The sequence below is a fragment of the Psychrobacter phenylpyruvicus DSM 7000 = NBRC 102152 genome (assembly GCF_000685805.1).
Classification (GTDB): domain Bacteria; phylum Pseudomonadota; class Gammaproteobacteria; order Pseudomonadales; family Moraxellaceae; genus Psychrobacter; species Psychrobacter phenylpyruvicus.
Window position 1 is genome coordinate 70502 of the sequence record NZ_JMKP01000004.1, and the last position, 55927, is coordinate 126428.

Consider the following 55927-nt stretch of genomic DNA (forward strand, 5'->3'; position numbering starts at 1 on the left):
AATCACGTCAAAATCTTGTCATAAAAAAAGCCCCTCTGGTGAGGGGCTTGATTTTATTACTAATATTTGGTGGAGATGGCGGGAGTTGAACCCGCTACGAGCTTATACAGTCTGACGCAATCCGACAAGAAGCCTTGAAACATAAGGCTTTTGATTTTTGGTTGTCAGATTACATCGGACTGTTTGACGTGATAGCACGTCAAAAATCACGTCAAAGAATTATCTACCTTAAGTTTTGATGTCTTAATTTGATAAGGTTCGTTTGCTGTAAAATCGATTTCAATAGGGTGACCAAAGATATTTGCTTGATGCGCATTATTACTGAGCGTCGCATGATGCAAATTTGCATTTGACTTGTATTCATCGAACGCTTTTAAGAAAAATGGAGAAACTATTATTTTGTCTATTCGATAAATATTAGTGTCAATATAAAGTAACGCTCGACGCAGGTTATTTATATGTCGTTCATGATCGGTTAGCATATTAATCCGTCCTAAGCTTACTCATCTCAATTTTATTCTTATCACCATGAATCCAGCGGCCGTATCTTTTCATAAGCATCTGAATACTGTGGCCTAGTTGATTAGCAACAAATACTGGATTCACTCCGTCCATCAACAGCATAGTAGCATAGGTGTGCCTGGCGTTATATGCTGGACGCTTTCTAATGCGACACGCTTCCATAGCTCTAGTGATTCTTAGTCGTGGCGGTTTTTCATTAAAAAATGGCTGGCTAGTCTCAGGGCATATCATCACATAATCATTATCAAGCTTTAGTGCTTGTAGTGCTTCAAACGCTACCTTGCTTCTGTCATTCAGATATACTTCGCGTACTGTATGAGTTTTAGTGACGCTTTTCTCAACACCGCGCACCCTCGTTTTATTGATGATAATAGACCCATTAAACCAGTCTATATCTGACCATCTCAGAGCAAGCAATTCACTGGGTCGGCACCCCGTCCAAAACGCCACCTCAAAATACCAATAATAAAAATGCTCATCACCATCAAGATTCTTATCAAGCCAGGTCAGTAGCGCATTCATCTCATCTCTGTTGAATGGATCCGGCAACCCCGTCTGCACTTTCTTGTTATTGATATCAGACATAGGGTTATAGCTTTGGTCAATCAACTTCATTTCAACCGCTTTATCAAAAACTCCGCGAAGTGGTACCAAGCAATTATTTAAGGTCTTATCAGTTTTAAAACCCCTGTCGGCAATAGCATCTTTAATCTGGTCACTGGTGATTTCATCAATACGAGATAAGGCAAAGTAGGGCATCCAGTGCTTATTGAGAGCTGATAAGTAATCTTTCTTAGAGTCAGTATTGGCTTCGCAGTGCTTAAGATACTTTTGTGCGACTTCTTGAAAAAGAACGCCGCTAGTAACTATCGATTCAGCTTGATAACCCTTGGCGGCATTGATGTCGGCATCGGTTAAGATGCCCCATTCGGCTTTTGTTGCTAATTCAGCTCTAATTTTAGAGGCTGCAGCGATACCTTCCGCAGTCGGCGGGTGTGGGAGCGTGATGTTGTACCGCTGTTTGCGTCGCTCAAAGTAGATTTGGATGCTGCCGGTGCGGATTCGCACTCCTGTAGGCAGTTTTTTGCTTGTTGATTTAGCCATTTGTTAAATCCAGTTACTGAGTAATAGATTCGATTGTCAACTTTAACCCAGACTTCACCTTGCTTCCAACTATCTTTTCGTAAATCATAAAACCGACTTCTGGGTATGCCGGTCAGCTCTTCGAACTTTGGGGCGCTCACCCAGTCAATCTCGACTACAGCGACATGATCATCTGACATCTTTAAACCCTCCGTTTATTTCATCAATTGAGTAAACCCACGGTGCCATGTTGTCCTCATAGTGTTCGTTAACAAATTCTTTGGCGCTATCAATACAAGTAAATCCACCGCAATGGTCAGTATGGTTATCTGATAGGCGGGTTTTTTTAACTAAATACTTACCATTAACGTCATCCAATATCACATATAAGTGAGTAGGGCCTTTAGCAACAATGCGAGTATCATCAAAAGGATGTGCATTCTGATAATGCCATTGTAGAGGCCTGACTGGCAGTTGATCTCGCTGGCGTCTACTGAGCACACCAGCTGTTTGAATCATCGACTCTCTAACTAAATTCATGCTAATACTCCAAACATATCTAATTGATCATCTGCCTTTGCAGGTTTAGCGCTTCGCTTAGCTGGCGCTAAATCCCTGCAGAAATTCTCTCTGCAATACTCAAACACGTCAGCAACCGTTGTACTGCTATCCATGATTTCAGCTATTTGTTTGCTACTTAGATGTAACACGCTCTCTAAAGCAATGCCATTTTTATATACACTCATAAAAGCAAAACGACTGCCAAGAAATAGCATCACCTTTTCATGTTCATACTTGCTAATAGTGCGTTTAAACCAAACAGCCTTTTCCCATTGCTGGCCAATATTTGAATAATGGCTTTTTTCTGATTCGCATTTGTATTTATTCACTTGCACATCTATCCTTTTTTCACAAAACTAAATCCTACACACATCGCAAACGCCTCATCTGTGTATTTGCTAATGCCAAGTTCATACAGAGCCAGTTTCGCTTTTCCGTAAGGGCCGCCTAATACATATAATCCCTTTTCATCTGCATGCACTTCGACTTTTTGCCCAACTTCAAAATCACTAAACATTGCGGCCTCACATTCGATTAAGTCGCCTGCTTTAATTTTGTTTTTCATATCAATCTTCCTTAAACAAAGCTAAGCTACTGTTAACAGCTCGGCTGGCTCGACTGACTAGCTCCTTTAGACGCTCTTCGTTGCCGGCCATACTCGCAAGCTCTTGTTCGAGCGCACAAACCCTAAACTCTAGCTCATCTATCTCATAAGATAGATCATGATTTTCATCTTGTAATTTTCTGAGTTGTCCGGACTCTTCAGGATTTAAGTTTCGCTCTAAGCGGCAGGCAAGGGCATATGCTAGTGAGTCATAACCTTCATCTAATGCGAGTGCTATCAATTCAAATTCAGATGCATTAGCGAATCGGCGGTTGGTTAATAGGTCCATTTATACCTCCTCAGTTTGAGGGCAATCATTTACCTTGGTGAGCTTTTTATACACTTCAGATTCGAGCACCCAACCAGCTTTTCTTCCGCGCTCATAGTTAACAGATACCACCTCATTTACTATGTGTGATTTCTTGAGAGCCAGTGCAACCATTCTTAAGGTAACAACTCTTGAGTGCCTAGCAGTGTATTCATCAACTCGCACAAGCTGGCCCTCTGATATTCTCTGTGCAATCTCTGCAATCGTTTGGTGATATATTTGATGGCTAGATAAGTTATTGGTTGGTTCTAGGCGTTTGCGAACAGCTTCAGCATTCTTTTTGGTCAAAAGCCTTTCATTTAGCGCACTCTCAGCAATCCAACCAAGGTTTCGCTTGGTTTCAGTTCTTAGAGTAACGATCTCAAAGCCTTTTGATCTTAAATCTGCGGCTATTCGCGATAGGATGCAACTCATTGTTGATGTGGCATAAACGCCTTTATAATCAGTTGCTTTAACTAATTCCCCATTAAAAAATCTACTTTTAACCTGGCTAATCAAGTTAGTGTAATGCTCGTCTGAAAAATCAATATCACGAGCCTTTTTCTTTGGAAGATTACCAGCCTCCTTAACGATTGCCTCATGCACATCACGTGCCCGTTTTTTGTTTTTAATTTGCCTCTTTTGAATTTCCTTGGTGTTTACATTATTAAAATAAGAATCATCTTTCACTAAATTATCAGGGAGCGATTCGACTCTCCCATTCTCTTTTAGCCATTCTTCGACCACATCCACTGGTGTACCTTGATTGGCTTTAACAGCTGATAAATTTGTTTGTATTAGCATTATTTTCTCCAACCCTAGATGATAGGTAGCATCAGCAAAGCCAATGCTATCGTTAGTCTTTTAACCCTCAGCACCAATTTCTTCAGCGATCATGTCTAGCGTGTCGCTAAGTAGATGTAAATCAGGCTGTGCCAAGTCACCAGACTTGTCCAAGATCACACCGCGCATACGCTCAATATCGTCTAATGACTGGCATGATTTGATGTTATTCATAAGATTGGCGTACTCAAGCTCCAGCTTTTTATCTTTCCAAGTTTTACGTAGAGCTGCCAAGTCATCATTTTTGATGTTGATATCTGCATTTTCAGACATGGCTTTAATTTCTTTGCCGATACCATTAATTTGCTCTAAGTTTTCAGCTTGGGCAATGAAGTTAATTAATTGAGTGGTATCAAAATACTCAATAGCCGGCGCTTCAACTGTTGCCGCCTTTGCTTTGACACGCTCGAGTAGGGCAGAGGCACCGGCGTTTTTGGTCTTAACCGGCTTGGCTGGAGTAACGTCAATCGCACGGTCTTTCTCTTCTTCAGTGATGCCAAAGCCACTTAGCACGTCAGCGAACTTATCACGTAGAGCGTAAGCACGTGCGCGGTTTTTCATCATGCGCTTGGGGTATTGAGTCCAGGGACCCTGTTTACCAGCCAACCCTGCTTTTTTAGCGTCTTGCATACTAAAAGTTACGCTGTGTGGCTCTTGACCAATACGCTTAACAGTGACCGTTGCATATTCATCTGTAACTTCTTCAGTGATATCTTCAAGCATCCCTGAGCTTTGGCAGATAGCTACAACTGCGTCACCCCAGATGGTAGGACGGCCATTAACTACAGCGATATTTTGCAGTGATTGCAGGGGCTTTAAGCCAATCTCGCTACCCATTTGCATGGCGATTAAAATATCAGCCGGTTTACCTTTGAAGTTCTTGGGCACCATTTCAGATGCTGCTAGCATTTCGCTAAACTGCCAGGCTTCTTGATAGTTTTGAGGATTGATAAAACCAGATGATTGAGTTTGTTGAGGTAAGTTATTCATTGTTTTATTCCTTATTTAATGATTATTTGATTCGCATCACACGGCTGGCTGACTGTTTGACGTACTTGGCAGCAAGTTCAGGCATATCTTTTTTAAAGCTATTGCTATCAAATCGGTTGCTGACCTGAGCCTTATAGGTCACTGCAATATCACCATCGATTGCCAGTGCTTCATTGTCACCAATCGTGCAAATAAGCTTGGTTTGAGCAGCTTCAATCTGCTTTTTAAGTAGCTTTTCAGCTTCTTTAAGCTCAACGTATTCGTTAAAGACTTCGACCGCTTCGTCCTCTATTGATACATCAAGTACCGCATCTGGCGTATGCTTTGGATATTTGTCTTTGGCGTTCTGTAGAGTAGTCGCTTCAGGTGCCACCCCAGCCAAAACATTGTTAACCCAAAAGTCTTCGGCCACTTCAAACAACACATCGATTAATTCTTGATTGCGCTCGATGCGATACTGACGGTACTTGTTACCACCGATTAACACAGCCATGTAGCAAACTTGGGTATCAGTCACGCCCATATACCACTGAGCCTGGCACATGTATTGGTCAGGGACTTGATCCGACTCTTCATCACCCCAGTCTTTAGCGACGTACTCAGATGCAGTCTTAATCTCTAAGATAGTATCGGTAGTAAGCTTGCCATCTTTAAATCTAACGTTGCCGCTAATCTCTGGATTGATAACAGCGCGGTCAATGTTGGCCACTGCAAATTTATGGACAGGATGACGCATCATGAAGTTAACGTTTTGGGTTTTAAGGTCGTTGCGCTTGGCAAACTCAGTAGCGACTACTGGTTCTAAGGTGGTGCCCCAGTAAGCAGGTTCGCCGGCGGTATCTTCAACTGGCTGCGTTTTACTGATATAAACATCGTAAGCGGTAGCGTAGGGGTTAACACCCATAATTGCGCTGATATCACTGCCACCAATACCGGTTTGACGAGCCGTTAACCATTCTTCACGGCTCATGTTTTTGGTGCTAAGCGCAAGGTTTGATGCGTACTTTTTAAAGCTTTCTAAGATTGCTAAATTACTCATAATCTCTTGCCTCCATTAAGGACATTTCATAATCGTAGTTATCAATGTACTGCTGCTGATTACTTTGTTCTTTGTCTAGCGCAAGCAGCGCTACATGGGTTGAGCAGCCACCTACAATGGCTGCTAATAGGGCTGCAGCTAATGCCTTCATCATGCGCCCACCTCGCTAACTTCAACGACTTCCTGAAAATCTACCCAGCGCTTTAAGCTATGAATGATGTGACCGCGTGCTTGCATGACCGTTTCACCATAGACGTATTCAGTAATGTACGTCCCTTCGTCGATGTAGCTGACTCGATATAGCTTTTCCACTACCATCCCCTTAACCGTATAAAAAATCAGAATTTGTGAAACCAAGTGAGCTCATACTGTCACGCTCTTCATAAGGCTCTTCACCCCATAGCATTGGCTCGATTTGGTCACGCATGATGTTGAAAATCTCGTCAGTGATTTCGAACTGCATTGGCTCTTCACCGTCTTTTAACGCTTCGATAACTTCTAGGCCTTTTACATTGCCGTGTTCGTCTGAGACAAAGGCCACCTTGATGAGGTCCAAGCCTTGCTCAAAGAAGAAGAAACCAGTCTTCTTGCGATAACCTTCGTTAATTTCGTAGTCATAGCCCGTGTCTAACTTGAGTTTTTCTAAAATTGCTGTCATAATATTTTTACTCCTTTGAGTAAGCCCCTTTGATTTCCAGTCGAGAGGGGCTTTTTAATGTCTAAAAAATGTCTAACTAGATCGTTGAATGTCTAGCTATCCAATGATGTTGTTAACAAACTCAACACAGTTTGCAAAAGTATCTGAGTAAATCATTTCGTTTTGCTCAAGACACCAAACCTCGCCACGATGATTAACAACATAATTGCCTTTCTGATACGTTTTGCTCATGCCTATCTCCTTTGGTTAACACACAACAGCCGACTACTTGAATCGGCTGTAATTTGTTAGCCTTTAATCATGTTTTTAAATAGTCACTAGCATCATCGTCTGATTGCTTGTGTTTGTTGCCATGTGTTTATAATAAACAAAACGTTTAATTAGTGCAAGCGATATTTAAACAAAATGTTGATATTTTTTAAACATATTGAATTTTAAACACAAAAAAACCCGCACAAAGCGGGTCAGGTATAGGGTAGGCAGTAAAAAACCCGCTGGGAGGCGGGTTTTAAGGGTGTAACTTTACAGTTATTCGTCAACTAGAGCTTTATAACCAAGATAGTTAATGCCTACCAAAGTTAGAGTTACTATCTGAACAATAGCAGAGAAAACAAAGGTATTAAAAAGTAATAATATTATTGTAGGGGCGATACTATCACTAGTAATGTCGAAATAAAAATATATGTAATCTGCTGAGAATACAAACCTAATGATAGTCAGTAGAAGTGTGAGCAACAGGGTAAATGCAGCCAAATAAGCGAAAAGCATGGTTAGAAATACTCTACGAGTAAGTAACTGCTTATAAGGCTCACTTCTATTTCTCTCTTTCTTCCAAATAAAAGGAGGATTTTCATGATTAATGTAATTATCTATAGCGTCTCGGTTAATAGCTGAAACCGCAGAAAGAGAAGCAATGAAAAATCCAGGTAGTATAGCTAATAAAGTAAAGAGATCATTAAACTTATCACTGAATAAGAAGTTATCGCCATAACTATTGGTTGCTAATAGGGTACAGAAAATTCCTGCAAAGGACCCTATAACTAGAGGCATATAATACAATGCTTTATGTTGTGCGTTCTTTGGGTATTTGATTTTTAGAAAGTCAAATACTTTTAAGGCCTGATTAAGCATATGACCTCCTGTATTCAGCAAGCAAGTTAAAAGTTCTCAATCATTTTAGCGTAAAATTGAGCAATAGGTGTAGGGTGTTCTTTCTTTATTTTCTCATGAGTATCAGGCTCTCTATCCACCCAATTCAGGTAAGCCTTTTTTGAAAAACCTGTAATAATATCGTTATAAAATTCGTGCTGTACCTCTGAAGATGACTGTGGGTCTTTAATAAGAAGATAGGTCGCTGGATTCTCAAAATTATTAGCTTTTTCTTTACCTACTCGTTTGATCCAAGCAAAAATATCATCTTTTTTGGCTCTTTGAAAAAAGCTATCGTTTTTAGAAACCTTAATAGTTAATCTTAAGTCTTCTTCAGTTAAATGATTTGCCACATCGAACTTATCCTGATCAGCAGTACGTTCCCTAAAAACCAAGCCTCTTAAATAACCATTATTGATAGCTGAAATAATATTATCATCAGTAACATGACTTACTTCAACATATGGTGTCGTAGCTATCTCTTTCTGTGTCATTGGGTCCTTATCTTTCCAAAACCCTTCATCGCTTTTAATTAACTTTATAAGTTGAGTGATGAGTCTAATAATATAGTTTTTAGTAAACCCATTAATAACCTGTATGGAAACGTTAGCTTGAGATGGATCGATTTGATCAGGCTTAAACACAAGATGAAGCAATGTTCTCTGCCCATACTCGTTTGGTATCTCTTGAGTCAACACACTATCAGATATGTTTGCTAACAACCTAGGATCAACTTCCGTATCATTGAAAGTACATAGCATTTTATAGATATTGTTTTTCTTATCATGATCAATTTTGACCCATCTTATCCACTTTTTACCTTCTTTGTATTGCAGGATGTGTTTGCCATGGTCTTTAAATTCATTAGTATTGGACTGTTGATATTTTTCTAGCCATTGGCAAAAGTCATCAACTGTAATATTTCCAAAGAATTGCTGCCCCTGCTCTGATGCTCTTGCTCTTTTCTTGTCAATTCTAAGATTATAATAATTAAACTTAATATCTACTGCCATTTTCAGGTCTCCATTATCTCAAATAAAAGGGCTGTTATATAGTATTAAAGGTTTCAACACGTCAACTAATGACGTTAATTTTTTATATTAAAGAGTTGTTATCTGCTATTAACAATCCCCTTCTATTCACAACATGCCCTCAACCCAACCTCTACAGCCTCACTCAAGTCAGCACCTTTCTTAATACTATAAGGCACATTCGGCTTCATACCATCACGCTTCAGAGCATCGGCAGCGGCTTTATTAAGCGGTGTACCGATAGATGAGTCTTTACTGTAGCCCGCAGGCTCAAAGTACACCTCAATACCGGTAGGGTAATAAACACAAGATATCTCGCCTGATGTCGTAAACGGGTATGGCGTATCATGATCAGCACCCCAAAATACCTCGTGCACCACAGTATGGCCGGAAACAAACTTACTAGCGTAACTTCTATCTTGGGAAGGAGTACAGGCAGTTACGGAGAACAGTACAACGGCGCTAATTAACCACCTGGACAAATTGATTAGCATGGTACGCCGTCCTTATCCTTATTCAGTTTGATGCAGTAATTACACTTTTAGGAGTATGAAAAAAAGTAGTAGCGCGATAACTATAAGTATATTTTTGTTGGCAGCTTGATCCTTAGATGGAAGCGTATCATTCAGGGGTGGTTGATTAACAACAACTGGTTTATGCCTTACAGACTCTTCCGTAATGTTTTTTGATGACTTCATTACCAATGTGGGCATAACTCTCTCGCACTTACTGTCAATCTCAATTCCAGATTTTATAATTTCAAAATCTTTGCAAGATTCGTCTATTTTTACATGCTCAAATCCTAACTCTCTTGTTTTTGAGAGCCCCCAAAACGTTTTCTCCGCCTCCTCTTCAGTTAAAAGAACATCCATTCTTATTGACACTCTTAGGGAGTCGTCGCTTATGAGACTTAATATATAGTTAAAATAACTAGAGTTTACATAAGTAATGACATGTAACTCACTGTCATGTATCAACAATAATTCACGCTGTGCTAATCGACTTTCATCTTCAGTAGCATGAATTGATATCTCCAAATAATTTGCAGGACGTTTTTCTGAAGATACGTCATCTGTTATAAAGTCATAGCCAAGTAAGTCCTTTATATAGCCAGAAATAAGTATTCTTCCCGATTGAGGGTTATCAGCATCGCCGCCGATTACAGCAAGCCTCTCAATCTCCGCTTCTTCTAGTTTTAAATGGAATGTAGTCATTTTTTTACCAACTTCCTTTTATAGGCTTTAGTTATCTTCCTAACCTACCTTCAAATTCTTCATCGTCGATGATCACTTTGTAACTATCATATTGGGCATGCTTTAAAATATAGACTTCAGGGTTATAGCTGTAGTGATAGCTATACTCTGAGCACTGAAACTTCAAACCATTATTAAATGCAATTACTCGATCGTATTCACAGCCTTCAAAGTCGTAGCCCTTTACGGTGGTTTCATCTATAACTGCATAACCATCCTTAGCCAAGTCTTCTAAGTCTGAAGCTAAGGCGCCAAAAGAGATGAAGCAACATCCTAAAACAGCCATTAATTTATTCATGATTTTTATCCTGCTCTATATTCTTGTCGGCCTACTATAATTAAGCTTTGATGATTCTCAGCTGTTACGATTTTATCTGGATAAGCAGGATTGAAACTGCGTAGCCTGAGGGCTCCGCCAGCTTCCCTGAAAATCTGTTTAAACATACGATCCCCATCTAGCAAGATGGCATAAATCTGACCGTCCCTAATCTCCCTATCGTTGATAACAATACCCACCTCATCGCCATGATTAATATAAGGCGACATACTGTCATTCACCGCACAAACCATTTTGAAGTTCTCTGGCTTAATATTGCGTTTGGTAAAAAAGTCTTCAGGTAATGAGTGATAGTCTTTAACTTCTTCAAATTCAAAGTGAGTATCATTGCCATCACCACAGCAAAAATAAATTTCGTACACAGGTACGCGAATACTTCCATCATTACTATGCGAGATTGAGACTGAACCTTTTTGTAAGACATTACTCAGTCCTTCGTTTATAGCTGCTTCCAAGTGAGGGCTTCCTGCGCCAGTAAGAAGCCAGTCCATACTAAGTCCAAATCTCTTAGAGATGTCCATTGCGCCTTTTTTTGATAATCCTCGTTTGGACCAATTTGTAACATTTTGAGGAGATGCATTGATGGCCGCCGCAAGCTCAGAAGGCGCCATTTTAGTCTGCTCCAACACTCTTTTCATTGAATCGTGCATATTTTTATCACTCATGTTAAACGCCTTGTTTAAGTTTCTATATTTAATCAAATAACCATAGCTATTTGTTAAACATAAAATTGACTTAAATAAACAAATTGTTTATTATTATCTAAACAAAATGATGAAGAGGTGGTTATGACCGATAAAGAGTTAATCAACGCATTAGGTGGAGTGTTAGTTCTCTCTAACTATCTGAATATGGATTACCAGAGAGTCTTTAACTGGACTCATCGTGGCATTCCTTCTCAGATAAAGATTGATTACCCCGAGCTGTTTCTAACTAAGAATCCGCCAAACCTTAAACCACAAACAGAGGAGGCTTAACTATGTGCCACACCCCGATATATGCATTATCAGATGAATTGCGTGAAACCGCACGAGAGAACCATCGCATTTTATTGCAGCGACTTGCAGATGTTGGTCAAAAAACAGTTGCTGAAATTGTTGGTGTTACTGAAAGCAAGATGAGTCGTTTGAAGGACACGACAGACGGCAAGGGTGACCTTGAACTATTTGCTTCAATTGCTGCCGTGCTCGGTATAAAGCTGACAGATAGAGATGCCGTTTACTGTGACCGAGACATGGCCCAGGCAATGGCAACAATGCTACGCACGAGTGTAAATAGCCCTGATTTTATCGACATTATTTTTAGCGGTGGAGATAAGAAGTAATGGCTATGAAAATCACTCATCCGCTACAAGCTAAGGTTGATCAGATTATCGAAGATGAGCTAGGCACAGAATTGGCGGAAGGCGTGCAGATATCGCTGGCAAGTTTTGAGCATATTCGGAACAAAGAATACGTGCGCAGACGACTAGAGCAGAGGGGGTTTAAGTTGATGAGCGGTCATGCAGCTAGATACTCGTACAAGCTCCCAGATAATAAAAATGAGCTAGTCGAAGAGAGTGTCGAGCCAAGAAAATACTTAAAGCAAGATGTAATGAATCGTTTTGTTGAATGCGGTCAAGTTACAACAGCGGGTTTGAATTTAAGAGAAAGGAAGCGGCTTATCACCACTATTTCCTACCTAAGACGCACTGGGATGCTTATTAAAAGCGAGCGAGTCTGGCTGCCGAAAGTAGGGTTTTATGAAATAACCTACAAAATAAAAAACCTCTAACAACTGGGAATTGTTAGAGGCGTGTTAATTAACCATCAAAAAGTAACTAACAAGGATATTTAATCATGAATACGGTTTATAGGCAATCACCAATGAGAGAAACAGGCTATACGCAGATTGATAACAAGATTTTTGACGCACAGCCATTCTTGTCGCCCGCTGCATTTGGGGTTCTTCTACGCATGGTGAGAATGATAGACGGTTATGGAAATACCGATAAATCTCTATCGAATAGCTTTTTACAAGAAACCTGCAATATCAGCAAAAATACGGTTTCAAAAGTAGTAAATGAGCTGGTTGATTTTGGCTTTTTAACTGCCAAAAGACAGCAAAGAAAGACAACAATTTACAGTCTAAATTATGAAAATATCGCCAATTTCGACCCCAAAAAACTAGGTCAAAATTTAGCATCCCAAAATTTAGCATCCCAAAATTTGACCATTAGATTCCCAAAATTTGACCAAGATAGCTCCCAAAATTTGGGAAGTAATAAAGAAAAAGAAAGAAAAGTAATTAAAGAAAAGTATAAAGAAAAAAATAATAAAAAAGAAAAGCCAGTCGAGCCTGACAAATCCAAAAAAACAAATCAGTTTGTTAAGCCTAGTGTTAATCAGATTAAAAATTATTTTTCTGAACTAGGTCGTAGTGATTCACAAGCAATTGCTGAAAGGTTTTTTGATTACTACGAATCGAACGGCTGGAAGGTTGGTAGATCATCGATGAAAAACTGGCAAGCAACTTGTCGCAACTGGAATCGAAATAACAAGCAGACCGCAGCTAAGCAAAACACAGGAAATCAGAACACAGGACTTAATCATGCAAACAATCAACCAGCTAACAACCCAGCTAACGAACAGCCAAAGAAATCAAGCGCAGACATCTACGCAGAAAACCTTGCCAGAGACCTTGCACAGCAGTACCCAGACGAATTCGCAAACGTGCCTTTCTAAGCAGCAGATAGCCAGTTTGTTTGCAGGGTGGAAAAAGTTGTTTAGATCAAAAATTAAAGATGAGGACTGGGGCGTGGACACACTGACCGTTTGGTATATCGCATTAACCGACCTAGGCATGACACAAGACGAGTTTAACCAAGCTAAGCGTAAATCGTTAAGTCTTTCATGGCCACCAACAGCCCCAGCTGATTTTTTAGAGTTAGCGAGAGCTGGCAAGCGAAGCGAATACCTAGACACACAAACCGCATTTGAAACAGCCTGTAGATGCTCAGGAATGCGCGGAGACGTCGAAAGAGACTGGAGACACCCAACTGTACTAGAAACTGCAAATCGCATCGGGTGGGGAGTGTTAGCTCAAGCTACAAACGGATTCATCAAGTATTTTGAGCAGGTTTATTCAGGAGTTATCGCAGAACACCAGAGTGGTGCTGAATTTACCATACCAGAAGCTAGACGCATTGAGGCGCCAAAGAAAACCAAGCTCGATGACGATAGTCCAGTAGCTCAAGACTGGGAAAAACTAAAAGCAAGAATGTTGGGGAAGCGGAGAGAAACGGCATGAAAAAACACATCGGTACCGGCAAGGTAGTCAAGAAATCCGAATGGCTAGGGGCTAACAAGGTGAAAGTCACTTACTCAGACTTATCAAGCGAAGAGTTAACGCGCCAGGCTTATGAGCAGGTTATTAGAGAAGTTAGGCAGGACAACTAATCAAATAGGCAATTAAAAGAGCGTGAGTAGCTCAAATTTAATCAGAAACTCAAAATATGAGTAAGGGTAGCCAAAGGGATTTAAAAGCACGTTAGAACGTAAATAAGGGGGATTTGGTGAAGAAGTACAGAAATAAACCAAAGGTGCTAAACGGCATCAAGTTTGACAGCCAAAAAGAAGCCAAGCGATACCAAGAATTAAAGCTGCTTGAGAGGGCAGGGAAAATTAAAGACCTAGAAGTTCAGCCAAAGTTTAGCTTGGTCAAAGGGGTGAAGTTTGCCGGCGACAAAAGAGCCAAGCCGGACTTACGTTACTTTGCGGACTTTGCTTATACAGACATGGAAACGGGTGAGCGAGTGGTTGAAGATGTGAAGTCAGTAGCGACAAAAGAGAGCACGGTTTACAAGATGAAGCGGCACATGATGCTAGCAATACACGGGATTGAGGTTAGGGAGATTTAACGATGGACTATCCAATCAGAATCTTAAGCGACATACGCGGTCAAATCGTGGCAGTAGTGGATGTGAATGGCAATGAGTACACGGTGCAAATGAATTCAATTGGGGTACCGACAGCTGAGCGCAATAAGCTGATCAGGAGGCTGGCAAAGAAAAAGGCGGAGGCTGAAAGGGCGGCTAACATTCAATGGGACATGGCTTCGGGTAAAGATTATAGTGTTGAATCAAAGCGCTTGATTTGATGTTGCGAAGATAGACTTTAATTGACTTTCGAGGGTTTATGATTGATATTTTAGAAGAATGGGGAAAGTGGTCTAGGCATGATTGGGGTAGCTACTCATCGCCGCTTTATCACCTCATGAGAGCCCATAATCCCGATTTTAGAACTGGCGACGCTTACGCACCAGATATCACGGATGATGAAGCCATGAGAGTGTCTGCTATCGTGTGTGATTTGGCAAGGCACAACAAGGTTTTGGCTGAGGTGTTGAAGAGGCGTTATATCAACAATATGAGCCTAAGACAAATATCTCGCTACTATCTCACTCCATTGGAATATCCAGCTCAGGCATCGCTATCCTGGCATGATAAAAACAAGAAGAGAGTGCATCCGCAAGTGACAGCAAGATTATTGGAAGAGGCGGAGAAATATGTAAGGAGCAGGCTTTAAAAGTGACTTGACAGTTGTGACAGTAAGTAGTATAAATGTGCTAGATTGGCACGAAGTTATGAGATAGCGATTGATTTAATTATCAGTCGCTTTTTTTGTGCCTGAATGTTTGTCCTTGCCCACGCCTAAACAGCGTGGGTTTTTTATGCCTACTGAATATTAAACACTGCCCGAGCCTGCAAGTGGGTCAAAGACTAGCTGTTGATAAAGCCAATTTGACGACGCTCCTTATCAGGATTATGTTTTTCGCCAGCTTGAAGTAGAAAGTTTAATTGGTTGTGATGCTGGATTAACTGCATCGGCTTTCCAGAGTCGGTTGTTCCGTGAAATATGATTAGATCCGGATTATTAAACTCAATCGAATCGACATAGAAAACTACTTGGCTACCAAATGAAGCGGCCATAATCATTACTTCTTGGTCATGATTTGAAGCTGATTCGAATTGACGTACATGCCTTTCTATTGACTCGCGAATTGCCACTACGGGATTGTTTTTACGATAGGTTATTCCAGCTATTTTGTCTGTACTTTCTTGCAGTTTTTTTAAACGATTTAGGTCATAGTGAGAATGACCAGACATAACTTCTTTGAATAACTTATCAATATCCATAATTAATCCTTAGTTAAAGTGAAACTTAAATATACCATTTTTCTAACATGGAGGTGAGCATGTCAAACTCTAAAAAGCTCACTGATAAGCAAGCAAGATTTGTTGAAGAATACCTGATTGATACAAACGCTACCCAAGCAGCGATTAGAGCCGGTTATAGCGCAAAGACGGCAAAGCCAAAGGGTAATGAGCTTAAAAAGCATCCTGCCATTGCTGCAGCTATCGAAGCGGGCCTAGCAAGCTTATCAGAGCGCTGCCAAGTCACCCAAGATGACGTGATTAGAGGGTTATTAACTGAAGCTGAATGGATGGGTGAAGGCTCAAGCCATAGCGCACGTGTGCAAGCTTGGAGTCAGTTGGGTAAGCATTTGGGGATGTTTAAAGACAAGGTTGAACATACTGGGAAAGATGGCGAAGATCTATCATTGAATATCAAAGTAAGCTATGAGTGATGTTGTTGTTACATTCCCGAAGAAGTTTAAAGCCTTTGATAAGCCATGCCGTTATAAATTTGCCCGTGGTGGCCGTGGCAGTGGTAAGTCATGGTCAGTAGCCAAAAAGCTATTGCTCATTGGCACTCAAAAGCCAACACGCATTTTATGTACGCGTGAAGTACAGAAGTCAATTAAGCAGTCAGTTCACCAATTACTTAAAGACCAAATCAATGGCATGGGCTTGGATAGCTTTTATCAGGTACTTGAGACGGAGATACGAGGGTTAAACGGCACGCGCATTTACTTTAGCGGTCTGAGTGATATGACGGCCGATAGCATCAAGTCGTTTGAAGGTGTGGATATTTGCTGGATTGAAGAAGGTCAGGCAATTACTGATAAATCCCTAAAGATTTTAACGCCGACAATCAGGGCTGAGGGGTCAGAGATTTGGGTAACTTATAACCCGCAGCTAGACAGCGACCCTATTCATCAAATGGCTAACGCTGAGCGTGACGACACAATCACGATTGATGTTAACTGGTATGACAACCCTTGGTTCCCTGCTGTCTTAAACGATGAAAGACTACACGCTAAGGCAACCCTGCCAACTGCTGAATACGAGCATATTTGGGAAGGTAAGTGTATGCCAGCCGTCGAAGGTGCGATTTACTTTAACGAGATTGCAGATGCTGAAGCCAAAGGGCGCGTGACTCGCTTGCAGTATGACCCAATGCTAAAGGTTCACACTATTTGGGATTTAGGCTTCAATGACTCAATGTTTATAACCTTTGTGCAGCGCGTGGCATCTGAGATACGCATTATTCATGCAATTGAAGATAACCAACGCACCCTGGTTGATTATGTAGAGAGCGATATTAAACCACTTAACTACAACTGGGGCAGTGATTGGCTACCGCATGATGGTTTTGCTAAGCGCCACCAGTCGGGCAAGTCTGATGCTGAAGTCATGCTTGCTTTAGGTCGCAAGGTGATTGCTATTCCTAACATGGATATAGAGTCAGGGATTAGGCGTGGGCGCGAAGTATTCCCCAGAGTTTACTTCAACAAAGAGTCGCCTGGCGTTATGCGCCTTGTTGAGTGTTTAAAGCGATACCGTAGGCACGTAAGCAAGGCCACAGGTGAGCCAAGCCGTCCAGTGCATGATGAATATAGTCACGGAGCAGACAACTATCGCTATATAGCAATTGTGGCAGACAAGCTAACAAACGACGCAGACAGAAAACCAAATTTACCACCACCACCACCAAAACGACGTGGCGGATGGCAATCATAAGAGATTAAGCAATGACTAATAAAAAAGACGATAAAATTTTGCAGTCAATGCGAGATTTTAAAGAGCGTGCTGAGGGCTACTGGTACGAGACGTACCAAAAAGCACTAGAAGACATTGAGTTTTGCGTCAACAAAGAAGCCCAATGGGATGAAAGAGCGCGCAGACAGCGTGAAGAAGAAGGCCGTCCTTGCATCTCTATCAACAAGATTAAGCTATTTGTTAAGCAGCAAGTTAACGCTTTACGTGCTAACAAGATGACGCTTAATGCTATTCCAGTCGGCAATGATGATGTTGGCAAGGCTGAGATACAAGATGCCATGCTTGAGTACATCTTAAAAGCATCGCGCTCAGATACAGCGACTGACTGGGCTTATGAACGTGCAGTAATGGGTGGCTTTGGCTTTTGGCGTATCACTACTGAATACGCGTCAGAAGTCAGCTTTGACCAAGAGATACGTATTAAGCGCATCGAAAACCCTCAATCGACTTACCTATCACCAGAGATTAAATGCCCAGTTGGCTCAGATGCTACCGAAGCTTTGACTGGCGAATGGATGAGCAAATCAGAGTTTGAGCGTCAATTCCCAGGCTTTGAAGCGGTAAGTGCTGATGAAGATAATTCGACAGATTGGGAGACGTCAGACACTGTATTTGTTGCTGAGTATTATCGTGTTGAGTATGATAAAGACACGCTTTACTTATTCGACAACGGCGAAACCGCTTTAGAGTCTGACCTAAAATCAGTTGAGCTGGCACCCGATGCAGCGGCTGAACTTGAGGGACTTGAGAAAGCGGACTTGATCACGTTTGCCGCGTCAATGCAGTTTAATGAGCCGGTTACTATCGTTGATAAAAGACCGACTCAGAAAAAGCGCATCATGTGGTACAAATGCTCGCGTGATGCTGTACTTGAGCAAACTGAGATTAAGGCGGATTACATCCCAATTATCCTAGTCATTGGCGATGAGCAGTGGGTTGAGAACAAGCGTTATTGGATGTCGTTAATCAATGAGGCTAAAGACCCGCAGATATTTTATAACTATGCACGCACAGCCCAGCTTGAGCAGCTACAAAAAGCGGGTAACAGACCTTGGGTAGCAGATGGCCAATCTATTGAGGGCTATGAAGAGTATTGGGCGCAATCTAACAATCCTAATACGCATTATTTGCCGTACAACTCAGTTAACGAGATGGGGCATCAGTTAGCACCGCCTTTTATGCCAGCACCTTATCAGGGTTCGCCTGATTTGATGCGTGAAGCTATGACGGCCAGTGAGGAAATTAAAGCCACCACAGGTATTTTTGATGCGTCATTAGGTAACCAAGGCAATGAAACCAGTGGCCGTGCAATTATGGCTCGTCAGCGTCAAGGTGACCAAGCGAACTTTCACTTCTTGGACAACTTTAAACGCTCATACGAGCACGCAGGACGCGTTATTTTGTCAATGATACCGTATTACTATGATACACCTCGTGTGCTTCGTATAACGCAAGATGACACCGTGTATAAGACGCTTGTCATCAATATGCCTGCTGATTCTCCAGCGGTTCAAAAGTACCAAAAAGAGTTAGAGGATGCGCAAATTGGTATCAATGGCCTTTATAACGATGTGACGGTCGGTAAGTACGATATTCGCATTGCAGCCGGTGCAGACTACAACACGCAGCGAGAAGAAGCGCGTGAAGTGCTGATTGAGCTTGGGCGTGCTTATCCGCAGTTAATGCAAGTTGCTGGTGATTTAATCATGCGAGCGTTTGACTTCCCTGATGCTGATAAACTAGCTGACCGCTTGAAACTGCTATTGCCACCACAGTTGCAAGAAGGTGATGAAGGTCAAGAGCTGCCGCCAGAAGTGCAGCAACAAATGGCTCAGATTCAACAGCAAATGCAACAAATGCAACAAGCCCTGCAACAAGCGCAGGCTGAGCTGGCGGACAAAGACAAAGATAGACAGCTTGAGATGCTTAAAGCACAGCTTAAAGCTGAGTCTGATATTGAGGTTGCTAAGATTCGTGAATCAGGGCGTACAGACCAAGAAGAGATTAAGCAGTTTGGTAGCGTATTGCAGACAATTCTTGATAGAACGGCTGACCTACAGCAAGCCATGGCTGAAATGCAATACACGCCTATTGAATGGCAAGAAACCGACGATTACACACAAGACCCTGCCACTGAGCAGGGTTTTTTAATGCCTGAAGAACAGCCGATGCCTCAGGATATGCAAATGCAGCCAACCCCAGAGCAGATGCAAGGCATGGAAGATATGCAGGGCATGGAACAAGAGTTTAGTCCGCAACCCACCGACGTCACGGGTGGGGATGATGCGTTTAGTGACGTAGACCTCGCTGACCAAGCGTTAAATGGAAATGGAGAGATGAACAATGGCATTTGATACCACAGTAGTTGATGACGATTTGACGGTTGAGCCGTATGAAGAAGCCGAAGAGGTGGAAGCAACGTCAGAGGAGCCTGAGCAGGAAGAAGTGGAAACACAAGAGCCTGAGCAAGCAGAAGCTGACGAGGTGGAAGATGAAGCTCAAGATGAGCCAGACTCCAAGCCAAAAAAGGGTGCGGCAGCTCGAATTCAACAGCTTGTTGCTGAGAAAAAGGCGGCAGAAGCTGAGCTTGAGCGATTGCGTCAAGAAAAGAGCGAGCCGAAACAGTCGGTAAGCCCAGACGGCGCGCCACAACCTCCCGCAGTAGAAAGCTTTGACTTAGACACCGAGGAAGGTCTCGACCAGTATTTTAAGGCTCAGTCGGAGTATGAAGAGAAGCTAGAAGACTGGAAGTTTGACCAAAAGCTACAACAGCGTGAAGCGGCGAAACTGCAACAGCAGCGTGAGCAAGAGATCACAAATCAGTTTAAACAGCGGTTTGATGCCAATCCTAAGTTTAGACAAGATTTTGAGCAGCTAACGACACTGATGCAAGACAAGCCAATCAATGCTGACCCTTCGCAGTTATACCAAGGCGAAGAGCTGATGGATTTGCTGGAAGAAGTAGCAGCAAGTCCTGATTTGTACTACGAAATCGCATCACTACCTGAACAGGCTCAATACGCCAAGTTTGGTGAAATTCAGGCGAGCATTAAAGCACGCAAATCGCCTGGCAATAAAAACATTCGACAATCACGGGCACCACGTCCGCCAAACCACACTAAAAGTAACGCACCCATTGCACGCAGCGACTATGACAAATCAGATGATGATTTTCTAGCTGCGCGGGGTCTATAAAAAGGAAAGTAGAACATGGCTAATTACAGCGAAAACACCAGCAACAAATTATTAACTCATGACGTAATTGCAAAAGAAGCAGCAGCAATGCTGGTCGAAGAGTCGCAGTTTATTAAAGCGATTAACCGCAATCGCGAGAAAGAATTTAACAAAGATAAAGACGGCTACAAAGTCGGTGAAAGTGTACGTGTACGCATTCCGCCAACGCCTATCGTAACTGATGGCCACGTCTTTAACTCTACTGATGCGAACGAAAACGCTCAAGAGAAGTCTGTATTGTTAAAGATTGACACTCAAAAACATGTTGGTCTTGAGTTTGGCGCAGCTGAAATGACCCTAAAGTTAACTGACTTTAAAAATCGTTTCTTGAAACCTGCTATCAACTCTTTAGCAACTACTATTGACGCTGACTTATTGCAGCGTGCAATTGTGTCTGTTAACAACATGACGCTGATGCAAGCACAAGAAGCACACCCAACTGCCGCTTGGGGCCGAGCTCGTCAGATGTTAAACCGTGCGTTAGCGCCACAGTCTGACCGTATGTCACTGCTGTCATCTGGTGTGACTAATCGCATTGTTGATCCAGCGGGAACCTTGTTTAACCCAACACCTGAGATTGCCAAGCAGTGGAAAGAGGGTTACATCGGTCGTAGCCGCGGTTTTGAGTTTGTAGAGTCGGAGCACATTTATCGTCAGCAAACCGGTTCGCATGGCAAGACAGGCATGACTGTAGAGGGTACTGGTCAAACGGGCGGTACTTTAGAAGTGGGCGGCTTAACAAGTGGTCAGACCATCAAACGTGGTGAAGTGTTTACCATTGCTGGTGTTAATCAGATCCACCCAATCACGCATCAAAGCTATGACGTGCCATTACAGTTCGTAGTGCTTGAAGATGTAACTGCTGGTGGTACCACTGCTACGCTTAAAATCTATCCTGAGATTGTGCCTTCAACCATTGAGTCACAGCTTAAGTCTAATGCTACGGTTAAAGAGTCTCCCGCCGCATCTGCTGCAATTACGTTTGTGATGGATAGCGATTCACTAATTGAACAAGCGCTGTGCTTCCAGAAAGACGCGTTTGCTGCCGCATTCGCACCTCTTAAGGTGTTAGCAGGCTGTGAAGGCTACACGTTTAACGCATCAACCATGGCGTTACGTGTGCAAACTGGTGGCGACTTCAAGAACGACAGCGAGGGTACTCGTATTGACGTTCTGTACGGCTTTGCACCAATTCGTGCTAACCATGCGGCTCGTATCTTAGCGCCTAACGCATAGTCTAGTTATTTAGAGTTACGAGACGGGTGGCAATCGCTGCCCGTTTCCGATTTTACTACTAACAATTGAGGCAAACCAATGACACAGCAGAACCGCATTACTAAAGATTTTTTAGAGTCAGAAATTACTAACGTTGAATATCAGCGCTTATCTGGCACCATCACGCATTGCACGATTACTGTTAAAAATGGATTTACATTTACTGGTGAATCGGCGTGTGTTGATCCAAATAATTACGACCAAATGATTGGTGAAAAGATTGCTTATGACAACGCATTTGAAAAAATGTGGATGCCGTACGGCTTTGCCTTAAAACAAAAATTAGGCGAAGAAGTGCAGGAAGTTGGTGAAAGTATGACTTTTGGTCAAGCAATCGAAGCTTTGAAATTAGGCGAAAAAGTAGCGCGTAAAGGCTGGAACGGTAAAGGGATGTTTTTATACTATGTGCCCGCTGCATCTTATCCCGCACAACGTAACGAAAAAGGAACGATGCTAGGTGTGTTTCCTAACGATATGGTGCCGTATTGCGCTTATATCGCTATGAAAACCGCACAAGATAATGTTGTGCCATGGTTAGCGAGTCAATCAGATGTTCTTGCTGAAGATTGGATTTTAGTTAAATAAGGATAAATACAATGCCTAGACAATATCCCGTAATGCTATACCTTGACTACTTGACCAACTTTGCCGTTGCTCATAATCAAGATGAGTACGATAAATTAGTCGAGCAAGGCTACACGACTCACGATAAAGTTAAAACAGAACCTGAGCCGGTGAATGCTGATAATGATGATTTATTAACCGCAGCTTATGGTGAAATTGAAAAGCTTGAAGATGAAGTTGAACTGCTACGACAAAAACTAGCAGTCTATGAGTCAGCAAAAGACACCAATCAAGACGGCGTGGTTAGCTATGACGAAATGAAGAGCAGCGAACTACAAGCACTGCTTAGACAGCGTGGCGTTGAATTTAAGACACGTGACAACAAAGACACTCTTGTTAAATTAGCTCAAGATAGCGAGTAATCAAATGAAAGTAACTAAGATTATCAGAGCGGCATTAACACGCTTGGGCGTCTATGCAACTGGCGAAGAGGTACCTGCTGATGATGCATTGGCGGCGCTTGATGTTCTAAACGGCATATTGTCAGAGTTTAAGCTGCAACCCCTGCTTGGCGTACCTGATACTCTCATTTTACCGCTAGATATTAATGATGAGCCGGTACTGCCTGACAACTTAGAGCGCTTGATAGTTTTAACCCTAGCGATGGATTTAGCGCCTGATTATGGCGTTGAGCCGTCAGCTACGCTAGTTAATAGACGCAATGCGGCTATTACAGTACTCAAGCAGTCAAACGCCAAGCCAATATTCACAAAATCAGCATGGGAACATAACCGTTATGGCTGTTATTAATCTGCCCATTGTTGGTGGTGCTTACAAAGACCCCAATACAGTTATTGGCTGCCAATCGTGCATTAATCTTTACCCTGAAGTGACTCAAGGTAGCGAAAAGACAGTAAGCGCTTTACTGCCAACCCCTGCTATGCGCACTTTGTATGGTAGCGGTGAGCCTGCCAAATGCCGAGCCATGACCACGCTATCAGACGGTAATCTATACGCTGTTTATGGCACTAAGCTGTATAAGTTGGACAGCGCCGGATTTCACCAAATGCCCGATGTTGATATTGACGGCGATAACCCCGTTATTGTCGCCGAGAATAGCCGCTATGCGTGTTTTATTAGTGACAGCACCGTTTATACCTTAGACATGCTTAACAACAAATGGGAGCAGTATGGAGCCGCTTTGCTATACCCTGCTGACGATGTTGTTACACTGGCACAGCGTTTTATTTTTAATCGCAGAGATACTGGCCAGATTTTTTGGACAGATACACTATCCACCAATATTGACGCTCTAAGCTTTGCTACTGCTGAAGCCAACCCTGATAACGTCACAGCACTAAAATCACACAACAAGCAGCTTTGGATTTTTGGTGAAGAGTCTACCGAGATTTGGTATTCAACCGGTGATAAAGATTTGCCGTTTGCCCCAATGCAAGGCACATCAATTAATGCAGGTTGTTTGCAGACCAAAACAATCCAAGAGTTTGGTGGGTCGCTTGCTTGGCTGAGTAATACAGCAAACGGTAAGGCTCAAGTAGTCATTACCGAGGGGTATCAAGTCCAGCGCATCAGTAATCATGCACTGGAAAAAGAGCTAAGCAGTTATGATCTCACCGATGCTAGTGCCTATGTTTACCAAGAAAACGGTCATAGCTTTTACGCAATCAACATACCAAAAGCACAGAAGACTTGGGTGTTTGATGGTGCAACAGGTCTGTGGCACGAAAGAGCGATATTCAAGGACGGCAGTTTTAAGCGTCATCCAGCAGAGTATCACGCTATGTATAAAGGCGAGCATATTTTTGCACATGTTGACAGACTGTTATTGATGGGCAACTGCATAGGTTGCTTTGATATCTTGGGCGATGAAGTATTACCGCAAGTCAGAGAGCGCACCACTCACGCAGTCAGCCGTACAAAGGGCATGATACGCCACAACCGCTTAACCTTGATTGCTCAGCAAGCCACTGGCATGGATAGCACAACAGACCCACAGGTAATGCTGTCATGGTCGGATGATGACGGGGTAAGTTGGTCTGATACACGCTGGAGAAGTCTTGGCAAACGTGGTGAGCATAAAAAGCGTACGTTTTGGGCAAGACTTGGAGCTAGTCGCAATAGAGCTTACAGAATTAGAGTCACTGACGCGGCAACACTTGTGATAACCGGTGCTGAATTAGAGGTGAATTAATGCAACAGCTTAAAATACCGCAGTCTCAGTTTGTCACACCCAATAACATGGTAGCAGGCGAATGGCTGGTGTTTTTAAATGAGCTGATACGCCTTGGTAACTTAATCATCAGCTCAGATACGATTGAAAAGGGTAATGATGCCGAGTTTGCCAGTATCGAGCAGTCATTTGTTAGCCTTGCTATGACAGCCTCAAACAACCAAGAAGTGGCTCAGGTGGCGTTAATTACCCCGAGTGATGACGTAGTACCACAAACACCGATATACGCCAATACAGACACGCAGAGCGTTGATAATGTGCCACTGCAAATAACGCACGAAGAAAGCAGTAGCGACAATTCCTATGCTCAAATGTCAGCCATCGAACAACAATTATATGATCAGCAAATTTGGAGCCTAACCGTATGATTAAACGTAAGCCATTAGTGCCAACTCAAGTTCTGTCTGCAGAGATTAACCCAATTTACACAGTGCCAAACGGTTTGAGCGCTCAAGTAATGGGGTTAACTATCCACAATCCTACAGATGCAGCCATTACCGTTATTATCAACTACACGCCCCAAGAGTCGGTAGCAGGTGCGACAAACCAGGTAATGAAGCGCACATTGCAAGAAGGTGAAAGTTATCCGTGCCCTGAGCTGGTCAATCACACGCTGACAACTGGCATGAGTATTCAAGCAAGCGGTGAGGGTGCGACAATTATTGTCAGTGGTGTGACGTTTACTTAAATAACCTATTGACTGTCCGGACAGGAAGTGGTATAAATTAACCAGAATCGAGAAGTGTATATAAAGCCCGTCCATAACAGGAATGGGCTTTTTTTATGCCCAAAATTTAACCAAAAAACAAAGCCTGACTCCATGAGTTGGGCTTTTTTTGTACCCAAAACAAAACCCCCAGTCTTGCCGGACGTGGGGGTTTTTGTATTTACACCTAACAGCACTTAGGAGCAAATCTTGAAAAAGTATAGCAGAGATAAGTTTAAATTGCACCCGAGGGAGGGCCTTAGTATGGAAGGTTTAATAACTCCATTTCTTAGATTTTGCATTGGAGTATCAATACTAGCAGTAGCTTTAGGGCTGTTTGCTTTATTCATAACTCCTCTTGTTAGAACATTATTATGAAGCAAGATATTAGACAGGTCAGCTTTGCAGAGTATCAAGGCGATATCACAGCAATGATGCTTGATATGTTGCACCTTGAGCCGCAGCCGGTCGATATACCAACACAGCGCTACATAGAGCTTGACGAGATGGGCGTATTAAAGCCGTTTATGTGGTTTGATGGCGATGTAGCTAAAGGCGTGGCTCTACTGTTTGTAAGCCCCTCATTGCGTAATCAGGGTATTGTTGATGCTAGTACCGATGTGATGTGGGTTAAGCCTGAGTATCGCGGTAATAGCCAGGCATTTATTGACGGTATTAAAGAGCAACTAAAGCAGATGGGTGTTGATTACTGGTACATATCAAGCCGCGATAGTCATCCGATAGACAGATTTTTAACTAAGAACAACTTTGAGCCGCTTGAGCGGCTTTATTTTTGCCAATTATAAAGAGGTGCAGCATGGGATTTGTAAAAGACGCTTGGAATGGCATAACCGGCAAAAGTAGTGCTAAAGCTGCTGAAAAGGCAGGTAATATTCAAGCTGATGCCAGTAAGTACGCAGCCGATATTAGCCAAAAACAGTACGAACAAACACGTCAAGACCAGATGCCTTGGCTTAATGCTGGACGTGACGCATTAGGTAAGCTGCAAGGGTACGTGAGCAACAGCCCAGACTATAACGACGTGTGGGGTCAGCGCATTGAGGATAATTACTTACAGGGCAATTTAACCGGTGGCTTAGACCCTAATAATTTTGCAACTGACCCAAGTTATTTGTGGCGTAAGCAGCAAGGCATGGATCAATTGCAATCAAGCGCAGCCGCTCAAGGCAGTCTTCTATCAGGGGCAGCTTTAAAGTCGCTTAACGAATACAACAGCAACTTAGCAAGCCAAGAATACAATAACGCATGGAGTCGCGACCAAGCAGAGAAGCAAAACCTGTTTGGCGTGCTTGGCGGTGCTCGCTCGCAAGATTATTCGATGTTTAATACTGAGGATGCCCGACTTTACAACCAATTAGCAAACTTAGCGGGTGTGGGTCAGCAGACGGCCACTAACTTGGGGTCATTCGGTGCTCAGAACGCAGCAACTGTTGGTGATGCGCAAATTAACGCTGCTAATGCTCGGGCTAACGGCCTTGTGGGTGGTGCGAACGCCAAGGCATCTGGTTGGGGTAATTTGCTTAATTTAGGCATGATGGCTGGTGGCATTATTTAGGGAGTAATTATTATGGTAATGGCAATCAACAACGCAGCACTGCTTACACAGCCAACAGATATTAGCAATCTATCATCAAGCTTTAGAGACGGGCAAAAGCTACGCCAAGAATATGAGTCAAGACAGCAGCAAAAAGCACTGAATGACATAATGCGCATTAGTGGCGAGGATGAGACTGACACATTTGCTCAGCAACTAGCGGCAGCAAGGCAGCATAAGTATGCAGGGGCTTTGGTACCTGCGGTTCAGCAATACGAAGAAGCACGTCAAAAAGCAGCACTAGACAACCTGAAAACCAGTGCCGATATTCGTAAGACGTTTGGTGAGACGGGCAAGCTAAACGCAGAGACAGGCAAAATATCTGGTGAGGCAGAGGAAATTCAGTTAAAGAACGCGCAGGGCATCAAAGACTACATTTCTGCAGCAGCAGTCACCCAAGACCCCAAAGTTTTTGGCTTGCACATTGGCGAACTTTATAAGCGTGGCCTTATCACTGAATCGCAAACCCAAAGCTTACTAAAAATGATAGTAGCCGACCCTGCAAATGCTGCCAAGGTTATGCAGGCCATGGCTATGGGTGATCGAGAGATTGCCAAGACGTTTATGCCGGAGTTTAAAACTGCTGATGGCGGCGATAAGATTTATGGTTATAGCGTTAATAAGTTCACCGGCGAGGCTGATGGCCCATCGCTTACTATCACCAAAGGCACTAGCCCTGATGTTGTGCATCAAGGCGGTGTTAGTGAGCGTAACAACATCCGCACTACTGAAGCTACTAGATACGCGTCTGATAATAGCTTAAAAGGGACTGTATACTCAGCAGATAGCACCGCCGAGACAAAGTACGCTCAAATGGAGTGGGAGCGTCAGCAAGAAGAAATAAAATCAAATCAAGCAAAATATGAGACTTTTGGCGATGAAGTGTATGTTGTTTACAGCAATGGCACAGCTCGCAGGGCTGTAGATGAAAATGGCAAACCAATATCCGCTAAAAAATCAACCGCAGGCGGAGCTACTGGTAAAGGCTTAGAGTCAGATGAGCGTAAAAAGCTAATTGAAATTGAGGAGAATAACAATAGCACGAAACAGGCTATCGCCTCTCTTAAAAAAATGCAGGCATTAGCAGGCGATGATGAGACTTATAGCGGGTTCGCTGCAAGTCAGCGAGCTGCTGTTGCGAGCAATTTAGGTATAGGTGGGAAACAGGCAGACAATACGGTTTTATATGACAGCTTAGCTACTGGTCAAGCTCTTGAGCAATTACGCTCAGTATTTGGCGGTAACCCTACGGAGGGCGAGCGTAAGATTCTATTGGAGATTCAGGCATCGTCTAACAAGACCCCTGCTCAGAAGAAGGCTATCTTGAATAATGCCATTAAAATGGCTGAAGCTCGCATTGCTAGTAATAACAAGACTGCTCAGCGTATTCGTACTGGTGAGTACGCAACCACCGCAGCCCAAGGCTCAAGCGCAACCGGTGGAGGGTCTTATAAGACTAATAAAGGCCATGGAAGAAAAGGAAACACAGGCGGTAATAAGACAAGCAATAAAGACGCTGAAATAGAGGCTATTGCTAACAAGTGGTTTAACTAAGGGGGTCTGCTGTGGAGAAGCTGCAAGACGGTACACCGTTAAACGTGGCGGTGTATAAAGCATATCGCAATGCAGGACTATCACACAGCCAGGCATTAGCTATTACTGCAGAAGTAGGGCGTGAAAACGGATTCCAAAGCAAGTATTTATTCGGTACTCACACTGACCCTGCCGCCAACACTAAAGGCGGTGCAATTAAAAACGTGGGAATGTTGTCGTGGAACCAAGGGCGGGGCAATGCTTTGGCTTCATTCCTTAGTAAAAATGGCCTGTTAGGTAATAACGGCATACAACGCTCACAAGCTGCACTAAACGCACAAGCAAGGTTTAGCGTGGCTGAAATGAAAAGTCCTAAATATGCCTCTAAGCTAAAAACATTCTGGAATAATCCAAACGCAAACCCTGAGGCCTTTTCCAGCGAGCTTGGCAAGCATTATGTAGTTTGGGCTTATGGGCAAGACACCATTAGGGCTGAGGGCGGTGGTCGTACAGCGTTTGACTGGAAAAAACACGATAATAGACGCAGAAACCACCTGCAGAGCCTGTTAAATATGACAGGTGGCGGATATGAAAGCGAGCCCCAGCGACCTGGTACGGTTAGCGTAGACCAATTAAGAGCAATGCAACGTCCTAACACTATCAGTGTGAGCGACCTAGAACAAAGACTCGCACGACCCGAAGCAATACCAGTTGATAAGTTGAGACAACCGCAACAAAGCTCTGTTATTGCAAGCAGCAGTGAGCCAGAACCCGCACAACCTGAGCCACAACCAAGCGGTAAGCTACAAGCAATCACTGCCGAGCTACCAAAGTTAAAAGAGCAGGGTTTAAACCCTTACCAAGCGCTTTATACACTTGCCCAGCGTGATGATGACGTCGGCACATCAATAAGAGGTGCTTTTAATGATGGCATGAACACCGAGCAAATGGCCAACTATTTTGGAGTAAATGATATATGGCAGTCTCAAAACGAGCCATCGAGCAACACATTGCAAATAAGCGAAAACAGGGAGTATCAGACCCCGATATTATCGCAGGGCTAATCAAGGATAAGGGAGCTTTAGGCAAAAGTGTTACTGGTTTTATGGTTGATGCTAAGAAGAGAGGGAGAGACCCTATCAAGGGCTTTGCTAGTATCTTTGGCTTAAATCCTGTAACAGATAAGCCGTCAAAAAAAGGCGGTGGCTTTTTTAACAAGATGGGCAGCACACTTAACTCTGTTGGCTATGGTTTACATAAGAGCGTGGGTGGAATACGTCAGGCTGATTTATGGGTAGCCGACAAGGCGGGGCAATTTGTAAATACTATCGCAGGTAAAGAGGTTTTGCCGACCAATCAGCTAGAACACTACAACATTCAGCGCAAGGCTGATGACATTGTACGTCAGGAGCATCGAGCTGAAGCGAGGCTAAAGGGTGTGGACCTAGGCGCCCTGGTCGGTGAAGTTGTAGGAACCCTTCCTGCTATGGTAGGCAGTGGCCCAATAGGACCTGGTATAAAGGGAGTTGCATCTTTTGCTGGCAACCAAGGGGTGCGCGGCGTTGCTACTGGTATGGTGCGTGAAGCTGATAACAGAAAACAACGACTGCAAAATATGGCACTTGAGGGCATTGGCGGCGCAGTTGGCGGCGTGGTCGGTGAAAAGGTAGTCGCACCAGTTACACGCAAAGTAGGCTCAAAGATTGCACGTAGGACAGCTAACAGAACAGGTGCGACAACTAGAGCATCTGAAAAGTTGGTAGATGATGCAATTAAAGAGACTGGTATTGATGTCACACCTGTAGCTAGACGCAACATGGTTAAAGAGGCTGATGACCTGCTTAAAAAAGGTAAGCAAGTTGACGCACCTGCTTTAGTGCGTAAAAACTTACTTGACCGCCATGGTATCAAAGGTACACAAGGGCAAATCACCCGTGATCCCGCTGTCTGGACAGATGAACATGAGCTTGCAAAGCGGGGGGCAAACAATCCTTTAAACAATACTCACATCGAGAACCATCAACAGCTTGATGAGTTAATGCAGGGATTAGTTAGAGACACTGGCGCACAGCCAGTTAACAACACTCAGAGAATGGGTAGCACGTTTAACACCCTAAAGGAAGCTGACGAAGCAGCTCAAGCCAAAGTTGGTGAGTTGTATGATGCTGCTAAAAATTTATCGGGTAATGACGCTCAGCTAAATCACTTACGCTTTATTAATAACGCCACAAAAGACCTTGAAGACAATATGCTTGGGTCGTTTGTCAAAGGCGACACGATGAAAGCTTTAAAGGGTATGTTTGATGACCCCGATTTTGTGCTGACTCATGGCAAATCCGAAGAGTTAATAAAAATTATCAACGCTCGTTTGCGTGCCACCACCGACGGCAGTGAGCGCCAGGCGCTGGGCATCATTAAAGATAATCTATCTAAAGAAGTGGATAGGTCAATCGATGAGATGACAGGCTTAATCGGTAATGGCCCAAGCGACGGTGGCTTAATCGCTGCAAAAGATGCTTGGAGTGAAGCTAGAAATGCAGCAAGACAGCGATTTGAGACGCTGGAAAAGACACCTATGCTTAAAGCTGCTACTGACGGCATGGAGCCGGACAAAGTGCTTAACAAGTATATTTTGAACGGCAATGCTGCAGACATCGTTCGCACCGTTGACGTGTTAAGAAGCACACCAGGCGGTGACCAAGCGGTTGCTGATATGCAAGGCGCTGTGATTGAGCATTTTTTAGGCAAAGCAACTGGCGCTAATAATGGCGCATTTAGCCCAGCTAGTTTGAATAGAGCGATCAACTCGTTTGGCGATCAGAGATTGAGAGCTTTGTTTACTCCCGAGCAAATTGCACGCTTAAATGATATCAAGCAAGTAGCTGATATTTTAGTGCAGCAGCCGCTTGGAGCACATGTTAACCATTCAAACACTGGTAGTGTGCCTATTAAACAGTTGCTGGGCATTGTGAACGTGGTTGGCTCGATACCAAGAGTTGGCGGCATGGCATCAGGCTTGATGTTAGGCGCCGCTAATAAAGCAAAGGATATCTCAACACTGGGTACAGCTGCAAAAATGGTTAATGGCCAAGTGCCAGTGACCAAAAACTCTAGTCTCGGCTTAACACCTGAAATGCTTGAAATGCTGGGGCTTGTGCAAAATGTATCAACAACACTGCCTGCGGCAACCGGTGCGGCCATGTTAGGTCAGTAACACAAAAAAATTAACCTCAAGCCCTGCCTTAACCGGTAGGGCTTTTGCTTTGGAGATAGCAAAATGGCAGTACAAATGCTGGGTATTAAAACCAAGTTTACAGATGATCAAGGCCGTCCATTAATTGGCGGTAGCGTACACACTTATTACGCTGGCACAAGCTTACCGCAAGATACGTTTAGCGACCCTGAGCTGACTGTACCAAACACTAATCCAGTTAAGCTTGATGATACCGGCAGCGCAAACATATTCTTAAAAGGCACTTACCGGGTACGTGTTTTTGATAGAAAAGGTAAGTTTGTTGAGGAACAGGATAATGTCGACCAGTTAGCAACCGTAGCTGAGGTGTTTAAAAACAAAGGCGGTTTAAATGCTGCGAATGAACGTATTGATGCTTTAACATCTGAAGTTAATAGTGTTAAAGAAAAAACGCTAGTTGTTGAATCAATCGCCGACTTATCGACTATTAAAAATCCAAAAGACGGGCTACGTGTTTATGTTAAGTCTTATCATGCGGGACTTGGGAAAGGGGGTGGGTATTTTACTTACGACAGCTCAAAAATAAGTATAAATGATTATGGCTATGTGATTAATGGCTGGGTGAGGAGTAGCGCTGATAACCTTAACGTTAAAGATTTTGGAGCAAAGGGCAATTGGAATATAGAAGCTCAAACCGGTACAGATGACACTGCTGCTTTTGCTGCTGCCATCGAGTTTATGGTTGCAACACAACACCTACGGAAAGCGGGTAGAAGGGCGTTATATATACCAGCAGGAACTTATAAACTAAGTAGTATTCATATTCCATTGAGCATGTATTTCGGAGTAATTTTTATTGGCGATAACTCTACGCTATGCTTTGATAGTAAAGCTGACACACCTGCTATTAACTGTGAAATTGAAGGTGTTGAGTTTAGACAATTGAATCTCCTCGGCGATATACACTTAAACTTCGATATAGTGAACCGAAGCCAAGTCGGATTTTTAGCGAGACTGCCAGATAACAGAGCCGATATTGATGTTGTTTTTACCAACTGCTCTATAGCTGGGTGGAATGTGTTTGCTGAAATACATGGTAGGGGGTGTACGTTCAATAATTGTGGTTTTGGGCATTTGCTAGAAGTCATGCATATTGTCGCTAAGTCTGACTTTACACTGCCACCACATAGCACACCTGAGCATACTATACACTCTCAGCAAACATCTATGCGTCACTATGTAATTCGAGGGTGTCGTATGGATGGACCTGAAATTTTAATAAAAATTACAGGTGAGGCAGGTAAGTTTTTAGATAACATCAACAACATATTAATAGACAATAACGACATGAATAATGTTGGTTATTTAATACGCTCAGATGAACTAGCACCTGCATCTATTAAGTATTGTAGTATTACTGGCAATAACGGAATCGGGTGCTTTCATCAGTATTTAATCCAAGATGTAAACAATATAGATAATCTGAGCATTTTATCTAATAACTTTACAAAGTTAGCCAACCACGAACTAGATGTATCTCAGCTAAAATGGGGACAAGTGACAAAAGGCATGATTAGGGCGCATGGCGATATAAAAAATATATCAATAGTCGGTAATAATATTAGAGCCATAAGCTATTGTTTAATTGACGCACCTAAAATTAATGCAGAACACTGCGGTGTTACTGTAACGAGTAATAACTTTAGCGAGTTTAACACTTCTAAATATTATACAGACCATCCCAAGCTGGTCTGGTGCCGCTCTAGTGTTAACAACTTAGTAGTTAGCAATAATACGTTACAAAGCAGCAAAATTTCGGGCACTTACAGGGTAGTAGATACGTTAGTACAAGACCAATCTCAATTAGTCAATAGCGGCAATATAGCTAATTTTAAGTTTGACGATGCTATTATATCATTTAGCCCGCGTTTTAACTTCTATAGCGGGAATGATGATGATGTTGGTGTTAACGCATCAGATATAGACGCAGGCTCTAGCGGCTATTACTACATAGATGGTATATTTGTTAAGGGTTATGCGGTGTGTCTTTCTAAAGACATACCCCTGCCAGTTAATTATCAAGGTAAAAGCATATCAATTAAACTTCCTGACGAGTTACCAAAACCTATAGGCTATCAGGAGGGTATGAGTAGTTATCAGTCTGGTTTTGCTAGAGTTGCTCAAGTAAGGAAAATCACTAATACAAATCTACTTAACGCAACAACTAGAGCTAAGGCAACTAACAGAATTACTATCGAAGCTATTGATCAAAATAACAGCTCGGTTAGAAAACTAAATACCAACGACGTGCAGCAAGGGTTTCTTGTGGGTGTAGAGTTCAGTTATAGATTTCGCTAAAAAATAGGGATCACAATGCCAATCTTAAAAGCATTAGAGAAATTAGCCAGACACTAAGTCTGGCTTTTTTTATATGCGACAAACTAACTGGTTTTTATATCTAAAAAAAGGGGGGATATGCTCAAAAAGATTTTTAAATTCCCTACAATCAACCTAGAAACCCTCAATAGAGGGTTTTTTATTATCAAAATTTAGGAGATCCAATGCCAAACAACACCCCTTATTGGGACGTAATCCTACTAAAGCTATTAGTGTTTTTACCCAAAGTTTTTGCAGCGGTCATCGGTGCGATATTGGGATTAATGCTAAGTGGCGATATCGGCAAGGACGGGAAGATACGAGTAAATATATCGGTTATCGTTAAGTTTACGATAGCAGTGACAATCAGTCTGTTCGGAGGCGAAGCGTCTATTGAGTACTATAAGCTACAAACATACAGCGTGATGACACACGGGTTTGTTATGTTGTTATGGGCTGTATTTGGCATGTTAGCTATCGGCATTGTTTATCAGTCTGTAGCATTGATGCAGGGTAAGCCCTTATCAGCAGTAATCAAAGAGATTAAAGACGCAGCTCTCACAATAATCAGCAAGTAGTAATTAAAAAGTAACCGGCCCGCTATATGCGGGCTTTTTTACGTATAAAGGATTTAAAAATGAGCAAATTTAATGAGTTTTTTGATAGATTAATGCGGCATGAAGGCGGTTATGTGAACCATCCTAATGATCCGGGCGGTGAGACAATGTGGGGTGTAACTAAGCGAGTTGCACAGGCGCATGGGTATTATGGGCCTATGCGCCAACTGCCAAAGAGCAAGGCTAGAGAAATAGCAACCACGTCATACTGGTTAGCTGTTAAAGGTGATGATTTGCCTCCAGCTGTAGCTTGGCAGGTTGTCGATGCTGCATACAACCACGGCAATAGGAATGCTATCAAGTTTTTACAGCGTGCTGTAGGGGCGGTTGACGACGGCATTATCGGGCCACGCACACTGGCAGCAGTAAAATCGATGGATGTTAATGACGTGGTTTTACTATTTAACGCAGAGCGATTGATGTTTTATACACAGTTAAGAACCTGGTCAGTTTTTGGCAAGGGGTGGGCGAGGCGCATTGTCGGCAATCTAAGATATGCTGCTAAAGATAATTAGGATGACATGCTTTTAAGTAAAATCACGTCAAAATCTTGTCATAAAAAAAGCCCCTCTGGTGAGGGGCTTGATTTTATTACTAATATTTGGTGGAGATGGCGGGAGTTGAACCCGCGTCCGCCAGCACTACGCTCATGAATCTACATGTTTAGGGTCTGTCTTTGGTTTTAGCCCGCACCGAACCGACAGTCAGGTTGGATAGGGCGATCCTTTAAGTTTGAACCCAAATAGCTAAGGCAGCTATTTGAGCGAACCCATATGCGTGCGCTTCAACTCGGCTAACCCACTATGGGTAAAGGGCAGCGGAGTAAGCAGGGTTTAAGCTGCTAGAGCGTAAGTTTCGTCGTTTGCGACTATAACAATATATGTTTGATTTACGAGAGGACATATACTCTCGACATGCATCATTGAGTTTCATCACCAGCGTCGAAGCCAGAACATCCCCAATGGAACGAGACATTATATAGCTAAATTCAAGTTAGCACAAGATTACCTTGGCAAATCTTACATAAGGTAACATATTAATAAATTCAACTAAACGAATTATATTCTTTCATAAAAAAAGCCAGCCGAAGCTGACTTTTTTATTGCTAAACTATTCAATTAGTCACAGACTGATTACTCTTCTTCTGCTTCTTGTTGAGTTTCAGCTTGAGCTGCCTGTGCTTGAATGTCACCATCTTCAGATAAGATAGTTACTAAGATATTAGCAAAGATGTCATGGTGAAGCTGGATATCAACACTGTATTCACCAACCTGACGTAAAGTACCTTCAGGTAGCTTAACTTCAGAACGATCAACTTCAAGGCCAGACTTAGTTAAAGCATCAGCAATATCGCGAGTACCGATAGAACCGAATAGCTTACCGTCTTCACCAGATTTAGCACGCATGATAACGTTAACATCAGTTAACGCATCAGCACGTTTCTGTGCAGCGGCTAACTCTTCAGCTTCGATAGCTTCAAGTTCAGCACGACGAGCTTCAAATTTCTCAACGTTAGCTGGAGTAGCTGGTAAAGCTTTACCTTGAGGGATTAAGTAGTTACGACCGTAACCTGATTTTACATCGACAGTTTCGCCAAGTTTACCAAGGTTGACGATACGCTGTAATAAAATAACTTGCATGAGTCACTCCTAAGTTGGCTTACTGATGGTTGTCAGTGTATGGAAGCAATGCTAAGTAACGAGCTTGTTTGATAGCAGTTGCTAATTGACGCTGATATTTGTTAGACGTACCAGTGATACGGCTAGGAACAATTTTACCATTGTCACTGATGTATTGTTTTAGTAGCTCTACATCTTTATAGTCGATGTGAGTGATACCTTCAGCGGTAAAACGGCAAAATTTGCGACGGCGATAAAAACGTGCCATGGATACTCTCCTTAAATGAGCTTAAATTATTCGTCAGAATCGTCGTTAGACTCTTCATCCTGATCGTTGTCAGTGTTTTCGCTACGTGGAGCTTTACGTGCACGCTTCTCATCAGCGCTTTTCGCTAATTGTGAAGGCTCAGTAATAGCGTCGTCACGACGAACAACTAGACTACGGATGATAGCGTCGTTATAACGGAATAGCTCTTCAAGCTCTGCTAGAGTTTCACCATTACACTCAATGTTGAATAAAACATAGTGTGCTTTATGGATTTTGTTAATTGGGTAAGCCAATTGACGACGGCCCCAGTCTTCAAGACGATGAACCATGCCATTGTTGTCTTGAACTAATTTGATATATCGCTCAACCATTCCGACTACTTGGTCGCTTTGGTCAGGGTGTACGATAAGCACCACTTCGTAATGTCTCATTTAGGACTCCTTACGGATTAGTAGCCATTGACCCCATGTCAACAGCAAGGAGATTTATAGCAGATACTAGATAACTAATAATAAGTAACTATTAAGTTGTATCTACATTGAAATAAATAGCTGTTACTGTTTATAAGCTAACAATAAATTTACTAATGCTATAAAGCGCCGGATTATAACAGTTAATGCTTTGTTTAACAAGCTTTGTATCAAATGATTTCAATTCTCAATATCTGATTGAGACTCTCCCAAAAAATGTTTACAGTAACCTGCTGACAACATCTTTAATATTTAATCTGGAATATTTCGTTAGTATTCCGATAAAAATCCTAAATATCAAAAAATAGAAGAAGTAGAAAATACTAAAAGTAGACAATATTGAAGTGGAAGATATTGCTTTCATGATTAATAACTTTAATCTGCCTTTTATTTTTTTGTATTAAGGTGACCCTCAGCTGATGCTGTATACGATAAAAAAGTGTTATCAAACAGGTAAATAGGTTATGAAACGTAAAGCCATTGTAATAGGCGCAACAGGGCTAGTGGGCAAAAAATTAGTTAGCCAGCTAAACATAATGTATGACAGTCTGATTATTGTCGCTAGAAAACCGCCAAAGCACATGTCGGCTCAAATGCAATTTTATCAACTAGGAGATTTCAATAACCTAGAAGAAACTTTGGCCAATATATCTATTGGCCCAGATACAGATGCTTTTAGTTGTTTGGGCACCACAAAAAAACAAGCAGGAAGCGATGAAGCCTTTAAACAAGTTGACTATGATTATAATTTAAACTTCGCCAAATTTTGCCATGATAAAGGGGTGCAAAGATTCTTTATTTTATCAGCTCTAGGGGCAGACACTAAAAGCCGCTTCTTTTATAACCGAGTTAAGGGCGAGCTTGAGAAGGCTTTGGCAGAGATTGGTTTTAATGAATTGGTTATCTTCCAGCCCTCATTATTGTTAGGTAAGCACAAAGGCCGGGTGTTAGAAAACACTGCGCAGAGTGCCTTTAAGCTCATCTCACCTTTAGTACCCAAGACTATGCGTACACGGCCTATCGAAGCTGAGCGTGTGGCTGCAGTGATGGCGATGATGGCACAAAATATATACGAGCGTCATAAGGTATCGGGGATAGAGGATATTAGAAATAAAGTGACCGTCATTGATAATAAACAAATGCTTGCGATGACTCAGCTAAAGTCTTAAGCTAATTAGACGTTTTTAGTGTTTTATTAGCCAATAATAAATAAGGAAATAACGCCATGACTGAGATGACAAAAACCAACTTTGTAACTTGTGATTTGTTAGATGCCAATCCAGAAAGCCAAGTCTGCCTGCCAAATATTGAGGGTAAGTCTTTTTATAGCTTCGGTGGTAAGGACAAGTTCTGCGGTGAGATCGTTACTGTAAAATGCTTTGAAGACAATAGCCGGGTAAAAGAGCTGCTTAACTCTGATGGCCGTGATAGTAATGGTGAAGGCAAAATCTTAGTGGTTGATGGCGGTGGCTCTATGCGCTGTGCTTTGTTGGGCGATATGATTGCTCAATCTGCTATCGATAATGGTTGGGCAGGGGTGGTGGTGTATGGCTGTGTGCGTGATGTCGATGACATGGCGCAAATGGATATCGGAGTAATGGCATTAGGCTGTATCCCTCGCAAATCAACCCGTCGTGGCGAAGGTCAAACTGATATTGAAATTAGCTTTGGCGATATGACCTTAAATTCAGGTATGTATGTCTATGCCGATAACAATGGCATTATTGCAAGCGACAAACCACTGATTTAGGGGTAGCATTTTATTTTGCAAAATCAGTCGCTTTTTAATTAATAGCTGGCTGCTCATAATTTACATCTTATAGCTTATAGGGTTAAAACCTTAAAAGGCCAACACAGCAATGCACTGCTTTGTTGGCTTTTTTTACTAAAAATCTGCTGTTAAATCCTGAAATATAATGAATTGTCCGTGCTTTAATAATTATTTGTAGTCCTCTTTTTAGCTCGTATAATAGAGTTTTTTATTGACAAGTAGCTGTGATTTCTCTCAGCCCATTGGTCTTCGTTAAGGAAATTTACCACAACATTATGCCTAAACTCTCTAAGCATCCTCTTACTGATATCTTTACCTCTACCAATGAAGCCCTATTTCCTATAGATAACTCACAAAGGCGCTGGTTGTATCCAGCTCATGCTGCTGCCGGCAGCCTTTGGTTGGCGAGTCTAACAGACTGCCCTGTGGCCAATGTGGACAATCGTCTTAAAGTAGTGGTTACTAAGGATCAAAATCAGCTCAATCAAATCGAAACGGAGCTAGCGTTTTGTGGAGTGGATGCTTATGTGTTCCCAGATTGGGAAATACTGACTTATGATGAGCTTTCGCCTCATCAAGATATTATTAGTGAGCGAATCAACCTGCTAACTGATATGCCCAAAACTGGTATTTTGTTAATCAGTATCCAAACTTTAATGCAGCGAGTAGCCCCACCAAGTTGGCTAATTGGCCAGCATTTTGATCTAAGTGTGGGCGATATCTTTGACATAAATGATCAGCGAGAAATGTTAGCTGCAGCAGGTTACCGTGCTGTGGATAATGTGTTTGAGCCTGGTGAATTTGCGGTACGAGGTAGCGTTATTGATATCTTTGCCATGGGTCAGCCGTTCCCATTACGCTTGGATTTGTTCGATAATGAAATTGAAACCATAAAGTTCTTTAATCCACAAACCCAGCGCACTTTATCTACTGAAACCTTAGTTGAGATAGTGTCATCTCGATCAGACTCAGATAGTGCTACTAAGCATGATTTAACGGTCGAGTCCTTGTCTTTACTACATAAATTACCAGACGTCTCCAAGCCCATTACTGAGTTTCAGATTCTGCCTGCCAAAGAGTTTCCTTTGGATGAAGGCAAGGAGGTGTTCCGTAATAACTTCGCGGCCATGTTCCCCAATGTCAGCAGTCGCCGATTTGAGCTGCATAAAGATGTCATGGCAGGCATAGCCAGTAGTGGCCTTGAATACTACCAGCCACTATTCTTTGATTTAGAGGACTGGAATCAGACGGGGCATCTATTTACGTATTTCCCCAAAGATGCGCTGTTTATTATCGATGAAGGTATAGCTGAGTCTCAGGCAGATTATTGGGCACAAATTCAGCGCCGTTATGAAGAGCGCCGTCATGATATTGATAAACCTATCTTAGAGCCAAAACTGCTTTATTTGCCCAGCAATGAAACCAATGAAAAGTTAAAAGCTTATTCGCGCATTATTTTAAGCCAAAATGATTTACAGGAAGCAGATAGCAGCCAAACGGGTAAGGTACGCTTGCCTGCCGTTATGCCACCTGAGTTGCCAGTCAGTCATCAAAAAGCTGAGCCTTTACTAGAGCTATTGAATTATGCAGAGGGTCAGTGGGGTGATCATGAGGCAGAGCAAGATCAAGATATAAGCAAGCCACTGCCTCGCCCTATATTGGTAGTGGCAGAAACTGCCGGTCGCCGTGAGATTCTACTAGAGCTGTTCCGTGGAAAAATTAATGTTAAAACCTTTGAGGGTTTACAGCAGTTCTTACACAGTGAGCTGTATCAAAACAATGAACTAGCCGAGGGTGACAAGCCCACAGTAGGCTTAACCATTGCCCCGATAGAGCGAGGGGCAGTAATAGCCAACCATTTATCTATTATTAGTGAAACCCAGCTATTTGGCAGGCAAGTACTACAAACCCGTCGCCGCCGTCAAAGCGATGTCTCAGAAGAGTTCTTAATCAAAAGTGTGACTGAGCTGACCGAGGGCAGTCCAGTGGTTCATATTAATCAGGGTATTGGCCGTTACCATGGCTTAGTTACCTTAGATGCTGGCGAAGGTGAGCAAGAGTTTATTCATTTAAAGTACGCTGACGATGCCAGTATTTATGTGCCAGTAGCTAACTTGCAGTTAATTAGCCGTTATAGTGGCGGCGATCCTGCCTTAGCGCCCTTACATAAGATTGGCAGTGGCAAATGGGACAAAGCAAAACAAAAAGCTTTAGAGCAAATTCATGATGTGGCTGCAGAGCTGCTGAATATGCAAGCCCGCCGTCAAGCTAAAGAGGGCATTCATTTTAAAGTTGATACGGCGCAGTATGAGCTGTTTGCTAGTCAGTTTGCTTTTGAAGAGACACCGGATCAGGCGAATGCCATTGATGCAGTCATACATGATATGAAGCAAAACAAGCCTATGGACCGGCTTATCTGCGGCGATGTGGGCTTTGGTAAAACCGAAGTGGCGATGCGAGCCGCTTTTATCGCGGTTAATAGTGGCTATCAAGTGGCGGTATTGGTTCCGACGACCTTGCTGGCAGGACAGCACGAGGATAACTTCAAAGACCGCTTTGCTGATTGGCCGATCCGTATCGAAACTTTATCTCGCTTTGGTGGTAAAAAATATCAAGATCAAGTTTTAGAGGACTTGGCTGCTGGCAAAGTAGATATCGTTATTGGGACTCATAAGCTGCTGCAAAAAGACGTCAAGTTTGCCAACTTAGGGCTAATGATTGTCGATGAAGAGCACCGCTTTGGGGTACGTCATAAAGAGCGTATCAAAGCGATCCAAAGTGATGTTGACAGCTTGTCGATGACTGCCACACCGATTCCTAGAACCTTAAATATGGCCTTGTCTGGCATGCGTGATATGTCGATTATTGCTACACCGCCGGCAAGACGCTTAGCCATTAAAACCTTTGTAATGCAAAAGACTGACCAGCTTATGAAAGAGGCTATTTTGCGTGAATTACTGCGCGGTGGTCAGGTCTATCTATTACACAACGATGTGGCCAGTATTGAGCGTATGGCTGAGAATATTCGTGAGTTGGTACCTGAAGCCCGAGTAGGGGTGGCACACGGTCAGATGAATGAGCGTGGGCTAGAGCAGGTGATGCAGCAGTTTTATCACAAAAAATTTAACGTGCTGGTATGTACCACTATTATTGAGACTGGTATTGATGTGCCTAATGCCAATACTATTATCATCGAGCGTGCTGATAAGTTTGGTCTAGCACAGTTGCACCAGTTACGTGGCCGAGTGGGACGTAGCCACCATCAAGCCTATTGTTATCTGTTAGTTCCTTCTATTAAGGGGTTAAAAGGCGATGCCAAAAAGCGTCTACGTGCCGTCGAAAGGGCCAATACCTTAGGGGCAGGCTTTATGCTGGCCAGTGAGGATCTAGAAATACGCGGTGCAGGGGAAATCTTAGGCAAGCAGCAAAGTGGCAATATGCAAGCCATTGGTTTTAGCTTATACATGGATATGCTGGAGCGGGCTACCAAAGCCATTAAGGCGGGCAAAGAGCCGGACTTAAATACGCCATTATCCCTGACCAGTGATATTAATTTGCACTGCTCAGCGCTTATTCCAGAAGACTATGTCAATGATGTGCCGCAGCGTTTGTTATTCTATAAACGCATCAGTAATGCTGAAGATAAAGACACTTTAACCGATATTAGAACTGAAATGATTGATAGATTTGGGGCACTGCCAGATCAAACTAGGCAGCTATTTGCCATTCATCAGTTACGGGTTCAGGCTGAGCCTTTGGCTATCTATAAGATAGATGCCACCAGCAGCAGTGTAGTATTAGAGTTTGCACCAGATACCCCAGTTGATGCTTTGGCTATTATTCAGTTAATTCAGTCAGATGGTAATCGCTACCGTATGCATGGGGCTTCAGGTATTCGTTACACCAATCCTGATAAGCTACAGACCCCGCAGCAGCGTGTAGAGGTGGTACGTGAGTTGTTAAATCACTTCTCAAAACATGTGACCGAAGAGCATGTGGATAATAATAACAATGACAAGCAGGGATAGAGTTAATTATAAGTAGGAATATAGTCAATCTATCTACAAAGTCATTAAGTCTTCATGGTGCTTTAATCTAATCGTCATAGCGCTTTAATCTAACTGTCATCAACTATTAGTATCTTATAGTCATAAAACAAAAGCAGGACATAAATAATAAAGAAACAAGTGAATAAGGAGAGACAAGATATGATGATTAATAACGCTATCGATTTGGAGGATTTGCAAGTCCCAGAGTGGTTTGAGGATGAAGCAGAAGATGCGGTAGAGATGTAAACCAGTAAAGCTGAAATCTGGAACATAACGGGTGATGGATAAAAGTATAAAAATTAGGGATGATAATAATAACACTGGGAAAAAATAAGAAAAAATGCTGAAAGTGCAAGTAGGTTGTGGCTTTTAACAGAGCCGTTCAATGGCTATCACTAGGTCGCTAGCCATTGATGGTAAGGCAGTCTTGAGTTCTCAAGGCTGCTTTTTTATGTTTATAAGTTTATTAACAGCTCGCATATTTTCTGTAAAAGATTAAACCTGTGTTAGTATCTATAATATCAAGCCAATACCTGATAAAATATCGGCTTGCAGAATCATTAAAATAATTAAGAGAGCCAATATGTTTCAACTTCATCCAACACTAGCTAAAGATTCGTTTTTAGTTGGAGACTTTCCGCTATCTACTTGTCGTCTAATTAATGACTGCCAGTTTCCTTGGTTGATTTTGGTACCTAGAGTGGCGGGTGTGCAAGAAATTTATGAATTATCACCAGCGGATCAGGCTCAGTTTTTACGTGAGTCAAGCTGGCTATCGAGTCAAATGGCTAAGACCTTTAATGCTGACAAGATGAATGTGGCCGCTTTAGGCAATCAGGTACCGCAGCTACATTTCCATCATATCGTTCGCTATCAAAATGATTTAGCTTGGCCAAATCCAGTATGGGGAACGCCGGCAGTGCCTTATACTCAAGAGGTTTATTTGGCTATGCAGCAGACACTTATGATGGCATTACGTGGCCATAATCAAATGCCTTTTGACTGGCAGATGCAATAATCTATTCGCCATAAAAAAAGACACCCACTGGGTGTCTTTTTTTTATCACATCATTGTAAAGACAGGACGGGTCTTAGTGGTTTTCACTGGCATGATTCAGGGTATATTTTGGAATCTCAACCACTAGATCTGTGTCTTCAATCTGAACTTGACAAGACAGGCGCGAATCAGGCTCTAGTCCCCAAGCTCTATCTAATAAGTCAGCTTCAATATCATCCATCTCATCAAGACTGTTAAAGCCCTTACGGACAATTACGTGACAGGTAGTACAGGCTTTAGACATCTCACAAGCATGCTCAATTTTGAAGCCTTTTTCTAATAGACCTTTACACAAGTTTTGGCCGCTTTCAAGTTCAACCTCAGCACCTTCTGGGCATATTTCATGATGAGGTAATAATGTAATCTTAGGCATAAAAAATTCCAACTTTTAGTTATTAGTAAAATCTGTCTGCAATATCTGGATTAGAGGGTAGATCAATATATTATTAGCTATTTAAGCCAGTGCCTTATTCAGACCAAGTGTCAGTGCTGGTACCAGCGAGAGATTGCTGCACACTTTGGTCCATAATACGCGCTGCAAACGAATCACTTAATGGCTTTAACTGGGCTTGTTTGCTTTCTACCTCTGCTTTTATGGCTTGTAGCACTGCTGGGTCTTCAGAAGTGATATCTTGCTGAAGCGCTTCAGTTAACTTTTGCATGGCTTGTTGCAGATTATCAATTTCTTCTTCGCTTAATAACGAGTTGAATTCTTGTAAAGCCGACTGTAAAGCTAATACTTCGCGCTCAGCTTCGACTTTAGCTTCAATTAAGCTACGAGCAAGTTTATCCTGTGCAGCATTTTCAAAGCCTGCACGTAATAGTTGCTCTTGTTGTTCATCACTCAGGCCATACGACGGGGTAATCTTGATATCACTCTTAACCCCAGAGGTGGCTTCAAAGGCGCTGACAGATAGCTGACCATTGGCATCAATGTCAAAAGTAACTTCGATGCGTGCTAAGCCTGCTTTCATAGGAGGAATGCCATATAGCTCAAAACGACCTAATGAACGGCAGTTCTCAACGGTATCTCGCTCACCTTGTACCACATGAATAATCATGCCAGTTTGGCCATCTTGATAAGTGGTAAAGGTTTGTTTTTTGGCCACTGGGATGGGTGTATTACGAGGAATAACCACCTCTACCAAGCCGCCCATGGTTTCTAAGCCTAATGATAGCGGAGTAACATCAAGCAGTAACACATTATTAGACTTGTCCTTCTTGATGAGCTGTTCAGCAACCTGTGCGGCACCTAACGCCACCACCTCATCAGGGTTCAGATGAGACAGTGGTTTTTTATTAAAGAACTGTTCGACAGCATCCTGCACTACCGGCATACGGGTAGAGCCGCCCACCATGATCACCTCATCAAGCTGCGAGACATCAATATTAGCATCACGCATAACTTGCTCACACGTTGAAAGCGTACGGCGAGTGATTGGATCTACAATTTGTACTAAGTCTTCTGCGGTTAACACCCCTTGCCACTGAGTGCCGGCCACATCTAAGGTAACAGAAACACTATCCTTGTGGGTCAGTGCTTGCTTATAAGCTTCTGCTTGACGAGCAATATGAGTGCGCTGCTGAGCTGTTAATTGTTTGGGGTCTAGTCCCGCTTGCTTCAGTAGCCAGCCCATAATCTGGCGGTCCATATCATCGCCGCCTAAAGCACTATTACCACCTGTAGCCAATACTTCAAAGACACCTTCAGTCATCTTTAATAGCGACACATCAAAGGTACCGCCCCCTAAATCATAGATTAGGTAGATATGCTCTTGTTTTTCGGAGTCATCTTTGTCACGGTCTAGGCCATAGGCTACCGCTGCAGCTGTAGGCTCATTCAATAGCCTAAGTACATTAAGCCCTGCAAGTTTAGCAGCATCTTTAGTTGCTTGGCGTTGAGCTTCATCAAAATAAGCGGGTACGGTAATGACTGCCCCAGCAATACTGGCATTAGGAAGGGCAGATTTAGCCCGCTGTTCTAAAGTTTTTAAGATTTGTGCAGAGACAGCGACTGGAGAGATCTCACCTTGAGCTGTTACAAAGGAGGGCATAGCTTCAACATTACCCTCGCTAGATTTTAGCTGATAAGGGTGTGAAAACTTAATGTCTTGTACACTACGACCCATAAAGCGCTTAGCTGAGATGATGGTATTAGCAGGATCTGTTTCAAAGTAAGCTAGTGCTTCAGAGCCAACAACAGGCGCTGTTATTCCATCTTTATTGCCATAATAGACTACAGAGGGTAGCAAGGTATCTTTGCTAGTTTCAGCGGTTTCATTACTTAAAGAAGTTTCAAGCAAAGCGGCCTTACCCGAGCGAACAACCGCTACCATAGAGCGAGTGGTGCCCAAATCGATACCTAAAGCATATTTATGCTCATGAGGATTTGCACTTTGGTTTGGTTCAGCAATTTGTAATAAAGACATAAAACACTCAATCTAAGGCAGAGAATTAAAGATAAAAGTAAAATAAAGGCTTAACTATTTATATAAAGATATCAGTTTATATAAAGATATCAGTCATATCAAAGATATAAATCATCGTCATCAGCTTGTTGTTGGCTGTTATCGATGGCTATGTCCATATCTTTTTTTAGTTTAACCAAAAACTTAAGCTTCTGAGTAGCATCTTTTGCCACCGACCAATCTTGCTCAGCATAAGCCTTAACAAAACGCTGTGACTGATTGTCTATGCGCTGATCAACGTCAGTTTTAAGTTTGGCAATTGTCTCCAAATCGCTTGCTGATTCAGCATCATCCAGATCCATGCGCATTTCCATAGCATCATCTAAGAAGTCAAGATCGGCAATAGAGTGGTCAGTATTTAACTCTTGGCCTGATAGCTCTAACAAATAATTGGCACGACTATCAGGATTAATTAAGATGTCATAGGCATGGTTAATGACAGCAGAGTTTTGCTGTAATGAAGCATTCTCATTACCACTTAATTTATCAGGGTGATACTGACTTTGAAGTTGACGCAACCGTTCACTAAGCTTTGTGGGTTCAATCTCAAAAGTAATAGGCAGCTCGAATAGAGCGAAGAAATTGGCAAAAGTAGGTGCGTTATCTGACATAGGCTTTGAGTGCTATTGGTTGATGGTGGTTTGGTGGAAGCTAAAACTTAAAGCTGACGCACTAGGTCGTCAGCTCCTTATAAAATCTAAAATTATCGCTATGGTAAGCTATGTAATTATATTTTTAGTTAATAAGCACGGCTATAAACTAGAGTGGCTTATTATTTAATATAAGGGCCGGGTAGGGGATAAGCAGTACTGAAATGAACTGATTGAACAGTTAAACAGTAAAGGACTCACCGCAGCCACATTCCCCTTTTTGGTTAGGGTTAGTGAATTTAAAGCCTTCGTTAAGACCTTCGGTCACATAATCCATCAATAAGCCGTCTAAATAAACCATACTCTTAGGGTCAACGAAGATATTTACTCCGTGGCTTTCAAATTTTTCATCTACTGAATCTGGTTCATCGACGAATTCTAACACGTAGGCCAGTCCCGAACATCCAGCGGTACGGATACCGACACGAATGCCCTCGCCATGACCTCGGTTATTTAAATAATCTGTAACGTGTTTTGCAGCACGTTCGGTCAGTTCTATCATTAAGACTATCCTAATGTTAAAAATTAAATTTATATCATTTGGGCTTAATAAGGCAAACTTACTAAGCCCATTAGCATTAAATAATATACTAATCGCTTATTAAGAAAATTATTAATTAAGCGTCAGTTGCTGTACCAGCCTTAGTGCGGTAATCATTAATAGCTGCTTTAATAGCATCTTCAGCCAATACTGAACAGTGAACTTTCACTGGTGGTAGCGCTAATTCTTCAGCAATGTGCTTGTTTTTGATCTCAGACGCTTGGTCTAATGTCTTGCCTTTTAGCCACTCAGTTACTAAAGAGCTTGAAGCAATAGCTGAGCCACAGCCATAAGTCTTAAAGCGAGCATCTTCAATAATACCGTCATCGCCAACTTGGATTTGTAGACGCATAACGTCACCACAAGCTGGAGCACCAACCATACCGGTACCAACGTTCTTGGCATCTTTGTCTAAATTACCAACGTTACGTGGATTTTCATAATGGTCAATTACTTGATTACTATAAGCCATGGTGTTTCTCCTGGGGTTTAACCTAGATAAATGGGGACAATAAAAAATTTATTGTCTAATTTGTTAATAATAATTAGCGTCAATTAAGCCGCTGTTTTTGTTTTAGTGTTCCGCCCACTCTACCGAGTCAAGGTCCACGCCATCTTTATACATATCCCATAGTGGAGATAAGTCTCTTAATTTATCAACCGCTTCATGAATCTGAGTTAAGATTACATCAATGTCCTCTTCAGTAGTATAACGACCAAAGCTGAAGCGAATAGAGCTGTGCGCTAGTTCGTCTGGGCGACCAATAGCACGTAGCACATATGAAGGCTCAAGAGTAGCTGATGTACAAGCTGAACCTGAAGAGACAGCCATGTCTTTCAACGACATCATTAGTGACTCACCTTCAACGAAGTTGAAGCTAATGTTAATAATATTTGGCACGCTGTTTTCAGCATCGCCATTTAGATAAATCTCTTCAATATCTTGAACGCCTTGCCATAATTTGTCATGCAGTTTTTGGACGTGGGCACGGTCTTGTTCTAAACGCTCAGCAGCAATAGCGAATGCTTCACCCATACCAACGATTTGATGAGTTGGTAGAGTACCTGAACGCATGCCACGCTCATGACCACCACCATGCTGTTCAGCACGGATGCGCACACGTGGTTTACGGCGTACGTATAAAGCGCCAATACCTTTAGGACCATAAATCTTATGACCTGAGAAGCTCATTAGATCCACTTTTAGATCTTCAAGGTCAATTTCTACTTTACCAGCAGCTTGGGCGGCATCAACGTGGAAGATTACGCCTGCTTCACGGGTAATTTCACCGATTGCTTTAACATCGGTTATGGTGCCTAATTCGTTATTTACCATCATTAATGAAACTAAAATGGTGTCGTCACGTAAGGCTTCTTTAACCTGCTCTGGTAAGATAAGTCCTGTGCTTGGCTGAGGGTCGATATAAGTAATTTCAAAACCTTCTTGCTCAAGTTGACGACAAGTATCTAGAACAGCTTTGTGCTCAATGCGACTGGTGATAATGTGTTTACCACGACCTTCATAGAAGTGAGCCGCGCCTTTAATGGCTAAGTTATCAGACTCAGTAGCACCAGAGGTAAATACGATTTCACGAGGATCGGCATTTACTAGATCAGCAATTTGTTGACGAGCATTCTCTACAGCTTCTTCAGCTTGCCATCCATAACCATGTGAACGAGAAGCTGGGTTACCGAAAACTCCTTCAAAAGTCATGTATTCAGCCATCTTCTTCGCTACTTTAGCATCAACAGGGGTAGTGGCTGCATAGTCAAGATAGATAGGACGGTTTAAATTACTCATGCTGGATTAACCTCATTGGCAGGGAATATTATATTTGAATTTGTAGTTGTACTTTTTTCAGTTTTCTCAGTTGCTGCTTCATGAAGCAGTTGTTGACGATAGGAGACGTCTTTAACATTTTCCATTTGCAATAACTGAGCTAAAGAAATATTTTTTAAGTATTGTTCGATGTGAGTAGATAAAGCACACCATAAGTCATGGGTAAGGCACATAGCGCCACCTTGACAGTTGCCTTGACCGCCGCACTGCATGGCATTCACTGACTCATCGACGGCAGTGATAATGGTCATTACATCTATATCAGCCAAAGGTTTGGCTAAATGGTAACCACCTGAGGCACCACGGGTACTGGTCACCAATCCCGCTTTACGTAATTTAGAAAATAATTGTTCTAAATAAGAAATAGAAATGGATTGGCGCTTGGCAATATCAGATAGGGAGACAGCATTTTTTGAATCACCATCTTGGATAGCCAGGTCAAGCAACGCGGTAACCGCGTATCTACCTCTAGTTGTTAAGCGCATTTAATGTCTCCACGAGTTCATACTTGATTAATTAAGTCCTATTATAGTTAATTCCGAGTAATACAGTCAAGATTAATTAGTGGCTTAATTGTAATAGAGAAATTTTTGTCCAAATACCCAAAGAAAGCCAAGTTAACTTATTAGTAATCACTAAGTTAACTGGATAGTAATTAACAGGAGCTTAACCATTAATCAGTACTAAAGTTGTGGATTTTAGGCGTCGATATTATAGCAAACTAAGGGGCTAAATTATCGACTGTTTAAGCTTTATCAAAGGGAGGTAATAGCTAATTTGAGACCGTAGTCTTCAATTTTCAATGCTAATTTAGTCATTCTTTGAAATTAATTACAATATTTAATGATTGGAAGCTAAAAAAGCCTTAATAGACGGTTATGTCCATTAAGGCATTTAAAAATTACTTACTCTCTAGGGTTAATGCTTCTAAGGCTAATAACTTTGATCTGAGGACTAATACCTTAGAGGTTTAATAAGGTAATAGTCTGCTAAGTTAACTAACTAAGGGGTATGGTGCAGTTTTGTAAAGTGTATTGGTTAAGGTTAAAAAGATTAAACAGGCAATTTGTTAGCTCAACCAGCCAATCACCGAGATGATAGCAATCAATGAAGCCACGATAAGGGCAATCATAGTGGTTTTTTGCTTACTATGAGCTTCCTTTAAGCTAATCTCCAGCTCACGGTTACGCATACTCAAGGCATTAAGTTGTTGCTGCTGCTCTTCAATACGAGCTTTATAGTCAGGTTTGTTTTGCTCTTTTGCCTCTTCAGCTTTTTCTTTGCCTTTACCTTTAACTGTCTTGATAATCCCCTGGAATAGACTAGCGACACCTAGCTGCGATAAAAAGTTACGAACCTCGCTGACTGTTTCGGTACCGCCACGCATGGTGATTTTATTGATCTGAGTCACATCATTACTAATCAGAGAATTAATTAACTGATGACTATAAGCATTAATGACCACATCAGGCTCAGTGGTAGAAGGAGGCAGCTCGCTGTCTAATAAGATACCCTTATTGGTGAAAGTAGCATAAAACTGAGTGTGAGGCAGGTAGCTGCGGACACAGACCACAGTATTTTTTTGAGCCAATGGATAGACTGCTTTACGTAGGTTTGCATCGAATCTTAAAACAAGGGTAATAGCAGACTCTGCAAATACCAGTACAATATTGAGTAGAGAGTTTGAAATTGAATTTTGACTCATACTAAACCTATTTGAATTTTGTTATACGAAGAGATGGCTCATCATATTTATTAACGTTAGCGAATTTTGCTGACTAGTGCTGATTAAGATGACAAGCTTTCAGTCATCTAGAAATTATAACTGTCATTTATGAAAAATTTGATAAATAATAGCATAAAGTAACGTACTCGCTATAAGTATGATACGGATTAATAAAATTAATTGCTAAATAAGGCAGAAGTAATAAAAAGTTATAAAATATACGATATCACTTGAAACAACGTGGTTTTAGAGGTATAAAGTCAATGTAAGTGGTGTCTCAAGCTGATTTCAGTAAGCAAATGGAAAGTAAAATGTAAATTTGCTTGCACATTTCTAAACCCCTTGCTATAACAGCAGGAGAAACCCCACGTTCAGAAAATACTAAAATATAAAATAGTGCATTTTTTTTGCACTGATGTATAGTATTTAAGGGCTTGGTTATTGCTTATTTAGTTTTTAAGCGATAGAATTTACCTCCGAATTTAAATCTTTTTAAAGGAAGTCTCTATGAACAAATCAGAATTAGTAGATAGCATCGCTGAGAAAAGTGGTCTGAACAAAACTCAAGCTGCTGACGCTCTTAATGCTATGATGGAAAGTGTTGGTGAAGCTCTAGAAAACAACGACACTATTTCATTAGTAGGTTTCGGTACATTTAGCGTTAAAGATCGTAAAGCGCGTACTGGCCGTAACCCTAAGACTGGTGATGAGCTTCAGATTCCAGCAAGCCGTGTACCACACTTTAAAGCAGGTAAAGGCCTTAAAGATCGCTTAAACTAAGCCGATTATGCGCTAAGTTCAGCGAGCACCATGTCTGATTGCAGACAATAACGCACCTTAGGGTGCGTTTTTTTTGTGTCGGACCTTATTTTCACGTATGATATTGCGTTAACCTCTTATTAACTTATGACTGATATGTACTATGGAATCGATACGTAATTTTCTTAAAAGTTGGCCTGGCAGAATTTTCTTAATGCTTTGTTTATCCCCTTTGGTAATCTTAGGCCTTGAAAGCTATTTTACCGGGTCAGCAAATGCAAATGATGTGGCTAAAGTAGGTGATCAAACGATTAGCCGTGCTGAATACCAAGATGCTATTAATAATCGCAGAAATGAGTTACTGCAAAATGGTGTAGAGGCCAGTGCCATTAATACCAATGCCCTAAATCGTGAAGTTCTAGAAAGCCTAATCAACCGAGCTGTACTTAGAAACCAATCGGAGCAGCTGGGCATGCACGTATCAGATCAGGTTATCAACGACTTGCTGTTACAAGATCCTCAGTTTTTAGACGAAAATGGTCAGTTCTCAAACGATCGCTTTGCCTTTGCATTACAGCAGCAGGGCATCACCAAAGACCAGTTATTTGCGCAGTATCGTCAACAGCTAAACCTAATGCAGCTTTATGCCAGCGTGGCACAAACAGCGCTTTACCCAGAAGCTGAGATTAATGACCTACTGGCACTACAACTCGAAACTAGAGATGTTTGGGTCTATCGCTTGCCTTGGGAGCAGTACAAAGACAAAGTGTCTGTATCTAACAAAGAGATTGAAGACTACTATAATGAGCATAAAAATGAGCTAAATAGCGTAGCTATGGTTGATTTGGCGTATATTCAACTTGATCCAAGCAAGATAACCGTTGAGGAAGTGAGCAAAGAGGAAGTTCAGGCTCAGTATGATGCGTTCAAAGCCAACTATGCGGGTAATTACAGCCAAAAGCTTAGTCAAATTTTGGTGACAGGTGACAACGCCCAAAAAACCATACAGCAAATTGAAAACCGCCTGAAAAAAGGTGAAAGCTTTGAAGCATTGGCCAAAGAATTCTCTGAAGATCCAGTCAGTGCGGCCAAAGGTGGTGATATCGGAACCTTTAATCCTGATGTGTTTGGGGCAGATGGTTCAAAAGTTGCTCAAGCCATTGAAGGGTTGAATAAAGGGCAAGTTTCAGCCCCTGTCAAAACCAGCTTTGGTTATCAGTTATTTAAAGTTACTGAAATGTCTGGTGCGGGTGTACCAAGTTTAGACAGTATGCGCGAGGAGCTGGTGGCACAGGCCAAACGTCAAAAGCGTGAGGAGCTGATTGCTGATAAGATTACTCGCATTAATGAGATGGCCATTGATGGGGTAAGTATTGAAGATATTGCCCAACAAGAAGAGCTGAGTGTACAGAAAATTAAAGATTACACTAAAAAAGGCAATAAAACAGTTCTGGCTCAGCCAGCGGTTATTGAAGCTGCCTTTGATGACTATGCTATTCAAGATGAGTCAGTGAGTGCCAGCATTAAAGTGAATAACGGAACACTGTGGGTTCAGCCTACTAACTATCGTCCAGTTAAGCCTTTGACGTTGCAACAAGCTACTGCAAAAATCAAAAACATTTTAGTACAGCAAAAAGCCAGTGCTCAAGCTTTGGCAGCGGCTCAAAATATCAGTAAAACGGTAAATAATAAAGGGATGCAAGCAGTCCAAGCTAAATTCCAGTCGTTAGGTAATGTCAACCGTCAAAGCCCATTGCTGACAGCTAAGGAACAGGCCATTGCATTTAGTAAAGACAGTACTGGTGGCAAGCAAGTGGCTGTTTCTGAGAAAACAAATGAAGGGGCAACAGTTCTAGTATTGGGTCCTATCACTAAGGGCTCTATGCAGGATGTACCCGCAGCTGAGCTTTCGCAAGCGATGTTTGATATGAGAAGTATCCGTGGCCAAGAGTATTTCAGCGATTATGTAGAGTACTTAAAAGGCGCTACAAAAATTGAAAAGAACGAAAAAGTGATTAATGAGGTAGGGGGAGTGTAAGACTCAGCTTAGCCGAGGTTATTTACTCCATTTAATTGAACCAAAAAAATACCGCCTCAATTTGAGGCGGTATTTTTGTTTCTATTTAAGTAATACAGCAAGTTATTCACTTATAGAACGGGTTCAATTAGTGACGGAAATGGCGCATACCGGTGAATACCATAGCGATACCGTGCTCATTAGCAGCTGCAATGGTTTCATCATCACGGATTGAGCCACCTGGCTGAATAATGGCTTTAATGCCAACTTCAGCAGCGTTATCAATACCATCTCTGAATGGGAAGAAGGCATCAGATGCCATAACAGCCCCTTCAGTCTTAAGCTTAGCATGCTCTGCTTTAATAGCCGCAATACGAGCTGAGTTAACACGGCTCATCTGACCAGCGCCAATACCGATTGTACGCTTATCTTTACCGTATACAATGGCGTTAGACTTAACATATTTGGCCACAGTCCAAGTAAATAGTAAGTCCTCTAACTGCTCAGCAGTTGGCTGTAAGTCGGTTACTACCTGTAAATCATCTGCAGTGATTAAGCCTAAGTCTTGGTTCTGAATCAATAAACCGCCCGTCACACGCTTATAATCAAATTGGGCAGCACGGTTTTTGGGGTCAGGCAACTCACCACAAGTTAAAACACGAACGTTTTTCTTCGCAGCGGTAATGTCAAGCACGCCTTGCTCTAGGCTTGGGGCAATAATAACTTCAGCAAACTGTGTGTCAACGATAGCTTGAGCGGTTTGCTTAGTTAATGGACGATTGAAGGCAATAATACCACCAAACGATGACTCAGGATCGGTGCTAAAGGCTGTCTTGTAAGCTTCGGTTTGATCAGCATTGATTGCCACACCGCAAGGGTTAGCATGCTTAACAATCACACAAGCAGATTCAGAGAATGATTTTACACACTCTAAAGCAGCATCGGTATCAGCGATGTTATTGTAAGACAGCTCTTTACCCTGATGCTGCTTAGCGGTAGAGATGCTGCCTTCGCCTGAGCCGTTCTCTTCCACATAGAAAGCGGCCTGCTGATGCGGGTTTTCACCATAGCGTAAATCTTGAGCTTTTTTCAATTGTAGGTTGAAAGTACGAGCGAAGTTATCTGGCTCTTCAAACGACTGTAAGCGGCTGCCCAAGAAATTAGCAATCATGCCGTCGTAATGAGCGGTGTGTTCAAAGGCTTTAACTGCCAAATCAAAACGGGTCTTTTGCGATAGGCTACCCGCTTCTTTTAGCTCATTCAAAATAGAATCGTAGTCTGCAGGATTGGTAACGATAGCTACGTGCTCATGGTTTTTAGCAGCAGAGCGAACCATGGTAGGACCACCAATATCGATGTTTTCAATAGCATCTGCTTTGGTTACATCTGGTTTTGCAACCGTTTGGGCAAAAGGATATAGGTTGACCACAACCAAGTCGATAGGGCGAATACCGTGCTCGCTCATGACGGCGTCATCTTGACCACGACGGCCTAAAATACCGCCATGAATTTTTGGATGTAGGGTTTTTACACGGCCATCCATCATCTCAGCGAAGCCAGTGTAGTCTGCTACTTCAGTTACTGCGATGCCATTTTCAGACAGTAGACGATAAGTACCACCTGTTGACAATAAATCATATCCTGCTTCGATTAGACCTTTGGCAAAGCTTTCGATTTGAGCTTTATCAGAAACAGAAATAAGAGCGTACGGCTTATCAGACATAGTTTTTCCCATAGTGTATACGATAAAAAGGGTGATTAGATTCTGAAATCATCGTGGGTTTTTAGTAATTGTCTTAACCGTGTTAGGCTAAGACCCGAGTATATTAGAGCAAAATAGAAAATATGACAAAACTTTAATCCACTAGGAGCAAAGCTTGTTGTCGAATTATCTGTTTTGTCGCTAATATAAAAAGTTAATTTTAAAAAAATATAAAAATAAAATAAAAAGATCACATCAAACCATACTGCTGCATCTTCTTACGCAAAGTGCCTCGATTTAATCCCA

67 protein-coding genes and 1 other RNA gene (1 of these 68 only partly in view) are annotated in these 55927 nt (G+C 42.2%); 34 read left to right on the forward strand and 34 right to left on the reverse strand.

The window, feature by feature from the left end; translation table 11 throughout:
- Window positions 1–206: 206 nt before the first annotated feature.
- The 19 genes from G561_RS0102545 to G561_RS14920 all read right to left on the reverse strand — a co-directional run bounded on the left by G561_RS0102545 (window position 207) and on the right by G561_RS14920 (window position 11027).
- Window positions 207–482: a hypothetical protein gene (locus tag G561_RS0102545; RefSeq protein ID WP_028858162.1), complete on the reverse strand. Its 276-nt coding sequence runs from the start codon at window positions 480–482 to the stop codon at window positions 207–209.
- 1 nt (window position 483) lies between these two features.
- Window positions 484–1626 carry a site-specific integrase gene (locus G561_RS0102550; RefSeq protein ID WP_028858163.1) on the reverse strand — a complete coding sequence of 381 codons (1143 nt, stop codon included), beginning with the start codon at window positions 1624–1626 and terminating at the stop codon, window positions 484–486.
- A 168-nt stretch (window positions 1627–1794) separates the two neighbouring features.
- Window positions 1795–2145: a hypothetical protein gene (locus tag G561_RS0102555; protein ID WP_028858164.1), complete on the reverse strand. Its 351-nt coding sequence runs from the start codon at window positions 2143–2145 to the stop codon at window positions 1795–1797.
- The gene (locus G561_RS0102560) at window positions 2142–2501 is read right to left on the reverse strand and encodes a hypothetical protein (protein WP_028858165.1); all 360 of its coding nucleotides are present in this window, start codon (window positions 2499–2501) and stop codon (window positions 2142–2144) included. The genes G561_RS0102555 and G561_RS0102560 overlap by 4 nt, the downstream gene beginning before the upstream one ends.
- A gap of 2 nt (window positions 2502–2503) precedes the next feature.
- Window positions 2504–2731 (reverse strand): hypothetical protein, encoded by a 228-nt coding sequence (locus tag G561_RS0102565; protein ID WP_028858166.1) that lies wholly within the window; start codon window positions 2729–2731, stop codon window positions 2504–2506.
- Between the two features lies 1 nt (window position 2732).
- A complete protein-coding gene (locus tag G561_RS0102570; protein ID WP_028858167.1) occupies window positions 2733–3059 on the reverse strand; it encodes a hypothetical protein in 327 nt (108 codons plus the stop codon).
- Window positions 3060–3881, reverse strand: a complete 822-nt coding sequence (locus G561_RS0102575; protein ID WP_028858168.1) for a hypothetical protein — start codon at window positions 3879–3881, stop codon at window positions 3060–3062.
- 60 nt (window positions 3882–3941) lie between these two features.
- Window positions 3942–4910 carry a hypothetical protein gene (locus tag G561_RS14915; protein WP_051584325.1) on the reverse strand — a complete coding sequence of 323 codons (969 nt, stop codon included), beginning with the start codon at window positions 4908–4910 and terminating at the stop codon, window positions 3942–3944.
- A 22-nt stretch (window positions 4911–4932) separates the two neighbouring features.
- Window positions 4933–5949 (reverse strand): YqaJ viral recombinase family nuclease, encoded by a 1017-nt coding sequence (locus G561_RS0102585; protein WP_051584326.1) that lies wholly within the window; start codon window positions 5947–5949, stop codon window positions 4933–4935.
- A complete protein-coding gene (locus G561_RS15295) occupies window positions 5942–6103 on the reverse strand; it encodes a hypothetical protein (protein ID WP_155954109.1) in 162 nt (53 codons plus the stop codon). Before G561_RS15295 ends, G561_RS0102585 begins: the two co-directional genes overlap by 8 nt.
- Entirely contained in the window at window positions 6100–6261 is a 162-nt protein-coding gene (locus G561_RS15300) for a hypothetical protein (RefSeq protein ID WP_155954110.1), read from the reverse strand. Before G561_RS15300 ends, G561_RS15295 begins: the two co-directional genes overlap by 4 nt.
- 10 nt (window positions 6262–6271) lie before the next feature.
- On the reverse strand, window positions 6272–6607 hold the full coding sequence (locus tag G561_RS0102600; protein ID WP_028858170.1) for a hypothetical protein: 336 nt from the start codon (window positions 6605–6607) through the stop codon (window positions 6272–6274).
- 96 nt (window positions 6608–6703) lie between these two features.
- Window positions 6704–6838 carry a hypothetical protein gene (locus G561_RS15650; RefSeq protein ID WP_255210303.1) on the reverse strand — a complete coding sequence of 45 codons (135 nt, stop codon included), beginning with the start codon at window positions 6836–6838 and terminating at the stop codon, window positions 6704–6706.
- A 297-nt stretch (window positions 6839–7135) separates the two neighbouring features.
- A complete protein-coding gene (locus G561_RS0102610; protein WP_028858171.1) occupies window positions 7136–7738 on the reverse strand; it encodes a hypothetical protein in 603 nt (200 codons plus the stop codon).
- A 26-nt stretch (window positions 7739–7764) separates the two neighbouring features.
- A complete protein-coding gene (locus G561_RS0102615; protein WP_028858172.1) occupies window positions 7765–8769 on the reverse strand; it encodes a ZinT/AdcA family metal-binding protein in 1005 nt (334 codons plus the stop codon).
- A 122-nt stretch (window positions 8770–8891) separates the two neighbouring features.
- The gene (locus G561_RS0102620) at window positions 8892–9281 is read right to left on the reverse strand and encodes a hypothetical protein (protein WP_028858173.1); all 390 of its coding nucleotides are present in this window, start codon (window positions 9279–9281) and stop codon (window positions 8892–8894) included.
- A 39-nt stretch (window positions 9282–9320) separates the two neighbouring features.
- Window positions 9321–10001 carry a hypothetical protein gene (locus tag G561_RS0102625; RefSeq protein WP_028858174.1) on the reverse strand — a complete coding sequence of 227 codons (681 nt, stop codon included), beginning with the start codon at window positions 9999–10001 and terminating at the stop codon, window positions 9321–9323.
- Window positions 10002–10032: 31 nt separating this feature from the next.
- Entirely contained in the window at window positions 10033–10338 is a 306-nt protein-coding gene (locus G561_RS0102630; protein WP_028858175.1) for a hypothetical protein, read from the reverse strand.
- Window positions 10339–10343: 5 nt separating this feature from the next.
- Window positions 10344–11027: a LexA family transcriptional regulator gene (locus G561_RS14920; protein ID WP_208854606.1), complete on the reverse strand. Its 684-nt coding sequence runs from the start codon at window positions 11025–11027 to the stop codon at window positions 10344–10346.
- A 138-nt stretch (window positions 11028–11165) separates the two neighbouring features.
- Here G561_RS14920 and G561_RS0102640 point away from each other — a divergent pair, with 138 nt between their 5' ends.
- From G561_RS0102640 to G561_RS0102680, 9 genes are all read left to right on the forward strand, one after another.
- On the forward strand, window positions 11166–11354 hold the full coding sequence (locus G561_RS0102640; RefSeq protein WP_037031523.1) for a hypothetical protein: 189 nt from the start codon (window positions 11166–11168) through the stop codon (window positions 11352–11354).
- Window positions 11355–11356: 2 nt separating this feature from the next.
- Complete coding sequence (locus G561_RS13825; protein ID WP_051584328.1) at window positions 11357–11701, forward strand: CII family transcriptional regulator; 345 nt, start codon at window positions 11357–11359, stop codon at window positions 11699–11701.
- On the forward strand, window positions 11701–12150 hold the full coding sequence (locus G561_RS0102650) for a hypothetical protein (RefSeq protein ID WP_028858177.1): 450 nt from the start codon (window positions 11701–11703) through the stop codon (window positions 12148–12150). The genes G561_RS13825 and G561_RS0102650 overlap by 1 nt, the downstream gene beginning before the upstream one ends.
- Before the next feature lie 65 nt (window positions 12151–12215).
- The gene (locus G561_RS14925) at window positions 12216–13100 is read left to right on the forward strand and encodes a replication protein (RefSeq protein ID WP_051584329.1); all 885 of its coding nucleotides are present in this window, start codon (window positions 12216–12218) and stop codon (window positions 13098–13100) included.
- A 37-nt stretch (window positions 13101–13137) separates the two neighbouring features.
- Entirely contained in the window at window positions 13138–13665 is a 528-nt protein-coding gene (locus tag G561_RS0102660) for a hypothetical protein (protein WP_227674056.1), read from the forward strand.
- The gene (locus G561_RS15305; RefSeq protein ID WP_155954111.1) at window positions 13662–13814 is read left to right on the forward strand and encodes a hypothetical protein; all 153 of its coding nucleotides are present in this window, start codon (window positions 13662–13664) and stop codon (window positions 13812–13814) included. The genes G561_RS0102660 and G561_RS15305 overlap by 4 nt, the downstream gene beginning before the upstream one ends.
- A gap of 116 nt (window positions 13815–13930) precedes the next feature.
- Entirely contained in the window at window positions 13931–14275 is a 345-nt protein-coding gene (locus G561_RS0102670; protein WP_028858179.1) for a DUF1064 domain-containing protein, read from the forward strand.
- A 2-nt stretch (window positions 14276–14277) separates the two neighbouring features.
- The gene (locus G561_RS0102675; RefSeq protein WP_028858180.1) at window positions 14278–14514 is read left to right on the forward strand and encodes a hypothetical protein; all 237 of its coding nucleotides are present in this window, start codon (window positions 14278–14280) and stop codon (window positions 14512–14514) included.
- A gap of 38 nt (window positions 14515–14552) precedes the next feature.
- The gene (locus tag G561_RS0102680) at window positions 14553–14942 is read left to right on the forward strand and encodes an antiterminator Q family protein (protein WP_028858181.1); all 390 of its coding nucleotides are present in this window, start codon (window positions 14553–14555) and stop codon (window positions 14940–14942) included.
- 194 nt (window positions 14943–15136) lie between these two features.
- Here G561_RS0102680 and G561_RS14930 read toward each other — a convergent pair whose 3' ends face one another.
- Entirely contained in the window at window positions 15137–15523 is a 387-nt protein-coding gene (locus G561_RS14930) for a DUF6173 family protein (protein ID WP_155954112.1), read from the reverse strand.
- Window positions 15524–15612: 89 nt separating this feature from the next.
- On the opposite strand from G561_RS14930, the gene G561_RS13840 reads away from it, so the two are divergent.
- The 19 genes from G561_RS13840 to G561_RS0102790 all read left to right on the forward strand — a co-directional run bounded on the left by G561_RS13840 (window position 15613) and on the right by G561_RS0102790 (window position 35199).
- Window positions 15613–16005, forward strand: coding sequence for a terminase small subunit (locus G561_RS13840; protein ID WP_051584331.1), 393 nt, complete (start codon window positions 15613–15615; stop codon window positions 16003–16005).
- Window positions 15998–17281, forward strand: coding sequence for a PBSX family phage terminase large subunit (locus G561_RS13845; RefSeq protein WP_081794346.1), 1284 nt, complete (start codon window positions 15998–16000; stop codon window positions 17279–17281). The genes G561_RS13840 and G561_RS13845 overlap by 8 nt, the downstream gene beginning before the upstream one ends.
- Window positions 17282–17292: 11 nt before the next feature.
- Entirely contained in the window at window positions 17293–19674 is a 2382-nt protein-coding gene (locus tag G561_RS0102700; protein WP_028858182.1) for a portal protein, read from the forward strand.
- Window positions 19664–20515 carry a hypothetical protein gene (locus tag G561_RS0102705; RefSeq protein ID WP_028858183.1) on the forward strand — a complete coding sequence of 284 codons (852 nt, stop codon included), beginning with the start codon at window positions 19664–19666 and terminating at the stop codon, window positions 20513–20515. Before G561_RS0102700 ends, G561_RS0102705 begins: the two co-directional genes overlap by 11 nt.
- Before the next feature lie 15 nt (window positions 20516–20530).
- Window positions 20531–21790: a P22 phage major capsid protein family protein gene (locus G561_RS0102710; protein ID WP_028858184.1), complete on the forward strand. Its 1260-nt coding sequence runs from the start codon at window positions 20531–20533 to the stop codon at window positions 21788–21790.
- Window positions 21791–21868: 78 nt separating this feature from the next.
- Complete coding sequence (locus tag G561_RS15535; protein ID WP_201586218.1) at window positions 21869–22414, forward strand: Gp49 family protein; 546 nt, start codon at window positions 21869–21871, stop codon at window positions 22412–22414.
- 11 nt (window positions 22415–22425) lie between these two features.
- Window positions 22426–22815, forward strand: a complete 390-nt coding sequence (locus tag G561_RS0102725) for a hypothetical protein (protein WP_028858185.1) — start codon at window positions 22426–22428, stop codon at window positions 22813–22815.
- A 4-nt stretch (window positions 22816–22819) separates the two neighbouring features.
- On the forward strand, window positions 22820–23203 hold the full coding sequence (locus G561_RS0102730) for a hypothetical protein (protein WP_028858186.1): 384 nt from the start codon (window positions 22820–22822) through the stop codon (window positions 23201–23203).
- Window positions 23190–24605, forward strand: a complete 1416-nt coding sequence (locus G561_RS0102735; protein ID WP_051584332.1) for a packaged DNA stabilization protein — start codon at window positions 23190–23192, stop codon at window positions 24603–24605. The genes G561_RS0102730 and G561_RS0102735 overlap by 14 nt, the downstream gene beginning before the upstream one ends.
- Window positions 24605–25012, forward strand: coding sequence for a hypothetical protein (locus G561_RS0102740; protein ID WP_028858188.1), 408 nt, complete (start codon window positions 24605–24607; stop codon window positions 25010–25012). Before G561_RS0102735 ends, G561_RS0102740 begins: the two co-directional genes overlap by 1 nt.
- On the forward strand, window positions 25009–25332 hold the full coding sequence (locus G561_RS13855) for a hypothetical protein (protein ID WP_037031526.1): 324 nt from the start codon (window positions 25009–25011) through the stop codon (window positions 25330–25332). The genes G561_RS0102740 and G561_RS13855 overlap by 4 nt, the downstream gene beginning before the upstream one ends.
- A 392-nt stretch (window positions 25333–25724) precedes the next feature.
- Window positions 25725–26156, forward strand: a complete 432-nt coding sequence (locus tag G561_RS0102755) for a hypothetical protein (protein ID WP_028858189.1) — start codon at window positions 25725–25727, stop codon at window positions 26154–26156.
- Window positions 26157–26167: 11 nt separating this feature from the next.
- Window positions 26168–26926 (forward strand): hypothetical protein, encoded by a 759-nt coding sequence (locus tag G561_RS0102760; RefSeq protein WP_028858190.1) that lies wholly within the window; start codon window positions 26168–26170, stop codon window positions 26924–26926.
- A gap of 12 nt (window positions 26927–26938) precedes the next feature.
- Window positions 26939–28519 carry a hypothetical protein gene (locus G561_RS0102765; protein ID WP_028858191.1) on the forward strand — a complete coding sequence of 527 codons (1581 nt, stop codon included), beginning with the start codon at window positions 26939–26941 and terminating at the stop codon, window positions 28517–28519.
- 11 nt (window positions 28520–28530) lie between these two features.
- Entirely contained in the window at window positions 28531–29562 is a 1032-nt protein-coding gene (locus G561_RS0102770) for a hypothetical protein (protein ID WP_028858192.1), read from the forward strand.
- Complete coding sequence (locus tag G561_RS0102775; protein ID WP_147286696.1) at window positions 29475–31712, forward strand: hypothetical protein; 2238 nt, start codon at window positions 29475–29477, stop codon at window positions 31710–31712. Before G561_RS0102770 ends, G561_RS0102775 begins: the two co-directional genes overlap by 88 nt.
- Window positions 31713–31775: 63 nt before the next feature.
- Window positions 31776–34049: a hypothetical protein gene (locus G561_RS0102780; RefSeq protein WP_028858194.1), complete on the forward strand. Its 2274-nt coding sequence runs from the start codon at window positions 31776–31778 to the stop codon at window positions 34047–34049.
- 203 nt (window positions 34050–34252) lie between these two features.
- Window positions 34253–34645, forward strand: coding sequence for a hypothetical protein (locus tag G561_RS0102785; RefSeq protein WP_051584333.1), 393 nt, complete (start codon window positions 34253–34255; stop codon window positions 34643–34645).
- Between the two features lie 92 nt (window positions 34646–34737).
- The gene (locus tag G561_RS0102790) at window positions 34738–35199 is read left to right on the forward strand and encodes a glycoside hydrolase family 108 protein (protein ID WP_323807529.1); all 462 of its coding nucleotides are present in this window, start codon (window positions 34738–34740) and stop codon (window positions 35197–35199) included.
- Window positions 35200–35286: 87 nt separating this feature from the next.
- Here the strand turns inward: G561_RS0102790 and ssrA are convergent.
- From ssrA to rpsF, 4 genes are all read right to left on the reverse strand, one after another.
- Window positions 35287–35644: a transfer-messenger RNA gene (gene ssrA / locus G561_RS15125) on the reverse strand.
- A gap of 173 nt (window positions 35645–35817) precedes the next feature.
- On the reverse strand, window positions 35818–36324 hold the full coding sequence (gene rplI, locus G561_RS0102795; RefSeq protein WP_028858197.1) for a 50S ribosomal protein L9: 507 nt from the start codon (window positions 36322–36324) through the stop codon (window positions 35818–35820).
- 19 nt (window positions 36325–36343) lie between these two features.
- Window positions 36344–36571 carry a 30S ribosomal protein S18 gene (rpsR, locus tag G561_RS0102800; protein ID WP_007395263.1) on the reverse strand — a complete coding sequence of 76 codons (228 nt, stop codon included), beginning with the start codon at window positions 36569–36571 and terminating at the stop codon, window positions 36344–36346.
- A 26-nt stretch (window positions 36572–36597) separates the two neighbouring features.
- On the reverse strand, window positions 36598–37002 hold the full coding sequence (gene rpsF, locus G561_RS0102805; protein WP_028858198.1) for a 30S ribosomal protein S6: 405 nt from the start codon (window positions 37000–37002) through the stop codon (window positions 36598–36600).
- 503 nt (window positions 37003–37505) lie between these two features.
- On the opposite strand from rpsF, the gene G561_RS0102810 reads away from it, so the two are divergent.
- From G561_RS0102810 to G561_RS0102830, 4 genes are all read left to right on the forward strand, one after another.
- A complete protein-coding gene (locus G561_RS0102810; RefSeq protein WP_028858199.1) occupies window positions 37506–38210 on the forward strand; it encodes an NAD(P)H-binding protein in 705 nt (234 codons plus the stop codon).
- 65 nt (window positions 38211–38275) lie between these two features.
- Window positions 38276–38791, forward strand: a complete 516-nt coding sequence (gene rraA / locus G561_RS0102815) for a ribonuclease E activity regulator RraA (RefSeq protein WP_028858200.1) — start codon at window positions 38276–38278, stop codon at window positions 38789–38791.
- Window positions 38792–39087: 296 nt separating this feature from the next.
- Window positions 39088–42840 carry a transcription-repair coupling factor gene (mfd, locus tag G561_RS0102820; RefSeq protein WP_028858201.1) on the forward strand — a complete coding sequence of 1251 codons (3753 nt, stop codon included), beginning with the start codon at window positions 39088–39090 and terminating at the stop codon, window positions 42838–42840.
- A 604-nt stretch (window positions 42841–43444) separates the two neighbouring features.
- On the forward strand, window positions 43445–43879 hold the full coding sequence (locus G561_RS0102830) for an HIT domain-containing protein (protein ID WP_007395256.1): 435 nt from the start codon (window positions 43445–43447) through the stop codon (window positions 43877–43879).
- Window positions 43880–43952: 73 nt separating this feature from the next.
- Here G561_RS0102830 and fdx read toward each other — a convergent pair whose 3' ends face one another.
- From fdx to G561_RS0102875, 8 genes are all read right to left on the reverse strand, one after another.
- Window positions 43953–44291 (reverse strand): ISC system 2Fe-2S type ferredoxin, encoded by a 339-nt coding sequence (gene fdx / locus G561_RS0102835; RefSeq protein WP_028858202.1) that lies wholly within the window; start codon window positions 44289–44291, stop codon window positions 43953–43955.
- Window positions 44292–44385: 94 nt separating this feature from the next.
- Entirely contained in the window at window positions 44386–46347 is a 1962-nt protein-coding gene (hscA, locus tag G561_RS0102840) for a Fe-S protein assembly chaperone HscA (protein WP_028858203.1), read from the reverse strand.
- 98 nt (window positions 46348–46445) lie between these two features.
- Complete coding sequence (hscB, locus tag G561_RS0102845) at window positions 46446–46997, reverse strand: Fe-S protein assembly co-chaperone HscB (RefSeq protein WP_028858204.1); 552 nt, start codon at window positions 46995–46997, stop codon at window positions 46446–46448.
- 220 nt (window positions 46998–47217) lie between these two features.
- A complete protein-coding gene (gene iscA / locus G561_RS0102855) occupies window positions 47218–47538 on the reverse strand; it encodes an iron-sulfur cluster assembly protein IscA (protein WP_007395252.1) in 321 nt (106 codons plus the stop codon).
- A gap of 115 nt (window positions 47539–47653) precedes the next feature.
- Window positions 47654–48049, reverse strand: coding sequence for a Fe-S cluster assembly scaffold IscU (gene iscU / locus G561_RS0102860; RefSeq protein WP_028858205.1), 396 nt, complete (start codon window positions 48047–48049; stop codon window positions 47654–47656).
- Between the two features lie 102 nt (window positions 48050–48151).
- On the reverse strand, window positions 48152–49378 hold the full coding sequence (locus G561_RS0102865) for an IscS subfamily cysteine desulfurase (protein WP_028858206.1): 1227 nt from the start codon (window positions 49376–49378) through the stop codon (window positions 48152–48154).
- Entirely contained in the window at window positions 49375–49902 is a 528-nt protein-coding gene (locus G561_RS0102870; protein WP_028858207.1) for an Rrf2 family transcriptional regulator, read from the reverse strand. The genes G561_RS0102865 and G561_RS0102870 overlap by 4 nt, the downstream gene beginning before the upstream one ends.
- 584 nt (window positions 49903–50486) lie before the next feature.
- Window positions 50487–51122 (reverse strand): tropomyosin, encoded by a 636-nt coding sequence (locus G561_RS0102875; RefSeq protein WP_028858208.1) that lies wholly within the window; start codon window positions 51120–51122, stop codon window positions 50487–50489.
- 528 nt (window positions 51123–51650) lie between these two features.
- On the opposite strand from G561_RS0102875, the gene G561_RS0102880 reads away from it, so the two are divergent.
- Together G561_RS0102880 and G561_RS0102885 are read left to right on the forward strand one after the other, a co-directional pair.
- The gene (locus tag G561_RS0102880) at window positions 51651–51923 is read left to right on the forward strand and encodes an HU family DNA-binding protein (protein ID WP_007395246.1); all 273 of its coding nucleotides are present in this window, start codon (window positions 51651–51653) and stop codon (window positions 51921–51923) included.
- Window positions 51924–52065: 142 nt separating this feature from the next.
- Window positions 52066–53940: a SurA N-terminal domain-containing protein gene (locus G561_RS0102885; RefSeq protein ID WP_028858209.1), complete on the forward strand. Its 1875-nt coding sequence runs from the start codon at window positions 52066–52068 to the stop codon at window positions 53938–53940.
- A 127-nt stretch (window positions 53941–54067) separates the two neighbouring features.
- On the opposite strand, the gene purH is transcribed toward G561_RS0102885, so the two are convergent.
- A complete protein-coding gene (gene purH / locus G561_RS0102890) occupies window positions 54068–55642 on the reverse strand; it encodes a bifunctional phosphoribosylaminoimidazolecarboxamide formyltransferase/IMP cyclohydrolase (RefSeq protein WP_037031527.1) in 1575 nt (524 codons plus the stop codon).
- A 229-nt stretch (window positions 55643–55871) separates the two neighbouring features.
- Window positions 55872–55927 carry the 3' portion of a DNA-binding transcriptional regulator Fis gene (gene fis / locus G561_RS0102895; RefSeq protein ID WP_028858211.1) on the reverse strand. Its footprint extends 232 nt past the window's final position, so 56 of the gene's 288 nt are visible here — the last part of the coding sequence; its start codon lies beyond the right edge, outside the window; it ends in the stop codon at window positions 55872–55874.

Excerpts from the sequence above, each read along its gene's own strand:
- G561_RS0102865 (WP_028858206.1), bottom strand. The coding sequence starts at position 49,378 with ATGAGTAATTTAAACCGTCCTATCTATCTTGACTATGCAGCCACTACC.
- rraA (WP_028858200.1), top strand. The coding sequence starts at position 38,276 with ATGACAAAAACCAACTTTGTAACTTGTGATTTGTTAGATGCCAATCCA.
- G561_RS0102740 (WP_028858188.1), top strand. The coding sequence starts at position 24,605 with ATGCAACAGCTTAAAATACCGCAGTCTCAGTTTGTCACACCCAATAAC.
- rpsR (WP_007395263.1), bottom strand. The coding sequence starts at position 36,571 with ATGGCACGTTTTTATCGCCGTCGCAAATTTTGCCGTTTTACCGCTGAA.
- G561_RS0102565 (WP_028858166.1), bottom strand. The coding sequence starts at position 2,731 with ATGAAAAACAAAATTAAAGCAGGCGACTTAATCGAATGTGAGGCCGCA.
- G561_RS0102790 (WP_323807529.1), top strand. The coding sequence starts at position 34,738 with ATGCGGCATGAAGGCGGTTATGTGAACCATCCTAATGATCCGGGCGGT.
- G561_RS0102620 (WP_028858173.1), bottom strand. The coding sequence starts at position 9,281 with ATGCTAATCAATTTGTCCAGGTGGTTAATTAGCGCCGTTGTACTGTTC.
- G561_RS0102755 (WP_028858189.1), top strand. The coding sequence starts at position 25,725 with ATGAAGCAAGATATTAGACAGGTCAGCTTTGCAGAGTATCAAGGCGAT.
- G561_RS0102735 (WP_051584332.1), top strand. The coding sequence starts at position 23,190 with ATGGCTGTTATTAATCTGCCCATTGTTGGTGGTGCTTACAAAGACCCC.
- G561_RS0102765 (WP_028858191.1), top strand. The coding sequence starts at position 26,939 with ATGGTAATGGCAATCAACAACGCAGCACTGCTTACACAGCCAACAGAT.
- G561_RS15650 (WP_255210303.1), bottom strand. The coding sequence starts at position 6,838 with ATGAGCAAAACGTATCAGAAAGGCAATTATGTTGTTAATCATCGTGGC.
- G561_RS15305 (WP_155954111.1), top strand. The coding sequence starts at position 13,662 with ATGAAAAAACACATCGGTACCGGCAAGGTAGTCAAGAAATCCGAATGG.
- G561_RS14915 (WP_051584325.1), bottom strand. The coding sequence starts at position 4,910 with ATGAATAACTTACCTCAACAAACTCAATCATCTGGTTTTATCAATCCT.
- G561_RS0102760 (WP_028858190.1), top strand. The coding sequence starts at position 26,168 with ATGGGATTTGTAAAAGACGCTTGGAATGGCATAACCGGCAAAAGTAGT.
- G561_RS0102545 (WP_028858162.1), bottom strand. The coding sequence starts at position 482 with ATGCTAACCGATCATGAACGACATATAAATAACCTGCGTCGAGCGTTA.
- G561_RS0102710 (WP_028858184.1), top strand. The coding sequence starts at position 20,531 with ATGGCTAATTACAGCGAAAACACCAGCAACAAATTATTAACTCATGAC.
- G561_RS14920 (WP_208854606.1), bottom strand. The coding sequence starts at position 11,027 with ATGCACGATTCAATGAAAAGAGTGTTGGAGCAGACTAAAATGGCGCCT.
- G561_RS13825 (WP_051584328.1), top strand. The coding sequence starts at position 11,357 with ATGTGCCACACCCCGATATATGCATTATCAGATGAATTGCGTGAAACC.
- G561_RS14930 (WP_155954112.1), bottom strand. The coding sequence starts at position 15,523 with ATGTCTGGTCATTCTCACTATGACCTAAATCGTTTAAAAAAACTGCAA.
- G561_RS0102610 (WP_028858171.1), bottom strand. The coding sequence starts at position 7,738 with ATGCTTAATCAGGCCTTAAAAGTATTTGACTTTCTAAAAATCAAATAC.
- G561_RS0102680 (WP_028858181.1), top strand. The coding sequence starts at position 14,553 with ATGATTGATATTTTAGAAGAATGGGGAAAGTGGTCTAGGCATGATTGG.
- G561_RS0102585 (WP_051584326.1), bottom strand. The coding sequence starts at position 5,949 with ATGAGTAATTTAGCAATCTTAGAAAGCTTTAAAAAGTACGCATCAAAC.
- G561_RS13840 (WP_051584331.1), top strand. The coding sequence starts at position 15,613 with ATGTCAAACTCTAAAAAGCTCACTGATAAGCAAGCAAGATTTGTTGAA.
- iscU (WP_028858205.1), bottom strand. The coding sequence starts at position 48,049 with ATGGCTTATAGTAATCAAGTAATTGACCATTATGAAAATCCACGTAAC.
- G561_RS0102675 (WP_028858180.1), top strand. The coding sequence starts at position 14,278 with ATGGACTATCCAATCAGAATCTTAAGCGACATACGCGGTCAAATCGTG.
- fdx (WP_028858202.1), bottom strand. The coding sequence starts at position 44,291 with ATGCCTAAGATTACATTATTACCTCATCATGAAATATGCCCAGAAGGT.
- G561_RS13845 (WP_081794346.1), top strand. The coding sequence starts at position 15,998 with ATGAGTGATGTTGTTGTTACATTCCCGAAGAAGTTTAAAGCCTTTGAT.
- G561_RS0102810 (WP_028858199.1), top strand. The coding sequence starts at position 37,506 with ATGAAACGTAAAGCCATTGTAATAGGCGCAACAGGGCTAGTGGGCAAA.
- G561_RS0102640 (WP_037031523.1), top strand. The coding sequence starts at position 11,166 with ATGACCGATAAAGAGTTAATCAACGCATTAGGTGGAGTGTTAGTTCTC.
- G561_RS0102705 (WP_028858183.1), top strand. The coding sequence starts at position 19,664 with ATGGCATTTGATACCACAGTAGTTGATGACGATTTGACGGTTGAGCCG.
- G561_RS0102880 (WP_007395246.1), top strand. The coding sequence starts at position 51,651 with ATGAACAAATCAGAATTAGTAGATAGCATCGCTGAGAAAAGTGGTCTG.
- G561_RS0102875 (WP_028858208.1), bottom strand. The coding sequence starts at position 51,122 with ATGAGTCAAAATTCAATTTCAAACTCTCTACTCAATATTGTACTGGTA.
- G561_RS14925 (WP_051584329.1), top strand. The coding sequence starts at position 12,216 with ATGAATACGGTTTATAGGCAATCACCAATGAGAGAAACAGGCTATACG.
- hscB (WP_028858204.1), bottom strand. The coding sequence starts at position 46,997 with ATGTCAGATAACGCACCTACTTTTGCCAATTTCTTCGCTCTATTCGAG.
- G561_RS15295 (WP_155954109.1), bottom strand. The coding sequence starts at position 6,103 with ATGATGAAGGCATTAGCTGCAGCCCTATTAGCAGCCATTGTAGGTGGC.
- purH (WP_037031527.1), bottom strand. The coding sequence starts at position 55,642 with ATGTCTGATAAGCCGTACGCTCTTATTTCTGTTTCTGATAAAGCTCAA.
- G561_RS0102630 (WP_028858175.1), bottom strand. The coding sequence starts at position 10,338 with ATGAATAAATTAATGGCTGTTTTAGGATGTTGCTTCATCTCTTTTGGC.
- iscA (WP_007395252.1), bottom strand. The coding sequence starts at position 47,538 with ATGATAGAACTGACCGAACGTGCTGCAAAACACGTTACAGATTATTTA.
- G561_RS0102885 (WP_028858209.1), top strand. The coding sequence starts at position 52,066 with ATGGAATCGATACGTAATTTTCTTAAAAGTTGGCCTGGCAGAATTTTC.
- G561_RS0102870 (WP_028858207.1), bottom strand. The coding sequence starts at position 49,902 with ATGCGCTTAACAACTAGAGGTAGATACGCGGTTACCGCGTTGCTTGAC.
- G561_RS0102830 (WP_007395256.1), top strand. The coding sequence starts at position 43,445 with ATGTTTCAACTTCATCCAACACTAGCTAAAGATTCGTTTTTAGTTGGA.
- G561_RS0102775 (WP_147286696.1), top strand. The coding sequence starts at position 29,475 with ATGGCAGTCTCAAAACGAGCCATCGAGCAACACATTGCAAATAAGCGA.
- rpsF (WP_028858198.1), bottom strand. The coding sequence starts at position 37,002 with ATGAGACATTACGAAGTGGTGCTTATCGTACACCCTGACCAAAGCGAC.
- G561_RS0102575 (WP_028858168.1), bottom strand. The coding sequence starts at position 3,881 with ATGCTAATACAAACAAATTTATCAGCTGTTAAAGCCAATCAAGGTACA.
- G561_RS0102570 (WP_028858167.1), bottom strand. The coding sequence starts at position 3,059 with ATGGACCTATTAACCAACCGCCGATTCGCTAATGCATCTGAATTTGAA.
- G561_RS0102700 (WP_028858182.1), top strand. The coding sequence starts at position 17,293 with ATGACTAATAAAAAAGACGATAAAATTTTGCAGTCAATGCGAGATTTT.
- G561_RS0102785 (WP_051584333.1), top strand. The coding sequence starts at position 34,253 with ATGCCAAACAACACCCCTTATTGGGACGTAATCCTACTAAAGCTATTA.
- G561_RS13855 (WP_037031526.1), top strand. The coding sequence starts at position 25,009 with ATGATTAAACGTAAGCCATTAGTGCCAACTCAAGTTCTGTCTGCAGAG.
- G561_RS15535 (WP_201586218.1), top strand. The coding sequence starts at position 21,869 with ATGACACAGCAGAACCGCATTACTAAAGATTTTTTAGAGTCAGAAATT.
- G561_RS0102730 (WP_028858186.1), top strand. The coding sequence starts at position 22,820 with ATGAAAGTAACTAAGATTATCAGAGCGGCATTAACACGCTTGGGCGTC.
- G561_RS0102555 (WP_028858164.1), bottom strand. The coding sequence starts at position 2,145 with ATGAATTTAGTTAGAGAGTCGATGATTCAAACAGCTGGTGTGCTCAGT.
- G561_RS0102780 (WP_028858194.1), top strand. The coding sequence starts at position 31,776 with ATGGCAGTACAAATGCTGGGTATTAAAACCAAGTTTACAGATGATCAA.
- G561_RS0102625 (WP_028858174.1), bottom strand. The coding sequence starts at position 10,001 with ATGACTACATTCCATTTAAAACTAGAAGAAGCGGAGATTGAGAGGCTT.
- G561_RS0102615 (WP_028858172.1), bottom strand. The coding sequence starts at position 8,769 with ATGGCAGTAGATATTAAGTTTAATTATTATAATCTTAGAATTGACAAG.
- G561_RS0102550 (WP_028858163.1), bottom strand. The coding sequence starts at position 1,626 with ATGGCTAAATCAACAAGCAAAAAACTGCCTACAGGAGTGCGAATCCGC.
- hscA (WP_028858203.1), bottom strand. The coding sequence starts at position 46,347 with ATGTCTTTATTACAAATTGCTGAACCAAACCAAAGTGCAAATCCTCAT.
- G561_RS0102650 (WP_028858177.1), top strand. The coding sequence starts at position 11,701 with ATGGCTATGAAAATCACTCATCCGCTACAAGCTAAGGTTGATCAGATT.
- G561_RS0102725 (WP_028858185.1), top strand. The coding sequence starts at position 22,426 with ATGCCTAGACAATATCCCGTAATGCTATACCTTGACTACTTGACCAAC.
- rplI (WP_028858197.1), bottom strand. The coding sequence starts at position 36,324 with ATGCAAGTTATTTTATTACAGCGTATCGTCAACCTTGGTAAACTTGGC.
- mfd (WP_028858201.1), top strand. The coding sequence starts at position 39,088 with ATGCCTAAACTCTCTAAGCATCCTCTTACTGATATCTTTACCTCTACC.
- G561_RS0102600 (WP_028858170.1), bottom strand. The coding sequence starts at position 6,607 with ATGACAGCAATTTTAGAAAAACTCAAGTTAGACACGGGCTATGACTAC.